This is a genomic window from Allobosea sp. 05T439 (assembly GCF_056396005.1).
In genome coordinates this window covers 1-56,579 of record NZ_JBFTKP010000025.1, presented here as the reverse complement: position 1 = coordinate 56,579, position 56,579 = coordinate 1, and the positions used below count along the sequence as shown (strand labels likewise).

59 protein-coding genes and 1 pseudogene (1 of these 60 running past the window's edge) are annotated in these 56,579 nt (G+C 65.0%); 35 read left to right on the top strand and 25 right to left on the bottom strand.

Features of this window, described 5'->3' with window-relative positions; genetic code table 11:
• A protein-coding gene (locus tag AC1DIO_RS24160) for a hypothetical protein (RefSeq protein ID WP_441507583.1) crosses the window boundary here: on the top strand, positions 1–366 show its 3' portion. It extends 276 nt beyond the left edge of the window; the window shows 366 of its 642 coding nt (coding positions 277–642); its start codon lies beyond the left edge, outside the window; it ends in the stop codon at positions 364–366.
• 66 nt (positions 367–432) lie between these two features.
• Positions 433–933, top strand: coding sequence for a DsrE family protein (locus tag AC1DIO_RS24155; protein ID WP_069882881.1), 501 nt, complete (start codon positions 433–435; stop codon positions 931–933).
• Positions 934–1,101: 168 nt separating this feature from the next.
• Here AC1DIO_RS24155 and AC1DIO_RS24150 read toward each other — a convergent pair whose 3' ends face one another.
• Positions 1,102–1,842, bottom strand: a complete 741-nt coding sequence (locus tag AC1DIO_RS24150) for a class I SAM-dependent methyltransferase (RefSeq protein WP_441507582.1) — start codon at positions 1,840–1,842, stop codon at positions 1,102–1,104.
• Positions 1,843–2,324: 482 nt separating this feature from the next.
• Here AC1DIO_RS24150 and AC1DIO_RS24145 point away from each other — a divergent pair, with 482 nt between their 5' ends.
• Together AC1DIO_RS24145 and AC1DIO_RS24140 are read left to right on the top strand one after the other, a co-directional pair.
• Positions 2,325–2,705, top strand: coding sequence for a hypothetical protein (locus AC1DIO_RS24145; protein ID WP_441507581.1), 381 nt, complete (start codon positions 2,325–2,327; stop codon positions 2,703–2,705).
• Positions 2,706–2,914: 209 nt separating this feature from the next.
• A complete protein-coding gene (locus AC1DIO_RS24140) occupies positions 2,915–3,907 on the top strand; it encodes an Ldh family oxidoreductase (protein WP_476835939.1) in 993 nt (330 codons plus the stop codon).
• On the opposite strand, the gene AC1DIO_RS24135 is transcribed toward AC1DIO_RS24140, so the two are convergent.
• The 4 genes from AC1DIO_RS24135 to AC1DIO_RS24120 all read right to left on the bottom strand — a co-directional run bounded on the left by AC1DIO_RS24135 (position 3,897) and on the right by AC1DIO_RS24120 (position 8,447).
• Entirely contained in the window at positions 3,897–5,450 is a 1,554-nt protein-coding gene (locus tag AC1DIO_RS24135) for a DHA2 family efflux MFS transporter permease subunit (protein WP_476854203.1), read from the bottom strand. The genes AC1DIO_RS24140 and AC1DIO_RS24135 overlap by 11 nt on opposite strands.
• Complete coding sequence (locus AC1DIO_RS24130) at positions 5,443–6,621, bottom strand: HlyD family secretion protein (protein WP_441507578.1); 1,179 nt, start codon at positions 6,619–6,621, stop codon at positions 5,443–5,445. Before AC1DIO_RS24130 ends, AC1DIO_RS24135 begins: the two co-directional genes overlap by 8 nt.
• 61 nt (positions 6,622–6,682) lie before the next feature.
• Positions 6,683–7,174: a MarR family winged helix-turn-helix transcriptional regulator gene (locus tag AC1DIO_RS24125; protein WP_441493369.1), complete on the bottom strand. Its 492-nt coding sequence runs from the start codon at positions 7,172–7,174 to the stop codon at positions 6,683–6,685.
• Positions 7,175–7,283: 109 nt separating this feature from the next.
• Positions 7,284–8,447, bottom strand: coding sequence for an ATP-binding protein (locus tag AC1DIO_RS24120; protein WP_441507621.1), 1,164 nt, complete (start codon positions 8,445–8,447; stop codon positions 7,284–7,286).
• A 271-nt stretch (positions 8,448–8,718) separates the two neighbouring features.
• Here AC1DIO_RS24120 and AC1DIO_RS24115 point away from each other — a divergent pair, with 271 nt between their 5' ends.
• Positions 8,719–9,999, top strand: a complete 1,281-nt coding sequence (locus AC1DIO_RS24115) for a cysteine desulfurase-like protein (protein WP_441507577.1) — start codon at positions 8,719–8,721, stop codon at positions 9,997–9,999.
• 74 nt (positions 10,000–10,073) lie between these two features.
• Positions 10,074–10,940, top strand: coding sequence for a helix-turn-helix domain-containing protein (locus AC1DIO_RS24110; RefSeq protein WP_476854202.1), 867 nt, complete (start codon positions 10,074–10,076; stop codon positions 10,938–10,940).
• A 55-nt stretch (positions 10,941–10,995) separates the two neighbouring features.
• On the opposite strand, the gene AC1DIO_RS24105 is transcribed toward AC1DIO_RS24110, so the two are convergent.
• Positions 10,996–12,096, bottom strand: coding sequence for a pyridoxal phosphate-dependent aminotransferase (locus tag AC1DIO_RS24105; protein ID WP_476769270.1), 1,101 nt, complete (start codon positions 12,094–12,096; stop codon positions 10,996–10,998).
• 207 nt (positions 12,097–12,303) lie between these two features.
• Here AC1DIO_RS24105 and AC1DIO_RS24100 point away from each other — a divergent pair, with 207 nt between their 5' ends.
• From AC1DIO_RS24100 to AC1DIO_RS24070, 7 genes are all read left to right on the top strand, one after another.
• Positions 12,304–13,119: a transporter substrate-binding domain-containing protein gene (locus tag AC1DIO_RS24100; protein WP_476854201.1), complete on the top strand. Its 816-nt coding sequence runs from the start codon at positions 12,304–12,306 to the stop codon at positions 13,117–13,119.
• Between the two features lie 56 nt (positions 13,120–13,175).
• Entirely contained in the window at positions 13,176–13,871 is a 696-nt protein-coding gene (locus AC1DIO_RS24095) for an ABC transporter permease (protein WP_476854200.1), read from the top strand.
• Positions 13,868–14,569 (top strand): ABC transporter permease, encoded by a 702-nt coding sequence (locus AC1DIO_RS24090; RefSeq protein WP_441507573.1) that lies wholly within the window; start codon positions 13,868–13,870, stop codon positions 14,567–14,569. The genes AC1DIO_RS24095 and AC1DIO_RS24090 overlap by 4 nt, the downstream gene beginning before the upstream one ends.
• A complete protein-coding gene (locus AC1DIO_RS24085) occupies positions 14,566–15,306 on the top strand; it encodes an amino acid ABC transporter ATP-binding protein (RefSeq protein WP_476854199.1) in 741 nt (246 codons plus the stop codon). Before AC1DIO_RS24090 ends, AC1DIO_RS24085 begins: the two co-directional genes overlap by 4 nt.
• Positions 15,307–15,314: 8 nt before the next feature.
• Positions 15,315–16,100 (top strand): inositol monophosphatase family protein, encoded by a 786-nt coding sequence (locus AC1DIO_RS24080; RefSeq protein ID WP_441507571.1) that lies wholly within the window; start codon positions 15,315–15,317, stop codon positions 16,098–16,100.
• 152 nt (positions 16,101–16,252) lie between these two features.
• Complete coding sequence (locus AC1DIO_RS24075; RefSeq protein WP_476854198.1) at positions 16,253–19,267, top strand: aminotransferase class III-fold pyridoxal phosphate-dependent enzyme; 3,015 nt, start codon at positions 16,253–16,255, stop codon at positions 19,265–19,267.
• A 25-nt stretch (positions 19,268–19,292) separates the two neighbouring features.
• Complete coding sequence (locus tag AC1DIO_RS24070; protein WP_441507569.1) at positions 19,293–19,514, top strand: type 2 periplasmic-binding domain-containing protein; 222 nt, start codon at positions 19,293–19,295, stop codon at positions 19,512–19,514.
• Positions 19,515–19,742: 228 nt separating this feature from the next.
• Here the strand turns inward: AC1DIO_RS24070 and AC1DIO_RS24065 are convergent.
• Positions 19,743–21,396, bottom strand: a pseudogene (locus AC1DIO_RS24065) (arylsulfatase).
• Positions 21,397–21,647: 251 nt separating this feature from the next.
• A complete protein-coding gene (locus AC1DIO_RS24060) occupies positions 21,648–22,310 on the bottom strand; it encodes a helix-turn-helix transcriptional regulator (protein WP_441507568.1) in 663 nt (220 codons plus the stop codon).
• A 92-nt stretch (positions 22,311–22,402) separates the two neighbouring features.
• On the opposite strand from AC1DIO_RS24060, the gene AC1DIO_RS24055 reads away from it, so the two are divergent.
• Together AC1DIO_RS24055 and AC1DIO_RS24050 are read left to right on the top strand one after the other, a co-directional pair.
• Positions 22,403–23,830 (top strand): MFS transporter, encoded by a 1,428-nt coding sequence (locus AC1DIO_RS24055; protein WP_476769265.1) that lies wholly within the window; start codon positions 22,403–22,405, stop codon positions 23,828–23,830.
• Positions 23,831–23,988: 158 nt separating this feature from the next.
• The gene (locus AC1DIO_RS24050; RefSeq protein WP_476832750.1) at positions 23,989–24,504 is read left to right on the top strand and encodes a two pore domain potassium channel family protein; all 516 of its coding nucleotides are present in this window, start codon (positions 23,989–23,991) and stop codon (positions 24,502–24,504) included.
• 180 nt (positions 24,505–24,684) lie between these two features.
• Here AC1DIO_RS24050 and pdxR read toward each other — a convergent pair whose 3' ends face one another.
• Positions 24,685–26,106, bottom strand: coding sequence for a MocR-like pyridoxine biosynthesis transcription factor PdxR (gene pdxR / locus AC1DIO_RS24045; protein ID WP_476854197.1), 1,422 nt, complete (start codon positions 26,104–26,106; stop codon positions 24,685–24,687).
• Positions 26,107–26,183: 77 nt separating this feature from the next.
• Between pdxR and AC1DIO_RS24040 the strand changes: the two genes are divergently transcribed.
• Both AC1DIO_RS24040 and AC1DIO_RS24035 read left to right on the top strand, forming a co-directional pair.
• Positions 26,184–26,807: an FMN-binding negative transcriptional regulator gene (locus AC1DIO_RS24040; protein ID WP_441507564.1), complete on the top strand. Its 624-nt coding sequence runs from the start codon at positions 26,184–26,186 to the stop codon at positions 26,805–26,807.
• Between the two features lie 114 nt (positions 26,808–26,921).
• Positions 26,922–27,794 carry a PhzF family phenazine biosynthesis protein gene (locus AC1DIO_RS24035; RefSeq protein ID WP_476854196.1) on the top strand — a complete coding sequence of 291 codons (873 nt, stop codon included), beginning with the start codon at positions 26,922–26,924 and terminating at the stop codon, positions 27,792–27,794.
• A gap of 127 nt (positions 27,795–27,921) precedes the next feature.
• Here the strand turns inward: AC1DIO_RS24035 and AC1DIO_RS24030 are convergent, their stop codons facing one another.
• From AC1DIO_RS24030 to AC1DIO_RS24010, 5 genes are all read right to left on the bottom strand, one after another.
• On the bottom strand, positions 27,922–28,380 hold the full coding sequence (locus AC1DIO_RS24030; protein ID WP_441507562.1) for a type II toxin-antitoxin system VapC family toxin: 459 nt from the start codon (positions 28,378–28,380) through the stop codon (positions 27,922–27,924).
• The gene (locus AC1DIO_RS24025; RefSeq protein WP_441507561.1) at positions 28,380–28,679 is read right to left on the bottom strand and encodes a FitA-like ribbon-helix-helix domain-containing protein; all 300 of its coding nucleotides are present in this window, start codon (positions 28,677–28,679) and stop codon (positions 28,380–28,382) included. Before AC1DIO_RS24025 ends, AC1DIO_RS24030 begins: the two co-directional genes overlap by 1 nt.
• Before the next feature lie 137 nt (positions 28,680–28,816).
• Positions 28,817–30,376, bottom strand: coding sequence for a DHA2 family efflux MFS transporter permease subunit (locus tag AC1DIO_RS24020; RefSeq protein ID WP_476854195.1), 1,560 nt, complete (start codon positions 30,374–30,376; stop codon positions 28,817–28,819).
• A complete protein-coding gene (locus AC1DIO_RS24015; protein WP_441507559.1) occupies positions 30,360–30,866 on the bottom strand; it encodes an isoprenylcysteine carboxyl methyltransferase family protein in 507 nt (168 codons plus the stop codon). The genes AC1DIO_RS24020 and AC1DIO_RS24015 overlap by 17 nt, the downstream gene beginning before the upstream one ends.
• Entirely contained in the window at positions 30,863–31,915 is a 1,053-nt protein-coding gene (locus tag AC1DIO_RS24010) for a type III polyketide synthase (RefSeq protein ID WP_441493384.1), read from the bottom strand. Before AC1DIO_RS24010 ends, AC1DIO_RS24015 begins: the two co-directional genes overlap by 4 nt.
• Before the next feature lie 298 nt (positions 31,916–32,213).
• Here AC1DIO_RS24010 and AC1DIO_RS24005 point away from each other — a divergent pair, with 298 nt between their 5' ends.
• Together AC1DIO_RS24005 and AC1DIO_RS24000 are read left to right on the top strand one after the other, a co-directional pair.
• Positions 32,214–32,447 (top strand): type II toxin-antitoxin system Phd/YefM family antitoxin, encoded by a 234-nt coding sequence (locus AC1DIO_RS24005; protein WP_476769268.1) that lies wholly within the window; start codon positions 32,214–32,216, stop codon positions 32,445–32,447.
• On the top strand, positions 32,444–32,830 hold the full coding sequence (locus AC1DIO_RS24000) for a type II toxin-antitoxin system VapC family toxin (RefSeq protein WP_441507557.1): 387 nt from the start codon (positions 32,444–32,446) through the stop codon (positions 32,828–32,830). Before AC1DIO_RS24005 ends, AC1DIO_RS24000 begins: the two co-directional genes overlap by 4 nt.
• 341 nt (positions 32,831–33,171) lie before the next feature.
• Here AC1DIO_RS24000 and AC1DIO_RS23995 read toward each other — a convergent pair whose 3' ends face one another.
• Entirely contained in the window at positions 33,172–34,158 is a 987-nt protein-coding gene (locus AC1DIO_RS23995) for an aldo/keto reductase (RefSeq protein WP_476854216.1), read from the bottom strand.
• A gap of 236 nt (positions 34,159–34,394) precedes the next feature.
• Between AC1DIO_RS23995 and AC1DIO_RS23990 the strand changes: the two genes are divergently transcribed.
• Entirely contained in the window at positions 34,395–35,288 is an 894-nt protein-coding gene (locus AC1DIO_RS23990; RefSeq protein WP_441507556.1) for a LysR family transcriptional regulator, read from the top strand.
• A gap of 600 nt (positions 35,289–35,888) precedes the next feature.
• Here the strand turns inward: AC1DIO_RS23990 and AC1DIO_RS23985 are convergent.
• The gene (locus AC1DIO_RS23985; protein WP_476854194.1) at positions 35,889–37,439 is read right to left on the bottom strand and encodes an MFS transporter; all 1,551 of its coding nucleotides are present in this window, start codon (positions 37,437–37,439) and stop codon (positions 35,889–35,891) included.
• A gap of 180 nt (positions 37,440–37,619) precedes the next feature.
• Between AC1DIO_RS23985 and AC1DIO_RS23980 the strand changes: the two genes are divergently transcribed.
• Positions 37,620–38,540: a LysR family transcriptional regulator gene (locus tag AC1DIO_RS23980; RefSeq protein ID WP_476770760.1), complete on the top strand. Its 921-nt coding sequence runs from the start codon at positions 37,620–37,622 to the stop codon at positions 38,538–38,540.
• Here AC1DIO_RS23980 and AC1DIO_RS23975 read toward each other — a convergent pair.
• From AC1DIO_RS23975 to AC1DIO_RS23955, 5 genes are all read right to left on the bottom strand, one after another.
• Positions 38,534–38,911 (bottom strand): hypothetical protein, encoded by a 378-nt coding sequence (locus AC1DIO_RS23975; protein WP_441507553.1) that lies wholly within the window; start codon positions 38,909–38,911, stop codon positions 38,534–38,536. The two genes, AC1DIO_RS23980 and AC1DIO_RS23975, sit on opposite strands and share 7 nt — an antisense overlap.
• A gap of 138 nt (positions 38,912–39,049) precedes the next feature.
• A complete protein-coding gene (locus AC1DIO_RS23970) occupies positions 39,050–39,475 on the bottom strand; it encodes an N-acetyltransferase family protein (protein WP_476770762.1) in 426 nt (141 codons plus the stop codon).
• A gap of 372 nt (positions 39,476–39,847) precedes the next feature.
• Entirely contained in the window at positions 39,848–40,516 is a 669-nt protein-coding gene (locus tag AC1DIO_RS23965) for a hypothetical protein (RefSeq protein ID WP_476854193.1), read from the bottom strand.
• Positions 40,517–40,837: 321 nt separating this feature from the next.
• Positions 40,838–41,056, bottom strand: coding sequence for a hypothetical protein (locus AC1DIO_RS23960; RefSeq protein WP_441493396.1), 219 nt, complete (start codon positions 41,054–41,056; stop codon positions 40,838–40,840).
• A gap of 88 nt (positions 41,057–41,144) precedes the next feature.
• Entirely contained in the window at positions 41,145–41,732 is a 588-nt protein-coding gene (locus tag AC1DIO_RS23955) for a Chromate resistance protein ChrB (RefSeq protein WP_441493397.1), read from the bottom strand.
• A gap of 133 nt (positions 41,733–41,865) precedes the next feature.
• Here AC1DIO_RS23955 and AC1DIO_RS23950 point away from each other — a divergent pair, with 133 nt between their 5' ends.
• The 3 genes from AC1DIO_RS23950 (at position 41,866) to AC1DIO_RS23940 (ending at position 43,489) form a co-directional block, all read left to right on the top strand.
• Positions 41,866–42,642 (top strand): COG4280 domain-containing protein, encoded by a 777-nt coding sequence (locus AC1DIO_RS23950; RefSeq protein ID WP_476776727.1) that lies wholly within the window; start codon positions 41,866–41,868, stop codon positions 42,640–42,642.
• Entirely contained in the window at positions 42,639–42,845 is a 207-nt protein-coding gene (locus AC1DIO_RS23945) for a hypothetical protein (protein WP_476776728.1), read from the top strand. Before AC1DIO_RS23950 ends, AC1DIO_RS23945 begins: the two co-directional genes overlap by 4 nt.
• A 389-nt stretch (positions 42,846–43,234) precedes the next feature.
• Entirely contained in the window at positions 43,235–43,489 is a 255-nt protein-coding gene (locus AC1DIO_RS23940; protein ID WP_476854192.1) for a hypothetical protein, read from the top strand.
• Between the two features lie 249 nt (positions 43,490–43,738).
• On the opposite strand, the gene AC1DIO_RS23935 is transcribed toward AC1DIO_RS23940, so the two are convergent.
• Positions 43,739–44,791: a LacI family DNA-binding transcriptional regulator gene (locus AC1DIO_RS23935; RefSeq protein WP_476832745.1), complete on the bottom strand. Its 1,053-nt coding sequence runs from the start codon at positions 44,789–44,791 to the stop codon at positions 43,739–43,741.
• Between the two features lie 148 nt (positions 44,792–44,939).
• Between AC1DIO_RS23935 and AC1DIO_RS23930 the strand changes: the two genes are divergently transcribed.
• The 8 genes from AC1DIO_RS23930 (at position 44,940) to AC1DIO_RS23895 (ending at position 50,720) form a co-directional block, all read left to right on the top strand.
• Positions 44,940–46,241 carry an ABC transporter substrate-binding protein gene (locus AC1DIO_RS23930; protein ID WP_476854191.1) on the top strand — a complete coding sequence of 434 codons (1,302 nt, stop codon included), beginning with the start codon at positions 44,940–44,942 and terminating at the stop codon, positions 46,239–46,241.
• A gap of 6 nt (positions 46,242–46,247) precedes the next feature.
• Positions 46,248–47,198 (top strand): carbohydrate ABC transporter permease, encoded by a 951-nt coding sequence (locus AC1DIO_RS23925; protein ID WP_476854190.1) that lies wholly within the window; start codon positions 46,248–46,250, stop codon positions 47,196–47,198.
• A gap of 82 nt (positions 47,199–47,280) precedes the next feature.
• Positions 47,281–48,054 carry a carbohydrate ABC transporter permease gene (locus AC1DIO_RS23920; RefSeq protein ID WP_441493415.1) on the top strand — a complete coding sequence of 258 codons (774 nt, stop codon included), beginning with the start codon at positions 47,281–47,283 and terminating at the stop codon, positions 48,052–48,054.
• A gap of 7 nt (positions 48,055–48,061) precedes the next feature.
• Positions 48,062–49,246: an aminotransferase class V-fold PLP-dependent enzyme gene (locus AC1DIO_RS23915; protein WP_476832743.1), complete on the top strand. Its 1,185-nt coding sequence runs from the start codon at positions 48,062–48,064 to the stop codon at positions 49,244–49,246.
• A gap of 426 nt (positions 49,247–49,672) precedes the next feature.
• Positions 49,673–49,936 (top strand): DUF1488 family protein, encoded by a 264-nt coding sequence (locus tag AC1DIO_RS23910; RefSeq protein WP_441493406.1) that lies wholly within the window; start codon positions 49,673–49,675, stop codon positions 49,934–49,936.
• Between the two features lie 27 nt (positions 49,937–49,963).
• Entirely contained in the window at positions 49,964–50,176 is a 213-nt protein-coding gene (locus AC1DIO_RS23905; protein WP_476832742.1) for a hypothetical protein, read from the top strand.
• 13 nt (positions 50,177–50,189) lie between these two features.
• The gene (locus AC1DIO_RS23900; RefSeq protein WP_476825116.1) at positions 50,190–50,420 is read left to right on the top strand and encodes a hypothetical protein; all 231 of its coding nucleotides are present in this window, start codon (positions 50,190–50,192) and stop codon (positions 50,418–50,420) included.
• Between the two features lie 36 nt (positions 50,421–50,456).
• Positions 50,457–50,720, top strand: coding sequence for a hypothetical protein (locus tag AC1DIO_RS23895; protein ID WP_476854189.1), 264 nt, complete (start codon positions 50,457–50,459; stop codon positions 50,718–50,720).
• Positions 50,721–50,748: 28 nt separating this feature from the next.
• On the opposite strand, the gene AC1DIO_RS23890 is transcribed toward AC1DIO_RS23895, so the two are convergent.
• Positions 50,749–51,645: a DMT family transporter gene (locus tag AC1DIO_RS23890; protein ID WP_476854188.1), complete on the bottom strand. Its 897-nt coding sequence runs from the start codon at positions 51,643–51,645 to the stop codon at positions 50,749–50,751.
• Positions 51,646–51,811: 166 nt separating this feature from the next.
• On the opposite strand from AC1DIO_RS23890, the gene AC1DIO_RS23885 reads away from it, so the two are divergent.
• Together AC1DIO_RS23885 and AC1DIO_RS23880 are read left to right on the top strand one after the other, a co-directional pair.
• Positions 51,812–52,273 (top strand): Lrp/AsnC ligand binding domain-containing protein, encoded by a 462-nt coding sequence (locus AC1DIO_RS23885; RefSeq protein ID WP_441493416.1) that lies wholly within the window; start codon positions 51,812–51,814, stop codon positions 52,271–52,273.
• A gap of 344 nt (positions 52,274–52,617) precedes the next feature.
• Entirely contained in the window at positions 52,618–53,544 is a 927-nt protein-coding gene (locus tag AC1DIO_RS23880) for an alpha/beta hydrolase (RefSeq protein ID WP_476854187.1), read from the top strand.
• Between the two features lie 85 nt (positions 53,545–53,629).
• Here AC1DIO_RS23880 and AC1DIO_RS23875 read toward each other — a convergent pair whose 3' ends face one another.
• Together AC1DIO_RS23875 and AC1DIO_RS23870 are read right to left on the bottom strand one after the other, a co-directional pair.
• The gene (locus AC1DIO_RS23875; RefSeq protein ID WP_441507542.1) at positions 53,630–54,685 is read right to left on the bottom strand and encodes a cupin domain-containing protein; all 1,056 of its coding nucleotides are present in this window, start codon (positions 54,683–54,685) and stop codon (positions 53,630–53,632) included.
• A complete protein-coding gene (locus tag AC1DIO_RS23870) occupies positions 54,685–55,845 on the bottom strand; it encodes a four-carbon acid sugar kinase family protein (RefSeq protein WP_476832740.1) in 1,161 nt (386 codons plus the stop codon). The genes AC1DIO_RS23875 and AC1DIO_RS23870 overlap by 1 nt, the downstream gene beginning before the upstream one ends.
• 381 nt (positions 55,846–56,226) lie before the next feature.
• Here AC1DIO_RS23870 and AC1DIO_RS23865 point away from each other — a divergent pair.
• A partial coding sequence (locus AC1DIO_RS23865) for a hypothetical protein (RefSeq protein WP_476854186.1) occupies positions 56,227–56,579 on the top strand: 353 nt, incomplete at its 3' end.

Below are 56,579 nucleotides of genomic sequence, written 5' to 3'. Positions count from 1 at the left end.
TCCGACGGCGCGCTGAGCCAGCTCGCCATCCATTGCCGTGGCGGCCGCACCGAGCTCGTCGTCACAGGCCCCGCGCTCGCCAAGGGCGGCACGGACTACACCATCTCCTACCGCGTCAACGACGGCCAGTCGGTGCAAGCGGCGGCCGCGCAGCCCTCGTTCGGCGCCGGCGTCGCCTTCAAGGGCGATGTCGCGCAGCTCCTGCTGGCGCTGCCGGACGAGGGCGACCTCGCCATTCGTCTCGCTCCGCGTGTCGGCGCTGCCCATGACGGCACCTTTGCGCTCGGCGGGCTGAAGCGGGTGAGGGAGAAGGTCGCCGCGGCCTGCAACTGGCCGGGCGCCATCGCCAGGCCGCGGAACCCGTAGTCTTCGCCCAAGCCTTCTCGCCCAAGCCGTCGCCGAACTCGTCGCAAACCACGGGAGATGAAGACCATGACTGGATATGCCAAGGCCATGAGGGTCTCGCTGGCCGGCCTCGCAGCGTTGCTGATCGTCGTGCCGCCGGCGCTGGCGCAGCCGAAGAAGCAGGTGACGGCGCAGGCCGCAAAGCCCGCGGCGGAAAAGAAGCCGCACCAGCTCATCCTGCAGGTCAACACCAACGAGCCGGCGACGATGAATCTCGCGCTCAACAACGCGACGAACGTGGCGCAATACTACAAGGACCTCGGCGAGAAGGTGGAGATCGAGATCGTCACCTTCGGCCCCGGCCTGCACATGCTGCGTGAGGATACCTCGCCGGTGAAGGCACGGATCAAGGCGATCACGGCGAGCACGCCGTCGATMTCATTCAAGGCTTGCGGCAACACCCAGGAGAACATGAGCAAGACGGAAAACAAAGAGATCGGCCTGATCCCCGAGGCGACGCTGGTCAAATCCGGCGTCGTGCGCGTCATGGAACTGCAGGAGAAGGGCTGGACCTATGTCAGGCCCTGAAGCATCGGCGACCAAAAGTGGATTGCGGCTTTTGGCGCAGCCGATGCCCGTCACAACTGCGTGCTAGCGGGGAGAGCGCGCGGCGTCGTGCCAGGCGCTCCCCCACCAAACCTCTCCGCAACGGAACGTCCCCGTTGCCGAGAGTGTCCTGCGAATGGCCGCGGCCGATCAGTCGCTCGCTGAGCGCTCTGCGGAGACCAGCAGCATCATCGGCCGCTCGCATTCCGCCGCCAGGCCCGGGTTCTCGGCGATCTGATCGGCTGTCGGGGCAAATTCCTCGACCTGGCGGATCGAAAATCCCGTTGCGATCAATGTGTTGAGCGTCGTGGCTAACGTCCGGTGATATTTGAGCACGCCGTCGGTGAACCAGTTGGTCCGGCGCTCGCCTTCGATCGCATAGCGGTTCACCGGCCAGGTCTTACGGCCGTCCTCGTCGGTCCACCAGCGCGGATGCGTAGCCGCCATGTAGATCGGGTGTTCGATCGTGAACACGAACTGGGAGCCTGGCGTGAGGGAGCGATGCACCATGCGCAGCAGGCGCCCGAAATCCGCGATATAGTGGAAGGTCAGCGCGCTGAAGGCGAAGTCGAACGCAGCCTGGGGCAGGTCGAGCAGCTCGAGATCGGCGATTGCGTACGCGACGCCCGCGTCGGAGGTATCCGCGATCGCCCGGGCGATCATTTTCTCGGAGACGTCCAGTCCGAGCACGGACCCGGCCCCGTGCTCGCGCGCCCACCGGGCAAACCAGCCGAAGCCGCAGCCGAGATCGACGACGCGCTTGCCCGTCAGGCCGGGCAGCATGGCGCGGATCGCCGGCCATTCCGGCGCGCCGGCCAGACCATGAACCTGTCGGGGAAGCTGGCTGTAGCCGGCGAAGAATTTTGGATCGTCATAGATGTTCTGTGCCACGTCTTTCACTCCATCACATTCAGATGGACGAGGCACAGGCGTGAAATTGGCCCCGTCCGTTTCCGGCGAGGCTGCAGGGGCGCGATACGCGTGTGTTAACGCAGCGATCGGCTGTCCCGCATCCCGCCTGTTGGGATGCCGGCAGCGCGGGCAACGATATGCGTATCCGTCTCGACCATCCCGGATTTATCGGGAACGGCACGATTCCTGTCAACGTCGCAGCGCGGTMCAATCCCCCGGGGTCAATCGGCGGCCGCTGCAGCGGACTTTCCCGGCACCCGAGACGATTGCGCCCCTGTAGGCCCGATTGGCCATTGCCTGCCATGAACCGTGTCGCTACCGAACGGCAGGAACGGCGTCTGAAGAGAACGAATCGCCGGGGTTGGGGGACTGACGATGAAGCTCTTGGTTGCTGTGTTGGGTTGCGCGGCTTTGGTTGGCGGCTGTGCCGGTGCATCGGCGACACGAACCTCGCGAACACCATGATGATCGACGCCGGCGCTGCGCCGGCCTGCGGCCCTCAAGGGGCGGCAAAGGTCGCAGCCAAGAGCGCCGCGATCGAGACGATCAGGGCAGGCTACGACCGCTACATCATTGGCGGCGCAGCGTCTCAGAACAATGTCTCGGTCAGCCAGATGCCGGGGAGTTTCCAGACCAGTGGCTCGTTCTCCGGCAACACCTATCAGGCCAGGAGCACCTATGTTCCTGGCCCGACCATCGTGAGCGGCACCCATGACAGGCAGCTCGCGGTGATGATGTTCAAGAACGGTGAGCCGGGCTATCAGAACGCCCTCGACGCGCGGGAAGCCCTCGGCCCGGAATGGCCAGAAATCGTCAAGAACGGGATCCGGACCTGTCTTTGATCCGTTTCACGCATCTCGCATCCCGCTAGCTATCGTCATCCCGTTTTGGATGGCGCCAGCCTGCGAGTGCGCAAGCTGCCACCTATCCTTACTACGGCCATTTCAGTCCGCAGATCGTCCGCTCCGGTMGTTGACGTAACGCAAGGCTGGATTTAACCCCGCTCTTCCCCGGTATGGGGCCACAGCTTTTGCGGGGGGCGGGGGCAGCGATGCGAATGACGATAGACGGCGCGCACGAGATGGCGCGCCACGCCGTGCTGGCCGCTGGAGGCAGCGATGCTGTCGCGGCAGCGCTCGCGGATGCGACGATCGCTGCGGAAGTGTCGGGTCGTCCCTCTGTCGGGTTCGCGCATCTCCTGGACTATCTCGATAGCCTCGCGGCCGGGCGGATCGCGGGCTCCGTCACCCCGGAGGTCAGCTTTCCGACCTCGGCCTCGATCCGGATCGAGGCCGGGGGAGGCATCGCCCAGCTCGGTTTCGATCTCGCCTTTGCTGAATTGCAGGCGCGCGCCGGGCTCTACGGCCTCGCGCTGCTGATCCAGGCGAACAGCTACACGGTCGGCGAACTCGGCTACTACACCCGCCGTCTCGCCGAAGCAGGATTGATCGGGCTTGCCCTTGCCAATGGGCCGGCGCTGGTGGCGGCGGGCAAGAGCCAGGAGGCCGTCTACGGCACCAATCCGCTCTCCTTCGCCGCGCCCGTCGCGGGCGGCCAGCCTTTGGTCATTGACCAGGCCACGAGCGCGACGGCCTTCGTCAATATCAGGCAGGCCGCCGAGACCGGCGAGGCGATACCGCCGGGCTGGGCCGTGGATGCGAGCGGCCAGCCCACCACCGACCCACGCGCGGCGCTCACCGGAGCGCTTCTCGCTTTTGGGGGCGAGCGCGGCGCCAATATCGCGCTGATCGTGGAAACCCTGGCAGCCGGCATGACCGGCGCGAACTGGTCGCTCGATGCGCCGTCCTTCGCTGGCGGCAGCCAATCCCCCGGCGTAGGGCTCCTGGTCGTCGCGCTGAAGCCGGAGCTCTTCGCTCCGGATTTTTCAGCCCGGCTGGCTGCGCATCTCGAACGCCTGGCGGGCAAGGGCGTCCATATTCCCGGACAAAGGCCGGCTCGCCAGGAGATCGAGCTGCCCGATGCGCTGGTGGAGGCGATCGCGCGATACTCCCTCGGGCGGGGCCAGCGGCGCGCTACTCCATGACCATCGGATGGTCATCCGACGGCGCCTTCTTCTGCTTCGAGGTGACCAGCAGGGCGAGGAACGGCATGGCCGCGAGGCACAGGATCATCAGCAGCTTGAAATCGTCGATATAGGCGATGATCATCGCCTGGCGCGTGATGACCTCGTCGAGCGCGGCGCGCCCGGCCAGCGTCAGCGGATCCCAGGCCTCCTTGATCGCCGGCATCTCGAAGATGCGGTTGAAGGGCGTGACGTAAGTCGCGATCTCGGCGTGGTTCACCTGGACGTTGCGGGTGAGCAGATAGCTGACGATCGAGATGCCGACACTGGAGCCGATATTGCGCGACAGGTTGTAAAGGCCGGTGGCGTCGCCGCGATCCTGCGGCTGCAGCGTGGAGAAGGTCACAGTGGTCAGCGGCACGAAGAGCAGGCCCAGACCCGCTCCCTGGATGAAGCCGGTGACGATGATCGTCTGCTGCGAGACGTCCGGGGTCCAGCCGGCCATGTCGTACATCGCCCAGGCGCTGACGGCCAGGCCGGCGCCGAGCAGGATGCGGATGTCGACCTTGCCGATCAGCCGTCMGACCAGGAACATGCAGAGCATCGTGCCCATGCCGCGCGGGCCCATGACGATGCCGGCGGTGACGACGGGGTAGCCMATCAGCGTCTGCAAAAAGGGCGTCATCAACGCCAGCGAAGCGAGATAGGTGATGCCGACGATGAAGATGAAGATCATGCCGACGCTGAAGTTGCGATCGAGGAACAGGCGCGGCTTGATGAAGGAGTTCTCTGCCGTGAGGGTGTGGACCACCAGGATGTAGATCGCCGCGACGCAGACCGTCGCCTCGACGATGATCTCGAGCGACGAAAACCAGTCGAGCTGGGCGCCGCGGTCGAGGAAGAGCTGGAGCGAGGCGATGGCGAGGCTGAGCGCGCCGAAGCCGATCCAGTCGAGCCTGGCCAAGGCGTTCGATTTCGTCTCGGTGACGAAGATCCCGACGCCCGCCAGGGCCAATGCGCCGAGCGGCAGGTTGATATAGAAGACCCAGCGCCAGGAGATGTTCTCGGTCAGCCAGCCGCCGATGACGGGGCCGAGCACCGGGCCGACCATGACCGAGACGCCGAACAGCGCCATCGCCGAGCCGCGCTCCTCCGGCGTGTAGATGTCGAGCAGGATGCTCTGGGACACCGGCACCAGGGCRGCGCCGAAGAAGCCCTGGAGCAGGCGGAAGCCGACGATCTGAGTCAGCGACTGCGCGGCGCCGCAGAGCATCGAGGCGACGACGAAGCCGATGATCGCGACCGAGAGCACGCGCTTCCTGCCGAAGCGGGCGGCAAGGAAGCCCGATGGCGGCGTCATGATCGCGGCCGCGACGATATAGGAGGTCAGGACCCAGTTGATCTGATCGGCGCTGGCCGAGACGCTGCCCTGGATATAGGGCAGCGCGACATTCGCGATCGTCGTGTCGAGAGCCTGCATGATCACGGCGAGGATCACGCAGACGGTGATGGCGCCGCGATTGGCGACCACGGGGGTCGCCGCCGTGGCGACACCATCAGCCATTGTGAGTCTCGGTCTTGCCGAAGAGGTCCGAGACGAAGCTGGGCAGGCCGCGGGCGCGGCCGGTATCGACATCAAGCACGACGCTCATGCCAGCCCGCAACAGCGGCTTGCCGGCGGGCGTGTCGATCTTGACGCGCATGGCGATGCGCTGGACGACCTTGACCCAGTTGCCGCTGGTGTTCTGGGCCGGCAGCAGCGAAAAGCTTGCGGCCGAGGCCGGGCTGATGCTGTCGACCGTGCCGGTCCATTCGGCGCCGGGATAGGTGTCGACATAGACCCGCGCCTTCTGTCCCGGGCGGACCCAGGTCAACTCGGTCTCCTTGGGGTTCGCCTGGATCCAGACATGGTCGGCCGAGACCAGGCTGAAGCCGACGGTCGCGTCGGCAAGGTACTGCCCCTTCTGCAGCGAGGGCACATTGGTGACGATGCCGTCCATCGGCGCCTTGACCACGGTGTGATCGAGCTGGCGGGCAGCCTCGGCCCGGGCTGCGACGCTGTCCTTGTAGCGAGGGTGGTCCTCGATCGGCGCATCGGGATTGCCGTTCAGGCTGGCGGCGATACCGATGAGCTGGCTCTGGAGCTGCGCGAGCTTCTGCACGGCGCCATCGAGATCGTGCTTGGCTGAATCATAGGTCACCTGCGAGGCCACCGCCTTGGTCGCGAGGTCCTGCTGCCGCTTGAAGGCGGTGGTGTAGTAATCGATATCGGTCCTGGCCTGGGCGATCTTGCTCTGCATCGCCTTGTAGTTCGCCTTCTGCGCTTCAAGATCGTTGCGGACCACCCCAATCTGCGCGTTCGCCCGGTCGAGGGCGAAGCGGAACTGCGCGTCGTCGAGCTTGAACAGAACGTCCCCGGCCTTGACCTGCTGGTTGTCGCGCACGTCGATTTCGCCAACGATGCCGGCGACGTCGGTCGAGATGCCGACGATGTCGGCTTGCACATAGGCGTTGTCGGTCGACATGACCTGCCCGCCGACGACGTACCAGTAGCCGCCCGCGGCAAGCGCGACKGGCAGCAATGCGAAGAGGATGGAGCGCTTCAGATTGCGCGGCTTGGCGGCGGGAGCGGTGCTGGCCGGGGCAGGCGCCTGCGCCGTGGTCTCGGGAGCTTTAGTGACAGGGGCGGGCTGAGCCGAAGGCAGCCTCGGCTCGGGGCGGCGGATTTCGGTCACGTTGCTGGCCGCAGAAGGATCCGAGCCGTCGTTCCGGACGGGGTCGGGTTGTCTCGCTGTGTCATCCATCGGTCTTCGGTCCTACGGCTGGCGGCATCGCACAGGCCGCCGAGAGGTTCCCACGCATCGTCGTGAGCAGGGCGAGGAGCGCCTCGCGCTCGGCTTCGGAGGTGTCGGCGAAGGCCTCGGCGCGGGTGATCTCGCCGAGCTCGCGCATGGTCGCGAGGGTCGGCCCGGCCTTTTCTGTGAGGGAGAGCCGCCAGACGCGCCGGTCCGTGGCGTCGTGCCGGCGTTCGATCAGTCCGCAGCTTTCGAGCTTGTCGAGGATGCGGCCGAGCGTGATCGGCTCGACCTCGAGCAACTCGGCAAGGCCGCCCTGCCGGATGCCTTCATTCTTGTCGAGATAGGCCAGCACCTGCCATTGCGACCGGGTCAGCTCCAACCCGAACCCGCGGGCATTCTGCTCGAAGCGCTTGCGCAGCAGTCGCGCGACATCGTGCAGGAGGAAACCGACAGTGCGCGAGGGCTGCTCTTTGGTCAGGGCTTTAGGCATGCTGTTCATAAGCATCCATATATTATTTTAGCTTAGGTTCTGCAATGCGCCCGACTCGTCTGGCCAGTTTCAATGTCGCGTTCGCCTCGCCGGGGCATCGATATGCGGCTCAGCCCCCGCTCAACGCTCGGGCGGCATGGTCGAGCGGCATCACGTCGATTCCGTCCCGGAGTGGGTATGGCTCGACGCCCGGATAGATCACGATGCGTCGCTCGGGGGCGATATCCTCGCAAGCGTGATGAAATCCTCGCTCCACCTTCGGCGTGAGGCTGCGCTTGATCTCGATCGCCCAGGGCCGCCGTCCAGGCAGGGTCAGCACGAGATCGATTTCTGCGCCCGCAGCTGTGCGATAGAAGTTTGCCTGAGTGCCAGGTGGCACGGCGGCGATAAGAGTCTCGATCGCAAAACCTTCCCAACTGGCGCCGGCGATGGGATGTCCGAGGACGTCCTCCAGCGTTTCCAGGCCGAGGAGCGTATGCGTGATCCCACTGTCCCGGACGTATACACGGGGTGATTTGACCAAGCGCTTTCCGGCGTTGGCGTGCCAAGGCTCAAGGCGACGGACGAGAAGCAGATCGACCAGGAGATCGAGATAGGACGCGACCGTCTTGCCGTCGACGCCAAGGGAACGTGCCAGCTCCGCTCCATTCAGCAGGCCCGACTGATGATGCGCGAGCATCGTCCAGAAACGCCGCAAAGTCTCAGCCGGGATCCGAGGACCCAACTGCGGAATGTCACGCTCAAGATAGGTACGAACGAAATCCTGTCTCCAGCGCTGGCTCACGCGAGCGCTGGCGGCCAGGAAGCTGTCTGGAAAGCCACCTCGCAGCCATAACCTGTTCAGATCCTCCCGAGGGACCTCAAGACCGTTGATCGGCCCGAGTTCAAGATACGAAATCCGGCCCGCAAGGCTCTCGCCTGATTGCTTCAGAAGCTCGATCGAGGCCGAGCCCAGCAGCAGGAAGCGCCCTGTCCGGTGGCCGGCACGTCGACCACGGTCGATCAATCCTCGCAGGTTCTGAAAGAGGCCGGGCAGGCGATGCACCTCGTCAAGGATCACCAGCTTGTCTTCGTGGCCTGCAAGATAGAGCTCGGGCTCGGTCAGCTTGGCGCGATCKGCATCCGATTCCAGGTCAAGATAGATCGAGGGGCGCGTCTCACCTATTTCGTGGGCCAGGGTCGTTTTTCCGACCTGCCGTGGCCCCAGCAATGCGACCGCCGGATAGCTGTCGATCAGATGGGTTAGTTCAGAAGCAATGCGACGCGGTATCATCCTTGCAATTATGGAGGAGAATTCCCGATTTGCAAGGTAATCCGTTTCCTGAGGGAGTGAAAAGGATGAAGCCGACTGCGGCCGCGTTGACGAGCCGGTTCGCAAGATGATGCTCCCCGCGATCATCTGAGACAGCCCGCCGATCAAATGGCGCCGGCTCAGCGACCTCCCCCTTAGGGATGATGGTGCGCACGAGATCGAATGGGGTAGCTGGGATCCACACGATGACAGGCGGTGCGGGTTCACTCCACATCCTATCCGAGGCCATGCAATGAACGATCAAGCCCCGTCCAAGACGTTCCCCGTCGAGAGTGTACGCAGCCGGTTTCCGGCGCTTTCCAGGGTCGCCAATCCGCCGATTTATCTCGACAATCCCGCCGGAACACTGGTCCCGCAGCAGGTGATCGACGCCGTCGGCGCGGCCATGGCCGGTGCCAGCAGCAATCTGGGTGGGTTCTTTGCCGGTTCCAGGCGGGCTGACGCCATCTGGCTCAAGGCGCACCAGGCCGTGGCCGACCTGCTTGGGGCGGCATCCGAGCGCGAGATCGTCATCGGCCAGAACATGACCACGCTGACGCTGCATCTCTCACGCTCGATCGGCAGGCGGTTCCGGCCGGGCGACGAGATCATCCTCACCCGCATGGAACATGAGGGCAACGTCTCGCCCTGGCTGCTAATGGCGCGGGACCTGGGGCTGGAGGTCAAATGGCTGCCCTTCAACCGTGACAGCTGGCGCATCGAGCCGGAGGACCTCAGGCCACTCCTCAGCAACCGTACGCGCCTGCTCGCCCTCAACTACGCCAGCAACATGACGGGTTCCATCAACGACGTCGCCGCACTCACGGCCATCGCGAAGCAAGCCGGCGCATTGGTCTATGTCGACGCGGTTCAACTGGTGCCGCACCGGCTTCCCGAAGTCCACGCATTGGGCTGCGATTTCCTGGCCTGCTCGTCCTACAAGTTCTTCGGCCCGCACCTCGGCATGGTATGGGGGCGCGAGAGCCTGCTGGCCGAACTGGAGCCGTACAAGTGTCGCTGCGCCAGCGACGCCCTGCCGGAGCGCTTCGAAACGGGCACCCCGCAGACGGAGCTTCTGGCCGGACTTGCCGCGACGGTCGACTATCTCGAGTGGCTGGGTGAGGCCACCGGCCACCACGGAACGCGTCGCGAGAAGCTTTTGGGCGCTTACCGCAGCTTCGAGGCCTATGAGAACGTGCTGTCGCGCCGCCTGATCGGGGGGCTCCTGCGGCTGCCCCATGTCACCGTCCGCGGCATCACCGATGCGGCCTCCCTCGCTCACCGGGTACCAACAATTTCCTTCACGCATTCGCATGTCTCGACCCATGTCATCGCGAAAGCTCTGGCGGAGCAGGACATCTGCGCCTGGTCGGGGCACAATTATGCGCTCGAGCCTGCGCGCCTGCTCGGGCTCGACGAAGACGAAGGCGTCGTTCGGCTGGGTGTCGCCCATTACAACACGATCGAAGAGATCGACCGGACCCTTGCCGCGATCGCCAAGATTGTTGGGCAGGATGCGGCCATGTTAGCCTGAGTCCGGCGGCAGTACAGGCGGGTCACGCAGCTGGACGAGGACTGAGTGCGTTGAATCGGGAGATACACGCGGGCATGATCGCGGCATTCAGCTTKGATGCCGCTCGCGCAATCGATCGGTTTGACCGTTCCGACAGCCCCTATTTGCTTCTGGACGCGATCAACCGCATCGTCCCCTTCAAGCTAGCGATGTCGGTGGTCTATCGGCGCGAGGCCGCCCCCGTCTATGTGGCCGACACCTTCGCCAACCGCTCCGGAAAGCGAGCGCTCGAGCTTTACATCGCCGGCACCTACATCCTCAACCCGGTCTACAATGCCTATCTCAACGGGCTGAAGGCGGGCATCTATCGCTTGCGGGAGCTCGCACCGGACGCCTATTTCACCTCCGACCACTACCGGCACTTCAAGGTCCAACAACAGGTGGACGAGGAACTCGGCTACCGCACCTATGGCTGGCCGGCGGGGATGGAGGAGGTGGTCGTCGCCGTCGAACTCCCCCAAGACGAGATGGCGGAGATCAGTTTTTATCGGCTGGCCAGCCTAGGCGGGTTCTCCGATGCCGACTGCGAGGCACTGCGGACCATCGAGCCCCTGATAGGGGCAATCTACCGCCGAATCTGGCAGCATTGCCGCCAGGACAGCAAGCGTGACACGCATTGGGCCTCCTTCGACCTCTTGCTGGGCGATTTCGGCAAAGGGAAACTCAGCCCGCGCGAATGCGATGTAGCCCACCTGATCCTGAAGGGCCATTCGGGCGAGTCGATCAGCCGCAATCTCGGCATTTCGGTGACGACGGTGAAGACCCACCGCCAGAACCTCTACGCCAAGCTCGGCCTTTCCACGCAACAGGAGCTGTTCTCTCTGTTCCTGATGTCGCTCCAGAGGCAGGATGATGTGTCGAGCCGCTCCGGCGGAGCGGCAGGTATGGTCCCCGCACGCTGAACGAGACCGCCGGCCGCAGGCATGATCCAGCGGCGGGCGGCAGAACCGGCCTTCCTCAGCCCCTGGCGTCGCGGATCGCCGCGGAAATGCCATCCAGGCCCTCAGACAATTGCGTCAGCGTCGGCCAGCCAAAACCGACGCGGAAATAGTTGTCCGGCATCTCGAACCAGCGTCCGGCACCGACATAGGTGCCATGGACACTGTAAAGACGATGATAGAAGGTCGGCAGATCGAGCTTCACATCAGGCCTGATCCGCGGCAGGCAAACACAGCCGCCTTGGGGCTCGACMCATTCGACGAACTCGTCGCGTTCGATCCATGCCTTCACCAGCTCGAAGCCCTTGCGGATCAATAGGTTGTTGGGCTCGAGCCAGTCCCTGCGCTGGCTCAGCGCGATGTAGCCGACATACTCGTCGATCATGCTGCCCGAGATTCCGATCTGCTCCTTGGCGGCAAGAAAGAGCTGCATCAGCTTTGGATCGCGGCAGATCAGCCAGCCGATGCGGATACCCGGAATGCCATAGGTCTTCGACAGCGAGGAGACGCTGATCACGCGGGGGCTGAGCGTCGCGGCCACCGGTAGCATCTGGCCGAATGTCATCTCACGATAGGTCTCGTCGAACAGGAGGAAGCAGCCCTTCCTTTCGACGAGGGCGACGATGGCGTGCAGCTCGGCCTCCGAGATCATCACGCCGCTGGGATTATGCGGATAGGTCACCGAAACATATCTGGTGTTGGGCCGGATCGCCGCCTCGATCCGATCGATATCCAGGCGGAAGCCCGACTCGAAATCGAGATCAATGAAGGTGATGTCGCAGCCGATCGCGCGCGGCGTCTCGATGTTCGTCGCGTAGTTCGGGCGCACCACGACGAGATGCTGGTCCCTATCCAGAAGCGAGGTGGCGACCATGAAGAGGGCGGCCGAGGCGCCGGCCGTGATGAGGACGTCTTCTGCGTCGAGACCGGTACCGAGGCTCGCCACCGAATCCCTCAGGTCGATGCTGCCCTTATGATCGCCATAGCAGAGCAGGACGTCGTCCAGCTTGACGTTGAGTTCGCCCAACCTGCGGTCGGCGACCGAACTTTCTGACAGATTCCGACGGATCGTATCGTATCCGAGCTGCTCTGGCGCTTCAATTTCGATCGGCATGCGCACGAATTTCAAGACCGGCCTCCCAGGCAAACGAGCACGATGCCGGGAAACTACGCAGCCTCCTCACCCCCGCACCATCCTCCCTCAGGGGGATAACACCCGCGCCGGAAACGCTGGAATAGTATGCCGGCTAGCTGTGTGCGGGGGGCGACGCTCTTCGGCACGACTTCGAATATCGGCGATAATCAAAGAAGGGGAGCCGCTATGACGATGAGGAAATTGGTTCTTTCGGCAGCGTTCGCGGCGGTCAGCGCGATCGCGACAGCGACTGCCCAGGCGGAGACGCTGCGGGTCGGCATGGAATGCACCTATGCGCCGTTCAACTTCCGCGCGCCCGGCGGCGAGATGACCGGCTATGACGTGGACGTCGCAAAGGGCGTCGCGGAACTCATCGGCGCCGACCTCCAATATGTCTGTCAGCAATGGGATGGCATGATCCCTGCGCTGCTGACCAACAAGTTCGACCTCATCGTCGCATCGATGTCCATCACCGACGAGCGGCTCCAGAAGATGGACTTTTCGGTCCCCTATCGCGTCTCGATCGGGCGGTTCCTCGGTCCGAAGGGGAAGGATCTCAAGCTTTTTGACGACAAGGGTAAGCCGATACAGAGCAGCTTCAAGAACCTCGCGGTTGGCGTCGAGCGGGCGTCCACCTACGCGAAGTGGATCGAAGCAAAGCTGCCCGGCGCCAATATCCGGCTCTACGACGGCGCCCAGGCCATGCTGCTCGACCTGCGCAACGGCCGTGTCGATGTCGCCATCACCAATCCGATGAAAGCCTATCTCGAATTCCTCAATACTGATCAGGGAGCGAAGTTCGAGTTCGTCTCACCCGCCATCGACGAAAAGGAGTATTTCGGCACGGGCGTGGGCATCGGGATCCGCAAGGGCCAAGAGGATCTCGTCAAGCGCGTCAACCGCGCGCTCAAGACACTGATCGAAAACGGCTCGCTCGAGAAATACGGCCACAAATACTTCCCCTTCTCGATCAGTCCCGAGAACTGGAAGGGCGTCGGCATCAACTGAACATGGCCGATGGCGGTCCGGCCGTGCCGGTCCGCCATGATCGGGGGGAATGATACATGGCCGCACTTTCCGGCTGGTGGGACGATTTCTTCTTCGGGACCGTGATGGTCCTGAAGGTCTTCACAGCCTCGCTGGTCCTCGCTGTCATCTTCGGATTGCTTGGCGCGAGCGCCAAGCTCTCCCGCAATCGGGCGGCGCAGGTTCTCGCCAAGGCCTATACGGTCGTCTTTCGCGGCACGCCCGAGCTAGTGGTTMTGCTGCTGTTCTATTTCGGCACGGCCGTGGTGCTGACCCGGATTGCCCAGATCTACGATCCGCAGATCAAGTTCGTCGACGTCCCGCCCTTCTGGGCTGGCGCGATCGCGATCGGGCTGATCGTCGGAGCCTATATGACCGAGACGTTCCGGGGCGCCTTCATGGGTGTGGCGCACGGCCAGGTCGAGGCGGCCCACGCGCTGGGGCTAACCAAAGGCCAGACCTTCTTCTATGTGCGCATGCCGCAAATGTGGCGGCTCGCGCTGCCGAACTTTGGCAATCACATGCTGTCGATCATGAAGGACACCGCCCTGATCTCGATCGTCGGGCTGGAGGAAATCGTCTTCGTCGGCCAGATGGCGACCGCCGTCACCCATAAGCCCTTCCTGATGTTCATGACCGTGGCGCTGATCTACCTCGCCATCACGACGGTCATCACCATCCTGACATGGTGGCTGGAGCGGTATGCGAACAGCCATTTGGAGAGGGCGCGATGAACTTCGACTTCAACCTCATCCTGTCGAGCTTGCCGCAGATCGCCGCGGGGCTCGGCATTACGCTCAAGCTGATGGCCTATTCGACGGCGATTGGCCTGGTGCTTGCCGTTCTGATCCTGCTGATGCGCATCAGCGGCCGCTGGTACCTCGCCTGGCCGGCCATGGGCTATATCTACTTCCTGCGTGGTACGCCGATCCTGGTGCAGATCTTCATCATCTATCACGGGTTGCCGCAACTCGACTTCGTCCGGGAAAGCGTGCTGTGGCCGGTGCTGCGCGAGCCTTTCGGCTGCTGCGTCGTCGCGCTCTCGCTCAACAGCTCCGCCTACATATCCGAAATCCTGCGGGGCGGCGTTCTGGGGGTCGACAAGGGCGTCAACGAGGCGGCGAGAGCGCTTGGCCTGAGTGCCCCGCAACGCTTCATCTATGTCGTGACGCCGATCGCCGTGCGCCTCGCTTTGCCGGCTTATAGCAATGAGTTCATCTCAATGATGAAGGCAACGGCCCTGGCGAGCACGGTCACACTTCTCGATATCACCGGCGTTGCCCGCACGATCGTGTCCAACACCTTCGCCCCGTTCGAGATCTTCATCGCGGCGGCACTGATCTACCTGGCCATGGCATGGGTCTTCCAGGTCGGCTTTGGCAAGCTTGAAGATTACCTCGGCAAATACATGAAGAGAGGGGCATCCGCATGACACCGCCGGAGCAGATCGTTCTGGACAATGTATGCAAGCAATTCGGGTCGTTCCAGGCGCTGAAGAATGTCAGCCTCACCGTCGCCAAGGGGCAGAAGTTGGTCGTATGCGGGCCGTCCGGCTCGGGCAAATCGACGATGATCCGCTGCATCAACGGATTGGAGACGCATGACAGTGGCCGCATCACGGTCAACGACGTCGTTCTCGAAGGCGAGCGCAGCTCCATCGCCGTGCGCCGCGAGGTCGGCATGGTGTTCCAGAGCTTCAACCTGTTCCCGCATCTGACGGTGCTGAAGAACCTGATGCTGGCCCAACGCCTCGTGCGCAAGAAGGATAAGGCGGCCGCGCGCGATACGGCGATGACCTATCTCACGCGCGTGCGCATCGCCKACCAGGCCGACAAGTATCCCAGCCAGCTTTCCGGCGGCCAGCAGCAGCGCGTGGCGATCGCCCGTGCGCTCTGCATGAACCCGCAGGTCATGCTGTTCGACGAACCGACATCGGCCCTTGATCCGGAGATGATCTCGGAGGTGCTGGACGTGATGAGCGACCTCGCCCGCGACGGCATGACGATGGTGTGCGTCACCCATGAGATGGGCTTTGCCCGGTCCGTGGCGGACAAGATCATTTTCATGGACGCCGGCGAGATCGTCGAGGCCGCCGCGCCCGAGGACTTCTTTTCGAAGCCGAAGAGCGAACGCGCGCGGCAATTCCTTGGCCAGATCCTTTCACATTGAGCACAGACATGACCGACCCCATCGCTTCCGAACTCCTGTCATTCGCCCAGCAACTCGCCGACGAGGGCCGCGCCATCGTCTCCGAGGCCTTGCGCACGGCCCACAAGATCGACATCAAGGCCGACCAGAGCTTCGTCACCGCCACCGACCGCGCCATCGAAAAGCGCCTGCGCGAGCGCATCGAGGTCGCCTATCCCGACCACGGCATATTGGGCGAGGAATTCGGCTCGCACGGGCTGGATCGCGAATTCGTCTGGGTCATCGACCCGATCGACGGCACCGCCGCTTTCATTGCCGGAATCCCGGTCTACGGCATCCTGATCGGGGTCGCGCGCGCAGGTCGCCCCTGGCTGGGGCTGATGGACCTGCCGGCGACCGGCGAGCGCCTCTCCGGCATTTCCGGCGCCGGCGCGGAGCATAACGGCCGACCTATTCGCTGCAGGCCTCGCAACTCGCTGGAGCAGGCCTTCCTGACGAGTTCCAACCCCCGCTTCCTGACTGAGACCGAGCGGAGTGCGGTCGACCGGCTGGATCGGACGGTCGCCTTCACCCAATACGGCGGCAGCTGCTATGCCTATGGCTGTCTGGCGCGCGGCAATACCGACATCGCAGTTGACGGCGGCCTGGACGCCTTCGACGTCTTCGCCCCGATCGCCATCATCGAGGGAGCCGGGGGCGTCGTGTCGGACTGGTCCGGCAAAGCCATCGACCTTTCGTGGAAGGGACAGATCGCCGCCGCCGGTGACCGCACGCTGCACGGGCTGGCGCTCGCGCAGCTCAACCCTTCTTCCTGATCGACCCGTCTGTCTGGCCCTTGAACGAGATGCGCCGGCGAGACGGTATCCGGGTCGGTTGAGCCCCCCGCGCCGGGCGCGCTCATTGCCTTGGGGCTCCAGCCCTCACGGCAAGCGTCGTCGAAGCGCGCCATGAGTTCAGGAGATTTGATATGAACCACGATTGGTTGCGCGCCATCGCGGAACAGTTCGGGAGCACGGGGGGGCTGCGGCAGCTTGGCGGCGAGCATGACCTGAACTTCCGCGCTACAGCCCCGCAAGGCGATATTATCATCAAGGCGATGCGCGCTCATGGCGATGCCGCTCTGGTCGAGCAGCAATGCGTGGCCATCGCTCACGCCCTCTCGGCCGATCCCACGCTGCCGCTGCCGCAGGTGTTACCGGCACGGGACGGTCGTGCCTGGCAGCATGTCGCGGACGACCGCGGGCAGCCGCGGATGGTGTGGGTCCAGCGCGCGCTTGAAGGCATCCCGATGGGCGAGGCAGGGCCGCAGCAGCTAGCGGTCCTGTCGTCGTTTGGCGCACTGGCGGCGCGGCTCGATCTTGCGCTTGCCCGGTTCGAGGGGGCGGCCACGGCGGATGCGGCAAAATGGGACCTGACGAAGGCGGGGTGGATCGGCGCGCATCTCGATGTACTCGGAAACGGCGCGCGTCGCCGGCTGATCGAGGACATCCTGGCCGATTACGAGGCCGCACTCCCGTCGCTGAGGGCCTTGCCATCGCAGGTGATCCATAACGATCTCAATGACTTCAACATCCTTGTCGTGCCGGGCCTCGCGGAGCCGACGCGCATCAGCGGGCTGATCGATTTCGGCGATATGGCGGTCGGCCCGAGGGTCTGCGAACTGGCGATCGCCGGCGCTTATGCGATCCTCGACCATGAGACGCCCGAGGCGGCCCTTGCGGCATTGGTCGCCGGCTATCACAGCGCCTCGCCGCTGACCGCAGCCGAGACCGACCTGATCTGGCCGCTGCTGCGCACGCGCCTTGCCGTCAGCGTCGTGAACTCGACKATCGAAGCGGCCGGACGCCCCGGCGACGCCTATGTGACCATCTCGCAGGCACCCGCCTGGCGGTTGCTGGAGAACGCAGCGCTCGACGGCGCGCTCATGCGGGCGCGCTTGCGCGTCGCATGCAGACTGCCGGCAACCGACTCGGCAGACCGCGTGGCCGCCTGGCTCGACCGGCAGAGGGGAACCTTTGCCGCGGTGATCGGCGAGGCACTGGACGACCTATCCGTCGGCCAGCTCTCGGTAGCGACGAGCACGGTGCCTCAGGACCCGTTCAACCTGCGTAAAGACGAGGCCCGCCATCTCGGTCCGCGCAAGGGTTCGGATAGGAGCCGCTGGCTCGGGCAATATGGCGAGCCAAGGCTGGTCTACACCGACCGGGCCTTCCACAAGGGACCGTGGCGGGCGTCGAACCGGCGTACCATCCACATGGCCATCGACATCTTCGCTCCGGCGGGGCACCCGGTCCATGCGCCGCTGGCGGGGAGGGTGGCCATGGTGGAGAACCGCACCGGCCATCTCGACTATGGCGGCGTTGCGATCCTCGAGCACCAGACCCCCGAGGGCGACGTCTTCCATACGCTCTACGGCCATCTCGACCCGGCTCTGTGCGAGACGCTTCGTCCCGGCTGCGAGGTGACTGCGGGCGAGGTGTTCGCGCGGCTGGGAACACCCGACGGGAACGGCGGCTGGGAACCGCATCTGCATTTCCAGCTCGCCCTGACGCTGGACGGAATGGGCCATGACTGGCCAGGCGTAGCGGACCCGGACGACTGGGAGCTCTGGCAGGCAATCTGCCCCAATCCGGCGGCGCTGCTCAATCTTCCGGACGACCGGGCCGCCTATCGGCCGATCGATGAAGCCGCGTTGCTGGCCGAGCGCAAGGCCCGGTTCGGCGCCAATCTCAAGCTCAGCTATCGGCGCCCCGTCACCTTCCTGCGCGGCTGGCGCCACCACCTCTTCGATGAGATGGGACGGCCCTATCTCGACGCTTACAACAACGTTCCCCATGTCGGTCATGCGCATCCACGCATCCGGACCGTTGCCGCCGACCAGCTGGCGCGGATGAACTCCAACACACGCTACCTGCACCCGGCTCAGGTCGCGCTGGCCGAGCGCATTACCGCGAAGTTGCCCGAGGAGCTGGAGATCTGCTTCTTCGTCAATTCGGGTTCGGAGGCGAACGAACTCGCGCTTCGCCTCGCACGCGCGGCCAGCGGCGGCTACGACATCGTCACGCCCGATCACGGCTATCACGGCAACACCACCGGTGCGATCGACATCTCGGCCTATAAATTCAACAAGCCGGGCATGGGCGGCCGCAAGCCATGGGTGCAGCTGGTCGACGTCGCGGATGATTATCGCGGGCGGTTCCGACGCGACGATCCCGACAGGGCGCTGCGTTATGCCGCGCAGGTCGACGAGGCTCTGGCAGCGATCGAACGGCGAGGCGGCAAGGTGGCCGGCTTCATCGCGGAGACTTTCCCGAGCGTCGGCGGCCAGATCATCCCGCCGCCGGGCTACCTCGCGCAGGTCTATGAGCGCATCCGTCGGGCCGGTGGCATMTGCATCGCCGATGAGGTGCAGACCGGGCTGGGCCGGCTCGGCGACTTCTATTTCGGGTTCGAGCAGCAAGCCGTGCGGCCCGACATCGTGGTGCTGGGCAAGCCGCTGGGCAACGGCCATCCCATCGGTGCAGTGATCACGACCCGCGCCGTTGCCGACCGTTTCGCCGAGGGACCGGAATATTTCTCGACTTTCGGCGGCTCGACCCTGTCCTGCTTGATCGCTGCCGAAGTGCTCGACATCGTCGAGGATGAAAGGCTGGCGGCCAACGCGAAGGCAATGGGCGAGCGCCTGCTCACCGGTTTGCAGGCGCTGGGCGAGAAGTACCCGGTCATCGGCGACGTCCGCGGCCTCGGCCTATTCCTKGGCGTCGATCTGGTCACGGATGGCGACAGCCGCACCCCGGCGACGGCGGCCGCGGATTATGTCGTGAACCGGTTGCGCGACATGCGCATCCTGATCGGGCGCGAAGGACCGGCGGACAACATCCTGAAGATCAGGCCGCCTCTGACAGTCGAGGCCGAAGATGTCGATATGCTGCTTGCTCGGCTGGATATTTGCCTGCGCGAAGTGGAAACAGCGCGATACTAAAGCAAACTCCGAGACGCCCTATGGCGTGACGATCGCCATTCTCGCCGCGCAAGGGCTCGGCATCGGCCTGGTCAACCCCTTCGTCATTGCCGATCGCATGATCGGCGGCATCGCTGTGCGCCCATTCGAGCCGTCGGTCCATTTCCGGGCGCTGCTGCGCCCGCCCGACGGCGCGAACTCACGCCTCGGCGCGGATTTCACGAGCGAATTTTTTGCCGTCCGCAATGCGTTCCTGGTCGCCGATTGAGAGGCAGGCTGCGGGGGCTGGCCGCAGGCTCGCGCGCGAGGCCCGTTGCCCGGCAATGGCGATCGTCACGGCTTGATGCGCCGACGCATCGTCTCGGCCGATGGGGCAGGCGCTCCGAGCGGACTGACATCCGTGTTTCGTGCTCGGCCCTGTGGGAATGCCGGCATCCATGGGCGGCTCGCGCTGCCCCGGCGAAAAGACGCCGGGACAGCGCGAACCTTGGGTTTCTCAGCGAGGCCGGAGCGATTCCAGCTCCTTGAGGCGCTTCATCGCGGCCTGCTGGTTGAGCAGCCCGTAGTTGATGCCGCCGGCATTGAGCGAACTGCCGGACTGGTAGGGATACTGGTCGAAGTCGGAGAAGAACTCCTTGATCTTCCCCTGTATGGGCACGAGCAGCCACATGTTCTGGGCCAGGAACTTCATGGCTTCGCCGCCTTCTTCCAGGCCGCGCTCGTAGGGATCCATGCGCAGGTTGGTGATCATCGCCCAGGCCGTGACCTCGCGTGTGCCGGTCGCGATATTGCCCTTGGCCTGGGCAAAGCTGAGCTTCCAGTCGTTCCAGCGGATCGCGTTGAGATTTCCGGCCTGATCGAAATACATCAACGCGTCCCGGGGCGCGGTTTTGACCTCGCCCCTGAAATAGGGCCCGAAATCAAAGCCATCGAGATGGACCTTGAAGGTCTTGGTTCCCGCGGTGAAGCCGGCCTTCATCTTCTCCTTGATGTCTCCCGCCCCGGCGGCGGCGCAGAGCGTCGGGAACCAGTCGATCAGCGAGATCGTGTCGTTGTACTGTGTGCCGGGTTTGATCACGCCGGGCCAGCGCACCATCATGGGAATGCGCATGCCGCCTTCCCAGGTCGTGCCCTCTCGCTCTTGAACGGCGTCATCGCGCCGTCCGGCCAGAGCGCGAGCTCGGCGCCGTTATCGGTCGTGTAGATCACGATCGTATTGTCGGCGATGCGCAGATCGTCGAGCTGCTTCAGGAGTTCGCCGACCATGCCGTCATGCTCGACCATGCCGTCGGCATGGATGCCCTTGCCGGTCTTGCCCATCGATTCCTTCTTCAGATGGGTGAAGACATGCATGCGGGTCGAGTTGAACCAGAGGAAGAAGGGGCGGTTCGCCTTCACCTGCCGGTCGATGAAATCCTTGGCGCCGGCCAGGAATTCCTCGTCGACGGTTTCCATGCGCTTGGTGTTGAGCGGCCCGGTATCCTCGATCTTGCCGTCGGCGGATGACTTGATCACGCCGCGCGGGCCGAACTTGCGCTTGAACTCCGGGTCCTTCGGATAAAAATAGCCCTCGGGCTCCTCCTCGGCATTCAGGTGGTAAGATTGCCGAAGAACTCGTCGAAGCCGTGCCGCGTCGGCAGGTGCTCGTCGCGGTCGCCGAGATGGTTCTTGCCGAATTGCCCGGTCGCGTAGCCCTGCGTCTTCATCACGTCGGCAATGGTCGGCATCCAGTCCTGGATGCCGTGCGGGTCGCCCGGCATGCCGATGGTCAGAAGACCGGTGCGGAACGGCTCCTGGCCGAGGATGAAGGAGGCGCGGCCGGCGGTGCAGCTCTGCTGGCCGTAACTGTCGGTGAAGATCGCGCCTTCCTGCGCGATACGGTCGATATTGGGCGTGCGGTAGCCCATCATGCCCATGGTGTAGGCGCTGATCTGGGGAATGCCGATATCGTCGCCGAAGATCACGACGATGTTGGGCTTGCGCCCTGCGGAGCCCGCCGGTGCCGCGGGCGCGGGCTGCGCCTGGGCGATCGCGGCCGAGCCCGACAGCCCCGCCGCGGCGAGCGCTGTACCCCCGAGCAGGATGCTGCGGCGATCGACGATTTTTTCAGTATTACCCGGGAGTTCAGCCGGCGTAGCCTTCGGATTCATAGCAAAATCCCTTCATATGCAGCAGAAACAGCGGAAGGAGATAGCGGGGTCCAAGCAGAGGTACTGTGCCCGCTGACTACTTCATGCGCAAGAAGGGGAGCCTTTGCTCGTCCTGCAGAGGGCGAATGCCAGCGCTGCTACGGGCGTGAGCGCGGCCGTTCGACCGGACGCAATCGGATGCCTCAGTCATTTGGGGCAATGGCCGCCGCAAGAGGAGTGCCGGCTTGTCTCGATTGGGCGCCCCAGCGGATTCAGGCCGGGAGCGAACGGACCCGATAGGCGCAGCGGCGCGCACCCGCCGGGATATGCTCGATGCGCTCGACCTCGACATCTGGCCCGAGAACGGCGCGGAAGATCGCCAGCTCCGAACGGCACAGGCCCTGGCAGGCGGTCGCCGCCGCGCAGATCGGGCAATGGTTCTCGATGAACAGGAAGCGGCCGGGCTCCTCCTCGGCAATCCCGGCCATATAGCCTTCGCGGCTGCGGATTTCGGCGAGCGCGGCCAGTTTGCGCCGAAGTGGGCCGCCGTCACCGACATGCGCGCGATAGGCGGACAGGCAGGCCTGTTCGCGGTGAGCGATCAGCTGCTGCAGCCCGGGCTCGCCAAAGACAGTCCGGACGGACTGCAGCAGGTCGAGCGTCAGGTCGGAGTGACGGTCGGGGAACCGGTCATGTCCCTGCCGCGAGAGCTCCCAGTATTTCTTCGGCCGGCCACGCCCTTCCTGCCGGTCATGGCTCGTCACCAGGCCGTCGGCTTCGAGCTTGAGCAGATGCTGCCTTGCGCCCGCCGGGGTCATGTCGAGCCGCGCCGCGATCGCCGCAGCCATCTGCGCGCCGCGCGTCTTCAGATGGAACAGCATCCGCTCCCGGCTGCGCTCGTCGCCCTGGCCTTGGCTGTCGTTGTCTTGACTCATGGCTCTCAATTTAGATAGCAATTGGTTTCTAAATTAAATCACCTTGCGAGTCGATGCAAGGCGTGGCGCGCCGCAGGCGGGGACAGACGGACATGGATCGGGACGCGTCTGCCACGCAATGGCGGGATCTTCTGGACTGGGCATGGCTGCCGACGCTMGCGATCCTGATGAGCGGCGTGCTGCTGCAGTCGATGAACTCCCTGCTGCTGACCACGGTGCTGCCTTCGATCGCCGCCGAACTCGGCGGCGCCGGCATGCTGAGCCTGCCCGCGACCGCCTATGTCGGCGCCTCGATCGTGGCGGCCAGCGGGGCTGGCCTGCTGACGACCCGATACGGCGTCCGGGACACCTTATGCGTCGGGGTGGTGATCTTCGGCCTGGGCGCGCTGGTCTGTTCGTTCGCGGCGAGCATGAAATGGGTCATCGCCGCGCGCCTTGTCCAGGGTTTCGGCGGCGGTCTCGAAGTCGGGGCGGCCTATACCGCGGTCCGGGCGATCTTCCCGCCAAGGCTCTGGCCGCGGGTCATCGCGCTGATGGCGACGAGCTGGACGATTTCCGTCTTTGCCGGGCCGCTCATTGGCGGCCTGTTCGCACGCGCCGGACATTGGCGCGGCGCCCTCATCGTGACGGTGATCCTCTCGATCATCCTGGCGGTGGCTGCCGCGCTCGTGCTGCCTGGGAACCGATCGGCAGAGCGCTCCGACGCGTCGCGCCTTCCTGCCGGTCGGATCGGACTGATCTGCCTGGCCATCACGGCGATGTCGTCGGCATCGCTCGTCCAGGCGGGCAGCGCCAAGGCAGGCCTCATCCTTGTGGCGGTCGCGGCGCTCGCCCTGATGCTGCGGTTCGACCGCGAAGCACCGGTGCGCCTGCTGCCGAGCGATGCGTTCTCGTTCAGGACCGAGACCGGCATCGGCCTCTGGCTCATCCTGTTGCTCTGCATCGCCTTCAGCCCGCTGCACATCTATCTGCCCATTTTCCTGCAAAGGCTCCGCGGCCTCGATCCGCTCGAGGCCGGGTTCATGGTTGCTAGCGGGTCGCTGGCCTGGACGATCGCGTCCGTGCTGGTCTCCGGCTTGACCGGTCCCTGGCCGAGGCGCCTGCTGCTCTCGGGCCCGGTTCTCATGGCCGGCGGCCTGATCGCGCTGGGCCTGCTCCTGCAGAGCCCGGCGCCGAGCTACGCCCTGATCCTCGCCGTCGTCGTGCTCGGCATCGGGATCGGGCAGGCTTGGCCCTTTGTCGGCCCGACGATCATGAACGGCGCGAAGCCGGGAGACGAGGCGGCGGCCGCCTCCGCCGTCCCGACTATCCAGCAGACCGGGCTGGCCCTTGGCGCGGCGTTGGCGGGCGTGGTCGCGAATGCCAGCGGCTTTGCCTCGGCCGTCTCCGAAGCCGAGATCGGGAATGCGGCCTTCTGGGTTCCGGCCTGTTTCGCCATCGCCGCCGGCCTGGCATGGCTGGCGAGCGTCCGGCTCTACCGGCAGCGGCGCGCCAGTCCCGGCTCGGGAGCCGGGACGTAGAGCAGTCCCAAGCGCGCAGCTGCTCTCGCTAAGTTGAAGCGACATAACGGCTCAAGGCTTCACTCATCGGACCCAATTCGGTATCCGCTGCGATGATCTAAGCGGCTGTGATTGCATCGGCTTTCCCAAGAGCTGCAATCCATCGCGCCTGCCGATGCTTGAACACCGCCGCCGGGAGGTCACGCTGGAGCCGCATTTGGTCAACACAACCCGATGCGCAAGCGTACGTGCCAGGTCAGGACATCGCTATGTACTTGTTCTCGTTAGCAGCGGCCGTCTGCGCCATCGGGTGTATACTTGTCCATTACGAGTTCCTGCGTTTGATATCGGGCAGCGCGGCGCATCTTTCCGTCGCGCCAAGGCAGAGAATTGTCTTCGTTGTTGCCGGAAGCATGGTCAGTCATCTCATTCAGATCCTGATTTTTGCGCTGTTGCTTTGGCTGCTCTCCGTTGCCGTGAATGAAGAGGTGTTCGGGATCGGCATTCCCGTGTCGTTCCAGCAATCGCTCTATGTCTCCTTTGAATCCTACGCCTCGCTCGGCAGCAGCAACGCGCTGCCCTTCGGCCCCTTGCGGATTTTCATCGGCGTCGAGGGGCTGGCGGGGCTGGTGGTGATCGGCTGGACCTCGGCCTTCACCTATTGGTGCATGACGCAGTACTGGAACGACCACTGAGGCCGATCGTGTCGCCTGGCCGGCAAGGGCGATGAGGCAGAGGCTGATCAGATCTGGAAAGTCTCATCCTGGCAATGGCTTGGATGGCCTGATTCGCGTGATACCTGACATCCGGTCCGGCTGGGCGAGGTCCGGAGCGGGCCTGGCGGCCTTGCCGGGCGCGCTCGCCGGTCCCGCGTCTCAGCGCTGTCCGGCCAGGAGAGGCGCCAGCAGCGTGATGCCCTTCTTCACGGCGTCGAGGTCGAGGCCGGCATAGCCGAGAATGAACCCGGCTTCGTGGGGCCGGGGCCCGGCTGGATCATAGAGCGGCGAGACCGGATAGAGCCCGACGCCGGCGGCGCGTGCGGCCGCGACGATCCCGGACTCGCGCTCGGCCGCGACATCCGTGAGCCAGGCGACGACATGCAGGCCGGTATCGGCGCCTTCGATGGTCACGATCGGCCCAAGCTCCTCGGCCAGGGCCTGGAGCAGCACGGCCCGTCGCTCGGCATTGCTCCGGCGGATGCTCCGGACATGGCGCTCATAGGCGCCCTCGCTCAGGAGATCGGCCAGCGCCTCCTGCTCCAGGAGAGGCGTGTGCCGGTCGGTCAGGCGCTTCGCCTCGACAAAGGGGGGGGTAAGCGACGGCGGGACGACGAGATAGCCGAGGCGCAGCGCCGGCGAGAGCGTCTTGGAGAATGTCCCGGCATAGATCACCGCGTCGGGCTCGAGCGCCTGCAAGGGCGGGATCGGCGCGACGTCATGCCGATACTCGCCGTCATAATCATCCTCGATGATCGTGGCGCCGCTGTTTGCAGCCCAGGCCAGCAGCGCGCGCCTGCGCGTCGCCGAGAGAACGCTGCCGAGCGGAAACTGGTGCGAGGGCGTGACATAGGCGAGCCGAGCCGGGGGCAGGGCATCGGTCACGAGCCCATCCCGGTCGACCGGAACCGGGCGGGCGATGCCGCCGGCGGCCGCGAAGGCGTGGCGGGCGAGCAGATAGCCGGGGTTCTCGATCACGAAGGCGTCGCCGGGATCGAGCAGCAGTCGCGCGCAGAGATCGAGCCCCTGCTGCGAGCCGTTGACGATGATGATCTGCTCGGCCGAGCAGGTGATGCCGCGGGCCCGCCAGAGATAGCCCTGCAGCGCACCGCGAAGCGCAGGCGCTCCTTGCGGATCGCCATAGCGCAGCCGCCGGCTGCGTCGCAGGCTGACCCTGTTCAGGGCGCGGCGCCAGGCGAGCACGGGAAAATCGGCGCCGGAGAGATCGCCATAGCGGAAATCCGCGATCGAGGCCGGCTGCGTCGCGGCCGGCCGGGGCAGGGCGAGCAATCGCTGTGCGAAATCCGAAAGATGCCGAGGTGCGGAGAGCCGCGCCGGCACCGGCGCTGCCGCGCCAAGCCCCTTGGCCACGATCGGCCGCGCGCCGGCCCGACTGAGCAGGTAGCCCTCGGCGATCAGCTGGCCATAGGCGAGTGTCACCGTCGTGCGGGACGCGCCCCGTTCGGCAGCAAAGGTCCGGGTCGACGGCAGGCGGTCGCCAGGCTGATAGGCGCCGGCATGGATCTGCTCCTTGATTGCCGCGATGATCCGGCGCGCGACGCCGTCAGTGAACTGGACCACATCAAACTTTCGAAACTGGCCGTTTCCAGAAAGCCAGGTTGGGCGCATCTCTCTTCGCAGCACAAGGAGTTCCAGAAATGTATACCCCGCCAGCCTTCCGTGACGATGACAGGGACAGCCTGCGGGCGACGATCCGCGCCTCCAGGCTCGCCACTCTGGTTACCGGCACCGTCGATGGCGTGCTGGCGACGCCCTTGCCGCTCTTCCTCGAGGAGAACGAGGGCGAGCATGGCGTGCTCTACGGCCATCTCGCCAAGGCCAACCCGCAGGGCCGGACCACAGCGCTGGGCGAGGCGCTCGCGATCTTCATGGGCCCGGACGCCTATGTTACGCCCTCCTGGTACGAGACCAAACAGGAGACCGGGAAGGTCGTGCCGACCTGGAACTATGTCGCGGTCCATGCCTATGGCCCGATCGAGTTCTTCGACGACGCGACGCGCCTTCTCGACGTCGTGACCCGCCTGACCAACCTGCACGAGGGCGAGCGCGCCAAGCCCTGGACGGTGTCCGAGGCCCCGCCCGATTTCGTGCAGGCGCAGCTGCGCGGCATCATCGGCCTGCGCCTGCCGATCACCCGGCTGGAGGGCAAGCGCAAGCTCAGCCAGAACCGCAGCCCGGCCGACCGCGCCAATGTCGCGGCAGGTCTCGCGGCGAGCGACCGCGCCACGGATCGCGAGGTCGGAGCGCTCATCCCCGCTTGAGCTTGACGGGGGGCTGCTCGACGCCGTGGAGGATGTCGCTCGCATGTCGCGGACCTMGCCAGTCCCTTGCCGATCGGCTATCCCAATCCTGCCGTCTCGATGCGAGGACATGCCATGGCCCGGGCCTATAAGGTCGTCGATGCGTTTTCCGCCAAGCCGCTGCTCGGCAATCCGGTGGCGGTCATTCTCGATGGTGCGGGGCTGAGCGACGCTGCGATGCAGGCGATCGCGCAGTGGACCAATCTGTCCGAGACCACCTTCGTGCTGCCGCCGACACGCAGTGACGCCGATTACCGGCTGCGGATTTTTACGCCCGGCAGCGAGTTGCCCTTTGCAGGTCACMCGACGCTCGGCAGCGCCCATGCGGTGATCGAGGCCGGGCTCGTTGCCCCGCGCGGCGGCAGGCTGGTGCAGGAATGCGGGGTCGGTCTCGTCGCGATCACGGTCGAAGGGGAGGGCGCGGCGCGCCGGCTGACCCTTGCCCTGCCGCCGGCGACCGTCACGACCCTGCCGACGGCTGAACTCGTCGAACTGGAGGCCATCCTCGGCCATGAGATCCTGCGCGAGGCGAGCCCGGCCATCGTCAATGTCGGCGCGGTCTGGCTCATCGCCGAGATCGACGGCGCAGAGGCGCTGCTGGCGCTGAAACCCGATTTCGCGCGCTCGGCTGCCTTCGAGCGCCGCCTGGGCGTGACCGGCATCACGGTCTTCGCCAGGCGCGAGGGCGGCGGCCCCGAGATCGAGGTCCGGTCCTTCGCGCCCTCCTGCGGGGTGAACGAGGACCCGGTCTGCGGCAGCGGCAATGGCAGCGTTGCGGTCTTCCGGGCGGCGCGCGGGCTCTTGCCCGCTGGGGGCACGCGCTACGAGGCGGCCCAGGGCCGCTGCGTCGGGCGCGACGGCACGATCGCCATCTCGGTGGATGCGGGCGGCAAGGTCCAGGTCGGCGGCGCCTGCGTCACCACCGTGAACGGCACGCTTCTGCTCTGAAGGCTCCTGCTCTGAGGGCTTTCGCCCGCTGTCGCACCGCCAGGAGTGCCGTGGCTGCGGCGTTCCACGGGGCGGGCGGGCGCAGGCCGAGTTCCGCTGGCTGGCTCCGGCGGAACACTGCACCGACCTATCGCTTGCTCCGATCGGGGGCAGGTCTGGCGGCCATATCCGCCAGCGAATGGCATGAGCTTGCGAGCTCTCGCGATGCGCGCTGGGCAATGATGCGCAGGAACCTGTCATCCGCTGTCACGAAAGCCGCACCCGTCTGGACTGCTGCTGCCAGGTAGGTGCAGTCGTAGGCGGGATGCGAAATCTCGATTGCAAGACTCGCTGCCCGTTCCAGCAAACCAGCCATCGAGAGAAACGCGACCCCGGAGCGTTCAAGAAGCCTTGCCGCAAGGATGGCTTCTTCGCGTTCAAGTTCGCCGCGCGCTGTTTTCTTCCAAAGGATGTTCGCGCATTCCGGGATGAGAAGCTCCGGAGACGCGAAACGGAAGCGCGAGCGCAGATCGACGGCGGCTTGGGAGCCTTCTTCTTCGACGACCCATTTTATCGCGACGCTGGCATCGACGATCACCGTCTCCATTAGCGTTCGTCTCGGCCCTCGCGCATGAGCTCTTCGGAGGGTGTCTGCTTGCGGGACGCGGTCAGCCTCCTCAGGCTGGCTGCCAAGCTGTCGAAATCAGGCTCCGTTTCGTTTTGCAGAACCTGACGCAGGATTTCTCGATGCTCGGCTTCCGCCGAGCGGCCGTGTCGAGCGGCGCGCATTTTCAGTTTTAGTATCAGGTCGTCGTCCAGATTGCGGACATGGAGGTTTCCCGCCATCGATGTGCCTCCAATGATCTCATTGAGATCAAAGATAGCGATCGCATCACGGTCGCGCAAGGACAGGCGACCGCCGCGCGAGACGTGCTCACGGCCAGGGCATGAGTGGTGCGGCCCCGCGGTTTGGCAGCCCTTCCGAGCCGGTGAAGTGACGGGGGGCGGCACTATGCCTTTCGCATGGTGCGGCGCCAGGCCGCTCAGACGCGAACCTGATCGCCGATCGGCACCTTCCTGGCGAAGGGAACGAACGCCATGGCTGCGATCGTGAGGACGGCAACCAGTCCCCAGGCCTCGTTGATCGACAGGACCAGGGCTGCCTTCTCGACCAGTGGCTGAAGCAGCGCCTGGGCCTGGGCGTCGAGCGGCCCGGGCGGCCGCATCGCCATGAGTTCGAGGGGCACGCCGATGAACTTCGCCGTCTCGACATCGCCTCTTTGCAGCCGCTCCATGATCGCCGTGCCGTGCACGGGCGAGCGGCTGTAGATCACGGTGTCGATCAGGGCGAGACCGATCGCACCGCCCAGGTTTCGCATCAGGTTGAACAGGCCGCTGGCGTCGGGAACGCGCATCGGGGGAAGCTGTCCCAATGCGAGGCGCGTCGGTGGCAGAAGGCAAAACATGATGGCCAGGCCACGGACCACCTGCGGCCAGAACATCGCGTCATAGTMGGTCTGCGGGGTCTGAAAGGCACTCAGTCCCAGGCCGAGGGCGAAGAGGGTAAAGCCGATGCCGGTCAACAGGCGGACATCGACACGACGCTCCAGGGCAACGGCGACCGGCGCGATGGCAAGTTGGGCGGCGCCGGTCACCAGCATGATCTCGCCGATCTCGAGCGCATTGTGATCGCGCACGAAGGCCAGGAAGACCGGCATCAGATAGACCGATCCAAACAGCCCGATGCCGAGGACAAAGCTGAGGATGCTGCCGATCATGAAATTCCGGTCCGCAAAGCTTCTCAGATCGACGATCGGAGCATCGGCTTGCAAAGTCCGCCTGATGAAGCCGAGACCGCTCGCCAGGCTCAGCGCGATCAGCCCCAGGATCAGGCCCGAGATCCAGCCGCGCTGAGGTGCCTCCTTCAATGCGATCTCGATCGCTGCCAGCGCGATCGCCATCATCACCAGAGACAGGGCATCGAGCTTGCGCGCTTCGGTGAGGCTCGGCTTGTCACGTGGCAGGAGGAAAGCGGCTAGTGCTGCCGAGACGACGCCGGGAATGACGTTGATCAGGAACAGCCAGTGCCAGGAATAGGTCTGCGTGATCCAGCCGCCGACGATCGGCCCGACCGTTGGCGCGAGCACGGCAAAGACGCCGGCCAACGTCGTCGCGATGGCCTGCCTGCTCGGCGGGAAGAGCAAAAAGACAGCCGAAAAGACCGCGGGAATCAAAGTGCCGCCTRAAAACCCCTGAAGGACGCGCCAGGCGATCAGGGCCGGGAACGACTGGCTCGCCGCACAGCCGATGGAGGCTGCGGTAAAGACGGCGAGCGCCACGACGAACAGCCAGCGCATCGAGAGAAAGCGCGTCAGGAAACCCGTCAGCGGAATCGCGATGACCTCGGCGATGAGATAGGCGGTCTGGACCCAGCTCATCTGGTCGGGCGAAATGTCCAGTGCGCTCTGGATCGTCGGCAGGGAGGTGACGACGACCTGCACGTCGAGGATCGCCATGAACATGCCGATGCACATGGCGGCAAAGCCGATCCATGTCGCAGCGGTGACGCGCCCTTCGCCGATCGCATCAGCCGGTGGCGGCATGGCGAGCCTCTTCAAGCGCAGTATTCTCGGCGCGGATGCGGATCGTCAGGACGAGGCCGTTGGCGATCGAAAAGACTAGCGCGAACCATGGCAGGCCAAGGCACAGCGGCAGGACGGCGATCTCGCCAATGACGACGATGTAGTTCGGGTGCGACACGAACCGATAAGGGCCCCGTGCCACGAGCCTCTCGCCCGGTGCGACGATGATGCGGGTCGTCCAACGCCGGCCGAGCGTCACCAGCACCCAAAGGCGCAGCCCCTGAAACAGGAGGAAAGCCGCGAGCCAGCCGAGATGGATCGCTTGTGCCCAACCGAGCAGCCAAAGTCCGATCAGCCAGGCTGCGTGCAGCAGGACGATCAGCGGATAGTGGCCGGCAGCCTTCTCCACGGCGCCCTTGGCGAGCAAGGCAGACGTGTTTCTATGCGCGAGCCAGAGTTCGCCGATCCGCTCGGCCGTCACCAGGGCCAGCAAGACGATGGCCGGTGTCATGTCCCTTGCCGCAGCGAGGCGCAGCTCACGGTGAAGCCCGGCCCCATCGCCATCAGCAGCGTGCGCGAGGGCAGGCCTGCCGCGATCGCACGCTGGAGGACGAAGAGGGCGGTCGGAGCCGACATGTTGCCATAGTCGGACAGGACGGCACGTTCGTGGTCGAGCGCGCCTTGCGCGAGTGAAAACGCGCTTTCCAGGGCCTCGATCACCTTCTTCCCGCCGGGATGACAGGCAAAGAGATCGATGTCGGACAGCGACAGCCCTTCACGCTCCAGGATCCCTGCAATGGCTGGGTTGATCCGCTCCTCCGCGAAGGGCGGGATCGCCCGGTCGAAGATCACGCCAAAGCCCTGGGGATCGACCGTCCAGCCCATGATATCCAGCGTGTCGGGCCACATGTGCTGCCCGGTCATCTCGACCGTGGCGATGCCATCCGGCCCTGCCTGCAGGATGCAGGCTGCCGCGCCATCGCCGAACAAGGCGGTCGCAACGATGTTGGCCTTCGTCAAGACATCGAGTCGGAAAGCCAGCGTGCAGATCTCGACAGCCACGAGCAGGATTGTCGAACCTGGGCGCGACGCGGCCAGGCGGGACGCGATCGAGAAACCCGATACGCCGCCGGCACATCCCAGGCCGAACACCGGGACACGTTCGACGTCGCTTCTGAAGCCAAGTCTCTCGGCGACACGGGCATCGAGGCTGGGGGTCGCTATGCCCGTCGACGAGACCGTCACGATCGTATCGATCTCGGACGCCTGTAGTCTGGCGGCGCCCAGCGCCTGCGTCGTTGCATCCACGAACAGGTCGCAAGCGCCGGCGACATAGGCGGCGCTGCGCTCGGGCCATCCCAATGGCTGCAGATACCACTCGATCGGCCGGACGGCATAGCGGCGGCTGATGCCCGAATTTTCGAAGACGCGCGCAAGCTGCTCGAAATCGGGATAGCGGCCGGCAAAGCTCCGATGGGCGGCTGCCGCCACATCGCGCTGGCGAAACTCATGGGGCGGAACAGCCGTCGCGACGGAAACGAGCTTGACCGGGTGAGCCATAGCCACTTCCAGGCATGGCGGGCGGTGCCGCCCGATGCGGGCGGACCTGCAACGCCATGCCAACTATGCTTCAGCGAGCCCGCAAGTTCCAGAGGCAGGCTTGCGCATTACGCCGCGTGCGTCGCCATGCGACGAAGGCACGAGACGGTGGGATCATTGGACTGGCCTTTCAGCCTTGCCTCTCGGAACATTGTGCACGCTGAGAGCCGCGTGCACCGGAGGCTGAAGCAGCCCGGAAAACGGCAGCGCTCTTGCTCAGTGCAGGCCCTTAGCTATATTTTTAGCTAAGGAGATGCTCATGGCCCAGTTCTCGGTTCACGAGGCCAAGACCAACCTGTCCAAACTGATCGCTGACGCCCTGGAGGGTGCAGATGTGGTCATTGCCCGTGGCAACGTGCCTGTGGTGCGCCTGGTGCCGGTCAGACCACGCGGCAAGCGGCGCTTTGGGGTACTCAAGGGAAAGATCGCCGTCGATGCGCGCTTCGACGAGCCGCTGCCCGAGAATGAACTCGGCGGCTGGAATCTCACGTGAGGCTGCTGCTCGATACCCATGCTCTGATCTGGTGGCTGGCAGGTGACGAGGCGCTGAGCCCCCGTGCCCGAGAGGCTATTGGGGACGAGGGCAACAGCATCGCCGTCAGCGCCGCCTCGGCCATGGAGGTCGCCACCAAGTTCCGCATTGGCAAGTGCCCCCGCGCGGCGCTGCTCGCGCAGGACTTCGAGGCGATCATCGCAGATCAGGGCTTTGCCGAGCTGGCGGTCACCGTCCACCACGCGCTGCGGGCCGGCGAGATGAACATTGCGCACAAGGATCCGTTCGACCGCCTCCTCATTGCCCAGGCTCAATCCGAGGACATGGTGCTGATTTCGAACGAAGCATTGTTCGACAGCTTCGCAATCAAACGCCTTTGGTAGCGGGTTAGCAGACATGCCCGGGGTCGGGGGTGGGGCGTTCCGGAACTGGTGGCGGCCCGCCAGCAACGTCTGAGACGGGAGGCGAGCCGAAGTTGGCGCCTTGTCCGAAACCGGTCATAGGGCTCCAGACAATGATGCGCTCCCAATCTCGATGCTGAGGGCGCGTTTTCACAACCTCAAGCCAAACGAAAAATGGGCCGCCCCCGGCAGCCCGTTTCCGTATAAAGTCGAGGAGGCTCAGCCCTTGTCGACGACTTTCTGCACGGCGTCCCTACGCTGCCAAGCGCCTGCTGGGCTTCGCCCTTGCGGCCCCTGGACGGCGCCCCCCAAGGCAGGAACGACTACACCGAATAGTCGATCGAGAGCATGTGGTCCTTGCCCATGCGGTCGCCATAGACCGGGAACTTGGTCAGAGACGTGTMGATCGCATGAACGTCGGCGGTGCTGAGCTGCACGCGGCCCGCCCCCAGACTTTCCAGCAGATGGGTTTTGCTGCGCGTGCCCGGGATCGGGACGATATTCGGGCTCTTCGCCATAAGCCAGGCGAGCGCGATTTGTGACGGCGTCGCGCCCTTCTTGGCTGCGTAGTCCTTCAGCCACTCGACGATCGGCATGTTGAGGGGCATGAACTCCTTCGAGAACCGTGGGAAGCCCGCACGGAAGTCCGTCTTCTCGTCGTACGTCGTGCTCGGATCGTACTTGCCGGTCAGGAAGCCCATCGCCACGGGCGACCACGGCACAAGGCCGATACCCAGCTCGTTGCAGGTGTCGAGGATGCCGTTCAGCTCTACGTTGCGGGTCCACATCGAATATTCGTTCTGAACAGCCGTGACCGGCTGCACGGCATGCGCGCGGCGGATGGTTTTCGCGCTTGGCTCCGAAAGGCCGAAGCCCAACACCTTGCCCTGCTTGATGAGGTCCTGCACGGCGCCGGCGACGTCCTCGATCGGCACCGCGGGATCGACGCGGTGCTGGTAGTACAGATCGATGTKATCGGTCCGAAGACGCTTCAGGGACTCCTCGACAACGCGCTTGATGCGCTCCGGCCGGCTATCGAGCGCAACGGTCCCATTGATTGCGAAGCCGAATTTGGTCGCGATCTTGACCTTGTCCCGGAACGGCTGGAGCGCCTCGCCGACGAGCTCCTCATTGATGTAGGGGCCGTACACCTCAGCCGTGTCGAAAAATGTCACGCCATTCTCGAACGCTGTGCGGATGGTCTTGATGCCTTGGTCCTTGGGGACGGGCCCGTTGTAATTGCCGCTCTGGTTCATGCAGCCGAAGCCAAGCTCCGAGACTTCCAAATTGGCGAGCTTGCGGGTCTTCATCGTGATCATCCTTGGGGGCTGGACCGTCTGAGCACTGGCATTCGACCAGGTGGCGATCTGTGCGGCAGCGGCTCCGGCGAGGAAGGTGCGGCGGCTGAGAGGGGTGTATTCGGCCATTGGTCGTCCTCTGGCTTGCGGGGCGGCATCAGCGGCCGTGTCGATGGCCATACGTAGCCCAGGCGGCGCCTTTCGATTAGGCTGCACACTTCGCTTGGGTCTATCGAAGATGTGCATCAATGAAGCGCGATGAACTGAACGACCTTGCGGCTTTCCTGGCCGTGGCGGAGGCGGGAAGCTTCACGCGAGCGGCGGCCAAGCTCGACATGTCGCAGTCGGCCCTGAGCCACGCCATCCAGCAGTTGGAAGAGAGGTTGGGCATCCGGTTGCTGGCGCGAACGACGCGCAGCGTCTCGCCGACGGAAGCCGGGCGGCGCCTGATGCGGACGTTGAAGCCCGCGTTGACGGACATTTATGCCGAGATCGCGGGCTTGAGCGAACTGCGCGACAAGCCCGCCGGAACGCTGCGCATCACCACGGTGAAGCATGCGGCCGTATCGGTTCTTTTGCCGAAGCTCCGCACTTTCATGGCCGAGCATCCCGATATTGCGATCGAAATATCGGCAGACGAGGCCTTGATGGACATCGTCGCCGGGAATTTTGATGCTGGCGTGCGTCTGGGAGAGCGGCTTGAGAACGACATGATCGCGGTCCGGATTGGACCCGAGATGCGCTCGGCGATCGTTGGATCGCCAGCCTACTTCGCAAGACACCCTGTCCCGGTCTCGCCGCACGATCTGACGCAGCACAACTGCATCAACTACCGCCAGACGGGCTCCGGTGGCCTTTATGCCTGGGAATTCGAGAAGGACGGGCAGGAGCTGTCCGTGCGCGTGGCGGGCTCGCTTGTGTTCAGCGATGCCGACCTCATTCTACAGGCAGCGCTCGACGGACATGGGCTGGCCACGACCTTTGAAACGCAAGCCGAGGGCCACGTCGCTTCCGGCCGACTCATGCGTGTCCTGAAGGATTGGTGCGCGCCCTATCCAGGGTTCTTCCTCTACTATCCAAGCCGGCGACAAACACCGCCTGCCATGGCAGCTCTAATCGAAGCGCTGCGCTATCGCACTTGAGTTCGTCCAACTGAGCCTTCCGACTGCCGTTGGCAGCGTCACGAAAGGGAGCCAGCGGGCCCCGCCGTCTATCGTTGAGCGGATCTGCCGCAAAGCGGACGTCCCGGACGTCGACAATGGGTTCGATTTCGGAAGTGGCGGCGGCCCGCCAGCAACGTCTGAGATGGGAGGGAGGCTGCCATCGACGATCAGAGAAGCGGCTCGCCGTCCTTTGGAAGCCGTAGCGGGAGCTGGCGCACCGTCATAGTGCACACGACCATGTTGGCCGTTCCGACGCTGAGGGTAGGCTTGGCGATCCGCTCACGTTCGGCGGCCGTGTTGTCGATCTCGTGGCATGCAGGCAGGCATCGCACGCTGTGCCCTCGAACGGCAGGGACACGCGCTCTGCCCGGTTTATTGCATCGGCCCGAAAAGTGGATTGCGGCTTTCGGGGCAAAACCGATGCAAACACATAGGGTTAGATCATCGGACCGGATACGATTTCCGGTCCGATGATCTGGCGCCGCTACCGGATGAGCGACCTCGCTGCCGGCTGGATCCCGACATGCCTTGACGCCCATGCCCCGCCGCCGATGCCTGACCTCGACCGGGTGAGCCCGATCAGGCTTCCGAGGTGCGCAGACGCTCTTCTGCCTCCGCCGCCGGCTCGGCCCTTTGCTCCGTGCCGCGCCCGAGGAAGGCGAAGACGACGATCGCGGTGACGACCGTGATGGCGCAGAGCATCACGAGCAATGTCGCGAAGGCGTCGCCATAGCTCTGGACGAGCGCGGTCCGGCTCATCTGCGGCAAGGCGGCCACGGCGCTCGCGATGTCGCCGGTGACGAGCCGTTGGGCGGCCGGACCCGCATGCGCTGCGGTCGCGCCAGCCGCAAGATGGCCGGCCGTCAGGGCAGACAATACGGCGCTGACCACGGCGAGCGCCACGCCTTCGCCGGCCACGCGCGTGGTGCTGAAGATGCCGGTCGCCATGCCGGCGCGCTCCTTGGGCACGACGCTGACTGCAAGCCCGTCCATCAGCCCCCAGGGCAGGCTGATGCCGATGCCGATCAGCGCCATCGGCAAGGCGATGCCCATCGTCTCGCCGCCGAGCGGAACGCGGCTCAGCCAGAACAGGCCGGCCGCGCAGATCAGCAAGCCTGCGCCGCAGATCGTCGCCGGCGCGAACCAGCGCGTCAGCAGGCCAGCCGCGATCGGCAGGACCAGCAGCGGCGCAGACAGTGCGATCATCAGCCGGCCGGCGGCGATCTCGCTCAGGCCCTCGATACCGATGAAGCGCACGGGCAGCAGGATCAGCAGCACGACGAAGGCATAGGCCGGCGCGGCGGCCAGCAACTGCACCCCGACGAACCGCGGGTAGCGGAACAGGGTGAGGTCGAGCATCGGCCGAGCGACACGGCCCTCGATCACGACGAAGGCGATGAAGAGCAGGACGGAGCCCGCCAGCAGGCTCATCACGGTGGGCTCGGACCAGCCGMGCTCCGGCGCCAGCAGGACACCATAGGTGAAGAGCGCCAGGGCCAGCGTGAAGCTGGCGGCGCCGGGCCAGTCGAGCCCGGCGGCGTCGGGATCGCGCGATTCCTGCAGGACGCGCGCGCCCAGCGCCAAAGCGAGCACCGCCAGTACGATCACGAGCCCAAAAATGCTGCGCCAGCCGAAAGCGTCGATCATCAGGCCCGAAGCGATCGGCCCGAAGGCAAGGCCGACGCCGAAGCTCGTGCCGACGATGCTGAAGGCGCGGATGCGCGACGCGCCATCGAATTCCTGTGCGAGCGCCGCCATGCCGCCGGAAAAGGCGGCTGCCGCCGCGACGCCCTGGGCCGCGCGGCCCAGATCGAACCACAGGATATCGGGTGCAACGGCCAGCGCCATGGAGAGCACCGCGAACGCGCCGACGCCGATGAGGAAGACGCGCTTGCGGCCATAGGCATCGGCCAGTCCGCCCGCTGCCATCAGGCTCGATCCGAAGGTCAGCATGAAGGCGTTGGTGACCCAGTTGAGCGCGATCGGGCTGCCGCCCAAAGCCTTGCCGATGGCAGGAAGCGCCACGGCCGGCCCGGTAAAGGTCAGCGGCATCGCGGCCGCGGCGAGGCAGACGGAGAGGAGCACGAGCGCCTGCTCGGCCGTGCGCGGCCGCGTGGTGGTTTGCGTCATGGATTGAATGCCCTGTTCGATGGCGGCGGAGCTGCGACCCAGCCGGGGCTCGCCTTTCCCGGGAAAGCTCGCCTTTCCCGAGAAACAGGATAATCTCGATGGAATACCTGCCAAGGCGCCGCTCATTCCGATCTTGGCGGAATTAAACGCTCGAATGCTCGTGTCTCGGGAGAGCCAGGAATGGATTCGCTGAGCGGCCTGATGGCCTTTGTCCGGACCGCCGATCTCGGCAGCTTCGTCATGGCCGGGCGCGTGCTCGGACTGTCTGCGTCGGCGGTCGGCAAGGCCGTGACCAGGCTCGAACAGCAGCTCGGCATCCGGCTGTTCCAGCGCTCCACCCGCAGCCTGCGGCTGACCGAGGAGGGGCGGGCCTTCCACGAGCGCTGCCGGCGCATCCTCGACGATCTCGACGATGCCCGCGCCATGCTCGCCCGCACGATGGACGTGCCGCGCGGGCGCCTGCGCGTCAGCACGCCGATCGTCAGCTACCACCTGCTATTGCCGGTCCTGCCGGAGTTCATGGCGCGCTATCCCGAGATCGAGGTCGATCTCGATTTCAACGACCGCCTCGTCGATCTGATCGACGAGGGCGTCGATGTCGCGATCCGCAGCGGCGAACTCCCGGATTCGCGCCTGATGGCGCGGACCCTGCGCCCATTCCAGATGCTGCTCTGCGCCGCACCGTCCTATCTGGAACGCCACGGCAAGCCGGAATGCCCGCGCGACCTCGACGGGCATCTCGGCATCCGCTTCCGCTATCCCAACAGCGGCAAGATCCAGGCCTGGCCGCTGACGCTCGTGGCCGGCGAGGCGGAACTGCGCACGCGCACGGTCCTGACCTGCAACAATATGGAGGCGCTGCGCGGCGCCACGGTCGCCGGTCTCGGTATCGGCTGCATGCCGGATTTCCTGGTGCGCGATCCGCTCGGGAAGGGCGAGCTGCTCACCCTGCTCGATGACCGGATCGATGCTCCCGGCCATTTCAGCCTGATCTGGCCCTCCAACCGCAACCTCTCGCCGAAGGTCCGGGTCTTCGTCGATTTTATCGGGGAGCGCCTGTTTTCAACCCGCTGCGAGGCGTTTCCCCAGCCCTCTCAGTGAGGCGATGGCCGCTTGTCCAGCAAGGCGCGAAGCCCGCGCACGGTGGTCTCGTCGAAGTTGATATCGATATCGACGCCGGAGCGGGTTTTCGTCCTCAGGATCAAGGTTCCATCATCGGCCATCACGAAACTGGTCTGTTCGGCGAGCACGGCGTTGACGACGTCGGCATTCGACGGGGAGCCGCGCATCTCGGCGGCGTGCATGGCTGCCGCTTCGAACCGCGACAGGAAATCACCCTCGAGCAGCCGCGGAATGTGAAGGATGAAGCGGCGTCCATTGCTGTCCGTCAGATCGAGGCAGCTGGTCTGCCCGCTCGTGGAGGCGCCGTGGCCATTGACCTGGCTCAAGAGGATCGTGGCGGGCTCTGTCATTCCCTGCATTCCCTGGATTTGCTGATCTCAGGGGCCTCCTTAGCCGTTTCACGTCGAAGTCGGAACTCGGGGCGAGCCGGCCCTCGTCGATGTCGGGGCGGTTCGGCCTGGCGCCCGGTCTGATTGCGGGGGGGTGCGCTAGGGATCGAGCCGATAGACCTTGCAGATGACACCCTCTTGCGTGCGGTAGGTCCGAAAGCCCATCGCCTCGTAATAGGCCAGGCCCATCGCGTTGCCCTCGCCGATGGTCGCATCGATATTCTGCAGGCCAAAGGCTCTGGCGGCTTGCACTGTGGCTTGAAACAGCGCCGAGCCGACGCCTTGGCGAGCGGCGTGGGGGCTGACATGGGTTCCGATGATCCCCCAGCCTTCGGCTACCCCGTAGGGATTGTCGGCCGAGGTATGGCGCAGAGACTGGAACCCGAGAATCCGCCCCAGTTCGCCCTCCGCAACCGAGCATTCGATGCGCTGCTCCTGCTCGATATAGTGAGCCAGGACCCATTGGGGATCACCAGCGCTCTTGCGCAGGCCCGCAGTGAAGATCTCGTCCAGGGCGCTGCTCATACCTTGCGCATCAGCGGATGTGGCCGGTCTGACTTTCATGCTGACCTTACTCTCGTGGGGCGTGCGGGACTGTATTGGACGATCGGCCGTCAAGGCAAAGTCGGAACCCTGCCGAGGTCTTCACCCGTGACGTCACGGTGTTCTGAACGGGAAGCTAAAGACGGCCAGACACGACCTTGCCGTCGTCACGTTTCGCCGCCACGGTCCTGCGGATCAGACAAGTGTCCGCAGATACCGGTGCGCGAGGGCAAGGATCGCCCCCTTGGATCATCGGACCGGAAATCATATCCGCTCCCATGATCTAACCCTTTGTGTTTGCGTCGGCTTTGCCCCGAAAACCGCAATCCACTTTTCGGGCCGAAGCTTTAAGCCCTATGGACGTTTCCAGATCGCGAGGTCGCCCACCGTCCGGAACCCGGCCTCCAGTGCGGCTGCCAGTGCGTCGCCGCTCTMGTAGCCCACGAGGTCGCGACCGGGGACCGTCATTGTCGTGGCGCTGATCACCTCCGAGGTGTCGCCGAAGACGTTGCTGAGACCGGCCACGGCGCCCGTCTCCGTGACGATGCACCCGGCCACGATCGCGCCATCCGCCCGCCCGGCCAGCATCCTGATCCCGGGCGACGTCAGGAATGCCGGCAGGAAAAGCGGCGGCTCGCCTGCACGTCCACTCCAGGCCGCCTCCCATGCGCCCAACTCCTCGGCGACCATGATCGGGCGCCAGCTGAGCCGCGTTCGTCCCGCGGCCAGGCCGGCGGGCCGATGAATCCAGCGAGCATCGAACAGCGGCTCGAAGCCGAGACCGTCCAGCGCGAGCGCCCGGTAACTGTCCTTGACGAAGAAGGCCTCAGACGCCCGCGCTGTCCGTTTTGCGATGGCGTGCAGCTGAACCTGAGGATCGATTTTTGGGTCGACCGTGACGAGATGGGGGTAGAAGCGCGGCGGCGTTCCCGAGCACGCGGCGCAACCGTCGACACGCTCCACGCCAAGGCCGTGCGCGCGCCACATGGCGGTGCACAGCGCGGCGTTGTCGAGCGCCGCCATGCGATGAAACTCCGAAACCACCATGCTGTCTGCCTGCGTCCGACGGCAGGATCGGATCGCTCCTGCAGATTAGCCATGCCGTAACAGGACAGGGCCTGGCTTTCCATCCAGCTCGAACGTGGTCGGGAGCGTCTGGTCTGTCCCGTGCGGGTCCGCCATAGGCTGCCGGGGGCCGGGCCGACGCTCCTGGAACGGCCGCGAGCCGCGGACACCATCCACCAGATCATCGGACCGGATATCGTATCCGGTTCGATGATCTAAGCCTTTGTGTTTGCATAGGCTTTGCCCCGAAAACCGCAATCCACTTTTCGGGCCGATGCTTTAGAACAGCCGCTCGCTCATCTCACGCAGCTTTTCGGCCTCGGAGCGGAATGTTCGATATTCATGGCGTCCGGTAACGGGGTGGCGCCGATGCCAGAGCGTCTCCAGCCAGAACGGCCCGGTGTCGTCGCTCGGGAAGACGGGCCGCCACGCATACCATCCGCTCCAGAGGCAGTCTGAAGCTGGGATCGGGCCGGCATGGCGCGGGGCGGCCGTCATGATGCTTCTCCGCTAGAGAGTTGGTGAAAATGGAATCCCCTGCAATGCCTTATCGCCTTGTCTTCACGTGATTTCGTACGCCGGACCGCTACGCAGTTTTGCTGGAATTGCTCTGCTCCTTCGACGCCTCGGGAGACATGTTCTCCTCCTGCGCCGAAAAGACATTATGCGCGTAAGCGTCGAGAATAGCTTCCGACTTGATCAGGCGGCCTGCCGCCTCTTCGGCGCGATCGGCCTTGTAGAAATCGAGCTTCTGGATCTTGGCGATCCAGGTCTTGAACTTGGTCAGTTCCTGCTCGTTCTCCTCGAGCTCCGCGAAGGTGAAGTGCTTGACGCGGGTCTCTTCTGCAATCTCCTCCTCGAAGGCGATGCACTTCTCGATGAACTCCTTGTACTCGTCGTCGCGGTCGGCATTGAACCGGGCGATGATCTTGTCCTGCTGCTTCTGGTCGAGGCCGACCGTCGCCAGCAGCAGCGCTTCGCCCTCGGCCTCGGCGATCTCGTTCTCCAGCATCTTTAGGCGCCGCAGATGGTCATCGGTCTTGGGCAGCACGCAGACGCCGCCCTGCAGATAGACCGCGCCCATCCCCTTGAGCTTGCGCCAGATCGAGACCCGCTTCCGCGCCGGCTCGGCGGGGACCTTGTAGGTCAGCAGCAACCATTCCAATGCAGACATCGAACCTCTCGGAACCTATTGAATGTTACGGTCGTTACAATCATACTGAACGGAATATCGCGTATCTATCATACCACGGTCGCGCACGAAGATCTCATCCTGCTGCGCGGCCTGCGAAACGAAAGCGACAGCCATGATCTCATGGGCAACAGCCGCCCCCGCCATTTCCGCGACGTTCCTCGCCTCGCTCGTCGAGGTGGTCGAAGCCTTCACCATCGTGCTTGCGGTCGCAACGGTGCAGGGCTGGCGACCGGCCCTGACGGGGACAGTGGCAGGGCTCGGGGTTCTCGGCCTTCTCGTCCTGGCGCTCGGGCCCGTGATCGACCGCATCCCGCTCCAGGGGCTTCAACTCGTCATCGGCGTGCTGTTGCTGCTCTTCGGCCTGCGCTGGCTGCGCAAGGCGATCCTTCGGGCCGCGGGCATCATCGCCTTGCATGACGAGGAGCTCGCCTTCGCCAGGGAGACGGCGAGCCTGACCGAGGCAGCGCGCCGGGACGCGACGCAGCGCAACTGGATCGCGGGTCTCGCCGCCTTCAAGGCGGTGGTGCTGGAGGGCGTCGAGGTCGTGTTCATCGTCATCGCCGTCGGCGCCGGGCGCGGGCTGCTCTGGCCGGCGGCGCTGGGGGCGGTCGCGGCCTGCCTCCTTGTCCTGATCATCGGTTTCGCCGTTCACAAGCCGCTGTCGCGCGTGCCCGAGAACACCCTCAAATTCGGCGTCGGCGTGATGCTGTCGGCCTTCGGCGTCTACTGGACCGGGGAGGGGCTCGGCGTCGCCTGGCCCGGGCATGATCTGGCGATCCCGGCTCTTGCCGCCGTGTTCCTGGCGGTCGGGCTCAGCCTGGTCCCGGTCGCCCGTCGTCCCCGGACAATCGAGCCCCAGAAAATCGAACCCCAGGAGATGACCCGATGAACCTGCTGCGTCTGATATTTCGCGAACTCGTCGCCCTGTTCGTCGATGACGAGAAGCTGGCGCTGGCCATCCTGGCCGTGGTCGGGGCGTGCGGGCTGCTTGTCCGCTACCAGCAGGGCGCCTCCATCACGGTCGGCTTGTTGCTGCTCTTCGGCTGCATCGGCGTCCTGTTCGCCAGCGTCGTCCAGGGCGCGAGGCGCTAGCTCGACCAGTATCGGGTGCAGGACGCTGGTGGACGCGCGCATCTCGAATAGTGGATCCCGGCAGCGGACATGAACGCCTTCAACGACGCCATCGTCGGCAAGATCGAGATCATTCGGGAGTACCGCTAAGGGTTGGCTTTGCCCGTGATGGTGTTCAGCGCGATCGTCCCTGCCGTGGCCAGTAATCAAATCGCCTTTGATCTCCGGCGGCAATCGCGGGCGTATTCGCGGCGCATTTCCTTCAATTGCTCCCGATCGAGCCGAGACGTGTGTCCTGGCTTGGTAGCCTTGCGGGCTTCCTCGCGACACGCCTCGCGAGCGCTATCGCCGCTCTGCCTGGCTTGCGTCGGCAATGCGAAGACAGCCAAAACTGCGACGGAAAGCGCAAGGTGGAAATGCATGTCAGGCTCCTTTTGCGGAGGCAAAATTCGCTGCAGTTGACGCTATTGGAGATTGGCGCGGCCTCTGGTTGGCTGAGCACTAAAAGTGCGCCAGCAGTCACGGGAAGCAAAAGTAAGCAATTCACATTGAACGGCGTCAAGGGGCAGCAGCTCCTCCTTCGTCAGGCGCCGCATCATGTCGGCCGTGTCGGCATAGTGGACGCCATCGCGGATGCGACCTTCGAACTGATCCCCGTCGCGTAGCGCCACGAAAAGCTGAAAATCCTCTTCCTTGCCGTCGGCGACATCTGCGAACTCGTCACCCCTGCAGAATGCCGAAACCTCTTCAGCCCCGCCGGATATGCGTCCAATTGATCGTCCGGCGCTCCAGGGCAGGCGGGCGAAGCCCGAAGGGCTCCATCGCGACGGTCGCACAGGATGCCCGCGCTGGATCCGATGGTGGGGCCGGCGCCCGGGAACAAGCCGCCTCGCGCTCGATCTGCGCTCCCCGGGCTAGCCGCGTCCGTTCGGCTTGCGCGGCATGGCTGGCGCGGTCGACTGCCTGACGATCAGCTCCGGCGGGAAGATCCGGCTTTGGACGGGCTGCGCTTGTCCCATCGCATCGAGGAGGCAGTCGATCGCCGCATGCGCCATTGCCGAGAGTGGCTGCCTGACGCTGGTCATCGGCGGGTTCATCAGCCGGGCCAGGAACAGGTCGTCGATGCCGACCAGCGAGATGTCGTCGGGAATCGCCAGGCCCTGTTCGCGCAAGCCCGCCGCGAGGCCGATCGCCAGCAGGTCGTTCATCGCGATCACGCCGGTCGGGCGCTGCTGCAGTCTTGCGATGGCGAGGCCGGCATCGATCCCGAGCTCCGCGATCATGTCGTCGCCATACTCGTTCGGCGGCAGCGAAATCTCATGGACAGACCCGTCCAGGCCATGTCGCTGCGCGGCCGTCCTGAAGCCGTTCAGACGCGCCGCACGCGCTGCCGTTTGAAGCGGTCCCGTGACATAGGCGATATGCCGATGTCCCAGGCCCACGAGATGATCCACCGCGAGCGTCGTGGCCAGCGCGTTGTCCGTCGACACGACGGTAATGCCCTGAGCTGCCGACAAGGCGGCATTGCCCTCGAAAGCGACGATGGCGAGCCCCTTGGCGGCAAGGCCGGAGAGATGCCGGGGGTTCAGCAGGGACGAACCGGTGATGATGCCGCGAACGCCGAAAGCCGCCAGTTCCTCGGCAAACTCGGTCTCCCGGTGCGGGTCCCGGTACGTGTTGCAAAGGATCACCTGATGCCCCCGCGCCTGGGCGGCATGCTGGATGGCGGTGGCGATTTCGCCGAAGAACGGGTTTGCGACCGAGGGCACCAGAAGCCCGATCACGGCCGAGTGCCCGGTCTTCAGCTGACGCGCGGCCGAACTCGGCTTGTATCCGAGTTCCGCGACGGCGCTGCGGATGCGCTCAAGCGTGGCGGGGGTCATCTTCGCATGGCGATCGTTCAGGAAATTCGAGACACTTGAAGCCGAGACGCCGGCTATCCGCGCCACATCGAGAATGGTCGCCACCCCTTGGTTTCTCCCCTTTTTGGTGTTGGTGCATCGTTGCACCGATGCTGGAACCGTGCAACAAATCGCGACAACAACTGTGCGGCCMTCTCGTGGACGAACGAGAATCAAGGGCCGAAGCAGGGTAGCAAGGGAGAGCGAAATGGGCATGAAGGCATCACGGCGTGATGTGTTGCGTTTCGGGGCGCTGATCGCGTCGCCGGCCATTCTGAAGCTGACTGGCGCAGGCGCGCTGTCCTCGCCGGCCGCTGCCGCGGAGCCGGGCCGCCTGCGTATCGCCTGGTGGGGCGGAACCGACCGGGCGCGCCGGACGCAGGCCGCGATCGATGCCTTCAAGCTCGGGCGTTCCGGGCTCGAGATTGCCCCTGAGACCGTGGGTTGGGATGCCTATTGGACCAAGCTGGCAACCCAGGTCGCCGGCGGCAATGCGCCCGACATCATTCAGATGGACTACCGCTACCTGCCTGAATATGCGCGTCGCGGCGCGCTGCGGGCGCTCGACGATCTCGTCCCTTCGGTCATCGACCCCAGCGACTATGTCCCCTCGGTGCTCGAGGCCGGCAAGATCGACGGCAAGCTCTATGGCATCCCCATGGGCATGAACAGCGACGTCCTGCTCTATGACAAGACAATGCTGGAGAAGCTCGGCCTTGCCGCGCCAAACCCGGAGATGAGCTGGGCGGAATTCGCGACGCTCGGCGAGAACATCACCAAGAAGGCGAACCGGCGCGGCTATTTCGGTTCGGCCGATCCCAGCGTGATGGAGCCCGAGCTCGAATACTGGGTGCTGACGCGCGGCCGCACGCTCTATGACAAGGACGGTCGTCTTGGCTTCACCCGCGACGATGCCGAGACATGGCTGGCGCTCTGTGCCGAGATGCGGGGCAGGGGCGCCATCGTTCCCGCCGATCTCGCCGCGACCGACAAGATCACCATCGACAGCGACCTGCTGACGACGGGCCGCGCCGCGATCACCTTCACCAACAGCAACCAGATCGTCGGCTACCAGGCTGTCAGCAAGAGCAAGGTCGGGATGGCGTTCCATCCCAAGGGTGAGAAGCCGGGCGAGTATCTCAAGCCCTCGATGATGCTCTGCGTCTCGGCGACTGCGGCCGATCCCAAGACCGCTGCAGCCCTGATCGACTTCATGGTGCTGAAGCCCGAAGGCGCCAAGCTGCTCGGCGTCGAGCGCGGCGTCTMGCCCTCGGAGAAGATCMGCGCCCTGCTGGCGCCGGAGCTCGACGAGGGCGGTCAGATGCAGGTCGAGCATCTCTCGCAGCTAAGCAAGCGCGGACCGGCACCGCTCCCTCCGGCGCCGCCGAAGGGCGCGGCCGAAGTCACCTCCCTGATCCGCCAGGCGGCCGAGAAGGTCGGCTTCAAGCAGCTCACGCCGCAACAGGCCGCCGAGCAACTGGTCTCCGAGGCCGAGCGCATCCTCTCGAAAGCCTGATCATCCATGGCTCACAGTGCCAGTCTCGCCGCCTCCACGCCGGGCCGTGTCGCCCGGCGTCGCTGGGACGGCGTCAGGAATGCCTTGCCCGGCTATCTCTTCCTCACGCCGTGGCTCGCGGGCTTCGTGCTGTTCACGCTCGGCCCGACTCTCGTCTCGCTCTATCTGTCCTTCACCGACTTCGACCTGCTGCGCGCACCGCAATGGGTTGGAGCGGCGAATTATCAGCGGATGTTCTCGTCCGACCCGAAATTCTGGGCGTCGGTCAGCGTGACATTGACCTATGTCGTGCTGTCGGTGCCGCTGAAGCTCGCCTTCGCGCTGGCCGTCGCGATGGTCCTCGATCGTGGCATCAGGGGCCTCAGCATCTATCGCGCGATCTTCTATCTGCCGTCCCTGCTCGGGGGCAGCGTCGCGGTCGCGATCCTGTGGAAGCAGGTCTTCGGCTATGAGGGCCTCGTCAACGAATTCCTCTGGTTCKCCTTCGGCATCAACGGGCCGAGCTGGATCTCGAATCCGGCAACCTCGCTCTATACGCTGGTCCTGCTCAGCGTCTGGCAGTTCGGCTCGCCGATGATCATCTTCCTCGCAGGCTTGCGCCAGATTCCGCGTGATCTCTACGAGGCAGCCAGCATCGACGGCGCGACGCGGCGTCAGCAGCTCACCCGCATCACCTTGCCGCTGCTCGCGCCGGTGATCTTCTTCAACCTGGTCCTGCAGACGATCGAGGCGTTCAAGGCGTTCACGCCGGCCTTCATCATCAGCGGCGGCACCGGTGGCCCGGTCGACTCGACGCTGTTCTACACCCTCTATCTCTATCAGCAGGGTTTTGCCTATTTCCGCATGGGCTATGCCTCGGCCCTGGCCTGGGTCCTGTTGCTGACGATCGCCGCCTTCACGGCGCTCACCTTCTTCTCGCAACGCTTCTGGGTCTATTATGAAGACGAACAGCGCTGACGGCCGCCTCGCGCCGGAGGCGATCGACCGGTCGTGGCGGGCGCTCCCCAAGCATATTGCGCTCTCGCTCGCCTCGCTGGCGATGCTCTATCCCTTGCTCTGGATGCTGAGCAGTTCCTTCAAGCCGGAAGACGAGATCTTCAGCGATCTCTCGCTCTGGCCGAAGGCGGTCACCTTGGCCAGCTATGTCGAGGGTTGGTACGGTCTCGGCATCAATTTCGGCCGGTTCTTCCTGAATTCGCTGATCGTCTCGGGGCTGGCCGTCATCGGCAACCTGGCGGCCTGTTCGCTCGCCGCTTTCGCCTTCGCGCGGCTTGAGTTTCCGCTGCGGAAATTCTGGTTCGCGGCGATGCTGGGCACGCTGATGCTGCCCTATCACGTCACCCTGATCCCGCAATATGTGCTGTTCCAGAAGCTCGGCTGGCTGAACACGTTCTGGCCGCTGGTCGTGCCGAAATTCATGGCGGTCGACGCCTTCTTCATCTTCCTGATGGTGCAGTTCTTCCGCGGCATCCCAAGGGAACTCGACGAGGCGGCCGTCATCGACGGCTGCGGACCCTGGCGGATCTACTGGAGCATCATGCTGCCCTTGTCGAAGCCGGTCCTGGCGGCAGCCGCGATCTTCTCCTTCATCTGGACCTGGGACGATTTCTTCGGGCCGCTGCTCTATCTCACCGATGTCGCCAATTACACGGTGCCGCTGGCGCTGCGCGGCTTCGTCGATGCGACGAGCCGCTCGTCCTGGGGGCCGCTCTTCGCCATGTCGGTGCTCAGCCTCGTCCCGGTCTTCGCCGCCTTCCTGATGTTCCAGCGCCATATCATCGAGGGTATCGCGGCCTCCGGCCTGAAACGGTGAGGAAGCGATGAAAGCGACCGCCACCTCCGTCCCGCCCAAGCCTGTCCAGCTCGGATCCTCGATCCGCGGGGAATGGTCGCTCGACTGGAGCAAGCTGACGGTCAATCACGGTGCCTATGGCGCCACGCCCAAAACCGTTCTGGCCGCCCAGGACGCGTGGCGCCGGGAGATGGAGAGCCAGCCTTCGCTCTTCATGCGCTCGGTCCTGCCTCCGGCCCTGCGGCTGGCCGCGGACGCGCTGGCGGATTTCCTCGGTGCGAAGGGCGAGGACCTCGTCTTCGTCGACAACGCCACGAGCGGCTGCAACGCCGTCCTGCGCTCGCTGGATTTCGCGCCGGGTGACGAGATCCTGATCCTGAGCCACGCCTATGGCGCGGTTCGCAACACGGTCGCCTACCTCGCCGAGCGCAGCGGAGCCCGCATCGTGGAAGCGCCGATTGCGTTTCCGCAGCCTAGCGCCGCGCAGATCGTCGCGGCTGTCGCGGCCGCCATCACGCCACGCACCCGCATCGCGGTGCTCGACCATATCACCTCGTCCAGCGCGCTCCTGCTGCCGATGGCGGAGCTGATTGCGGCCTGTCACGCGGCGGGCGTACCGGTGCTTGTCGATGGAGCCCATGCGCCCGGCCAGATCGCGCTCGATCTCCAGGGCCTCGATGCCGACTGGTATGTCGGCAATTGCCACAAATGGCTGATGGCCCCGAAAGGCTGCGCCTTCCTGTGGACCAGGCCGGACCATCAGGCAGCGATCCATCCGCTGACGATCTCGCATGGTTTCGGTGGCGGCTATCTCGCCGAGTTCGACTGGACGGGCACGCGCGACCCCAGCGCCTTTCTGGCCGTGACGGCCGCGCTCGCCTTTCATCAGGATCTCGGCGGTGCCGCCCTGCGGGCGCGCAATGCCGATCTCGCGGGGCGTGGCGGTGAGATCCTCGCAACAGCGCTCGGTACCGAAGCCGGCTCCGGGCCGGAGCTCGCGCGGGCGATGAGGCTGGTGCGCCTTCCCGTGCGCTTTGAGGCGAGTGCGGAAGCGGCCTTGGCGATCCGGCGGCGCTTCGAGGCCAGGGGCTGCGATGCACCGGTCTCCGCTCTCGCCGGTGGGCTGTGGCTGCGGCTCTCGGCCCAGGCCTATAACGAGGAGGCCGATTACGAGCGGCTTGCCGTGCTCGTGCGCGCCGCACTCGCCGAGTGAAGGAGCAGGCGTGGGGGTATTGGCCTCCACGAGGCGAAAAGGCGGGGCAAGCGGCTCTTGCTTGGGCCGCCTTCAATCCCGTCCCGATTCAGGCGGCCCGCTCGGTGAGGGCAGGGGGATGCGCGGCTCCGGGCCCGGATTATTCTTGCGCCAACCTTACAAAACGTGCTGCGGTTCCCCATGTGCAAAACACGGTTGCCGAGAACGAGCCGCTTTGCGGTTGATCTGTTCCGGCGTGGCCGCATGTGAGAAAATGGCTGGCTTGTCCCTGCAAAGCGAGACCCGTCGCGGCGCCCCTGCGCGTCGCGGGCGGCTGAACGGCCACATTCCTGACCTCCGAAGCCGCACGGTATCCGGGCATTCCAGTTCCCCTGCGGATGGCGCCGCGGGCCGCTTTGCGCCGACGCGACCGGGAGGACACTGGCAATGAGTCTCAACTTTCCCAATCCGATCCGACGCTTCGATGCAGGGCGCTCCTGTGTCAGCTTCTGGGGTTCCGACGCAGCGCTGGAGGTCACCTTCCAGGTCGATTTCGCGGCCTTGCACAAGCTCAGCCCGAGTGCGGGCGATGTCGAGGCTGCGGTTCTCGCCGTCTTCGACCAGAACCGTGACACGATTTACCAGGCTGCCCGCTCCGCCTATTCCCGGCATCGCGGCGGCTATCACCGGCTGACGGCGGAGAGCTTTTGACGCCCCCGCCCCAAGGACAATGAAGACATGACCACGACAGCCTACAAGGCAGGGGACCTCCTCAGCCTCACCAACGACATGATCAACCAGCCGCGGCCAGGTCCGTTCGAGGTTCTGCGCGTCATGCCCTCCCGCGACAACGCCGAGGAGCAGTATCGCGTGCGCGGGCCCGATGGCCGCGAGCGCGTGATCGGGCATCACGAGATCGTCGCGAATGGCGGCGCCGCCACCAAGATCTAGGAGGGGGAAACCAATGACCGATCGTTCAAAGCTCATTGCCAATGCCGATAATGCGTTCCTGAGGACGCAGACCCAGTCATCGGTGCGCAACCGGATCCTCTCCGAGGAGGAGAGCGCCATCCAGGCCCGCGAGGCCAAGACCGCGAGGCTGAAGGCTGAGCGGTTGGCCAAGGAGGCGCTGGACCGCGAACTCCTCGCAGCCGAGCCGCCGAAGCCGAAGAAGCGCCGGCCTGCCTCCGCTTGAACGGACGGTCGGCATCCCGATCAGAGCGAGTGCTTCGTGGACATCACCGTCACCCAGAGCTCCGATGACACCGTCTGGCTGCTGAGCGACCTGCTCGGCCGGCCGATGGGCGAAATCACCGAAAACCCCGCGGGCGAGTTCCGGCTTGTCACCGCGGGCCAGGCGCAGGAGACGATGAAGGCCATGAAGCATGGTCCGTTTCCGAGCCTCGATGCGGCGCTGGCCGAGATCGAGCGCTTCACGCGCAGCGCCTGCCGCCGGGCCTCGGTGAAAACCGGGAATGGCGAAGTCCCGGCATAAGGCAGCAAGCTCCGGCGCCGACCCCGGGCTAGGCTCTCCGCAGTATCGGGAAGACCATTCCACATGTGATGAGAGCGATTGCTGCGAGCTGGGGCGGCGTCGGGGTTTCCCCGAGCACCACCATCCCGGCCAGAACCGTCGTCACCGGAATGCAGGGCATGAACAGCGAAGCCGGTTGCGGGCCGAGCTGGCGAACCACATAGGTGTAGAGAACGATCGCAGCCGCACCGGCCAGGAAGCCCTGGATCACGAGTTGCGTGGCGATTTCGGCAAGCGGGGCGGCCGCGAACCCGCTCGGCGCCAGGGCGTGCAGCAGGGGCAGCGGCAGGCAGGAGAGCAGGACGACGGCGATCGTCGCCGTCACCGCATCGACCGACCAGCGCCGGGCCAGCACCGCATAGGCCGAGAACATGATCCCCGATCCGGCAAAGAGCAGATCGCCGCGCCAGGTGTCGCCGGCACTGAGCCCTGCATGGAAAACGAAGAGCAGCAGCCCGGCGATGATCGCGCCGATGCCGATCAGCCGCGCGCCGGACACCGTCTCCCTGAGCGCGATGCGCGAAAGCACCAAGGAGAAGAAGACGATGGAGGCGGGAGAGAGCGCGGCGGCATGGGCGGCCGGCGCCTGGGTCAGCCCCTGATTGATGAGCAGCGGGTAGGGCAGCCCCGCCAACAGCGCCAGCAGCCCGGCTTTCCGCCAGCCCAGCGCCTTCAGCCGTCTGGTGCCGGTCCGCCATAGCACCGGCAGGAAGACGAGACCTGCACCGAGAAAGCGCAGGCCCACGATATCGGCCGCGGTCAGATGCTCGCGCAGGCTGAAGCGGGCGGCGACGAACTGGAGGGTGGTGATCGCAACGAAGGCCGCACCGGCCAGGATCGCCAGCCCTTTGCTGCCGGCACCGTCTCCGAACATCGCATTGCGCAAGCGGGCCTCCGTGACGGCGCGGCCGGTCCGGCGGGCCTGGGCCGCCGACAGCACCGGACTGCAGCAATCACAGCCTATTGCCGGCGTAGGTGCGGATGAATATGCTCATTCCATGAGTTTGGCGTGAGATTCACTCTATCTGTGGTCATCAAGCGTGAAACATGAAATCGCCGATCTCGACGCGATCGACCGCAACTTGCTGCGGCTGCTGCAGGAGGACGGCCGCCGCACCACGCTCGAGCTGGCGAACCGGGTCGGCCTGTCCCCGACCGGGACCAGCCAGCGCGTCAAGCGCCTGTTCCGGGAGGGCTATGTCAGGGCCGTCAGGGCGATCCTCGATCCGCAGAAGGTCGGCCGGGGCACCGTGGTCTTCATCCAGGTCCGCCTCGACCACACGGCTCCGCATATCTTCGAGCGGTTTGCCCAGGCGATCTCGCAGGCATCCGAAGTTCTGGAATGCCACATGGTCATCGGCGGCTTCGACTATCTCGTGAAAGCGCGAATTGCCGACATGTCCCTGTTCCAGGACTTTCTGGAACGGGTGATCCTGCCTCTGCCCGGTGTCAGGGAAACCCATACCTACGCATCGGTGTCTGATGTGAAGCCCGACGCCTTGTTGCCGATCTGAGGTGGCGGAGCGAAGCGTTTAGGTGGCGATTTCAGATTGGTCTTCCGCAGCGATGTCCGGCTTGGTCCTGATCTGCCAGGCACGGGCTATTGCAGGCGACCGCCTGATAAACCGTCAGCTTGGGAAACGAGATCGAAGGGGCAAGGTCGACCCGTTGCGGATTCTGCTCATCTGACCCTGACGTAGCTGAAACAGTCCTGCGGCGGGAACTCGATTCATGTTTTCTTAAATGCGAATCCAATCGCGAGAATCCGAGCCTCATTGTTGCGCGAGCGCGCCACTAACAGTCGGCCAACCTCATAACCCCATGAGCTGAGACCGGTGGTCGCCGGCGGAGACTTCACGTGCAACGACGTTTTCAAAATGCCCTGCTGATTGCCCTTATCGCCGGCTTCGGCGTCTCCAGCGGCGCGATGCACGCCCGGGCCCAATCGACTCCAAAGGTGCAGCCTGGCGAGGGGCGCCCATACGAGATCGCCGGCAGCGAGGTATGGGACGTGCCCGATCCGGTCTCCGGCCGCGACTACCAAGTCTTCGTCGCTTTGCCGCCGTCCTACGCGAAGCAGCCGCAGCGGCGCTACCCCGTGCTTTATGTTACCGACGCCGACTACGCTTTCCCGATCATCCGGCAGATAGGGCGCCGCCTGAACGTCGAGGGGCCCAAGATTGAGGAATTCATCCTTGTCGGCCTGTCTTATGGGAAGGGCGAGGACGGCATGGTCAGCCGCCAGCGTGACTATACTCCGACATCGAACGGTCCAAGCACCGCACCAGCCAACGCCATCCATGGTCAGGCGCGCGCCTATCAGGGATATCTGCGCGATCAGGCAAAGCCATTCATCACCGCTMGCTACCGGGCCGACCCTGCCAGAGCAATCTTTCTCGGCCACTCCTACGGCGCTCTGCTTGGGGCACAGATCCTTTTCACCGAGCCCGGCCTATTCAACGGCTATATCCTCGGCAGCCCGTCTCTCTGGTACGACAAGCGGCATGCCTTGAAGCTCGAAGCGGGCTACGCCACGCGGAATCAGGACCTGGCGGCGAATGTCTATCTTTATGTAGGCGCCTACGAGGCCCAGCAGAAAGGCGATCGGCGCTACAACCAGACGGTAGACATGGTCGCCGACAACCGGGCTCTGGAGACGGCGTTGCTGAGCCGAAAGTATCCGAGCTTGAAGCTGAAATCAGCGGTCCTGAACGACGAGGATCACCTCACCGTCGCGCCGCGCGGCTTCACGCAGGGCCTGAAGTACCTGCTGCCGGTGCGCTGACCAATCGCAGGGAGCTCCAGGTCGGAGACTGTATCGGCTGCGGGTGCTTACGCGCGCCCGGCCGGGAATGGGCTGACGGCGCGCATCAGGTGTGGAAGGCCCCTGCGTCGCCCAGGCCGTCCTCCGCGATGCCGGCGCCTGCGGTCGCGCCCAGCTCGAGCAGCACCACCTCGCAGGCGCCCTCGGGGGCTGCGGGGCAGCGTTCGACGCCATGCGGCACGACGATGAACTCACCCTCCTCGATGAGCTCGTCGCGGTCACGGAACCGCATCAGCAGCCGACCCCTGTGGACGAAGAAGACCTCGTCCTCATGCCTCTGGAAATGCCAGGCCGCTTCGCCTTCGAACCTGGCGAGCTTGATCTGCATGTTGTTGACGCGCGCGGCGATATGGGGCGGCCAGGTGTCGGAAAACCGGCCGAACGCAAATCTCAGGTTCTCCTTGTGGAATGGCGAAATGTGCCGGTTGAGGGTTGCGACGTCGCGAATGATCCTGGCGAGCTGGTGGGGCACGTCCTTGCCCTCGGCCGGGTATTTCCCGTCGAGCGCGGCCGTGCCGATCGTGAAGCCGGCGGCTCCGGCCTGCTTCAGCGCGGCGATCCGTTCCGGCGTGTCGATGGAGCCGGCGACATAGACGGGTTTGGAGACCGCGGCGCAGACGGCCTGGATCAGGGCCGGCACGTTCTCCCGCGAGCGATAGGCCAGCAGATCGAGCCCGTGCACGCCGTCGCGCGCCGCCAGCGTCCGCGCGCTGGCGACGACCTCGTCGATGCTGCCTTCCAGGACGCTTGGATGGCCCATGATCCGCCCCGGGAACGGACAGTACTGGATCGTGGTGCCGGCAATGATAGGCAGCACGTCATCGACTCTGGTCCCGCCGAGCAGGACGTCGATGCCGATTTCGACCGCAGCCTTGGCCGAGGCGATTTCGCTGTCGCGGTCGAGCGAGACAACCTCGAGATAGGATGTCGCGCCGCCCTCCCTGATGGCTCTGTTGAGCGCCTTCAACTGGTCKAGCGGCAGGCCGATATCCTTGAAGCCGATATGCCGGACCCCAAGATGCAGGGCGGTTTGCAACTGCTCCGACGCGTCGTCCACGGTGCGGTCGTTGCGCGTCAGCATGAAGATGAAGCGAAGTCCCATCAGGACACCTTTTGCGTTTTGTTCGACCCGGTTTGCGCGGAACCGAGCCGCCTTGCATCGGCGAACGCGGTCTCCAGGCCGGCGGGATCGGCGATGCCCTGGCCAGAGAGAGGCGCCCCGTGGCGCAGCCGCGTGACCGCGCGAAGCAAGGTGTCATCCCCGCCAAAACCCCCGGCCTTCATGGCGAGAAGCAGCGCGCGCCCGTCATCGAGCCGGGCACGGCCAAGCGGAAAACCTGGCTCGAGCTCGTGGAGGATCTCGAATTCCCGAACGTCCAGAAGGTCGAGGATCGCCTCCATGGTGTCCCCGCCCGTGGCGATCAACGCGTCGAAGGCCTCGGCCCGAAGCCTGTCCGCCGCAGCCCTTGCAATCTCCCGCAGAAGCGGCGCCGGGTCGTCTTCGCGCTTTGCGGGGCTGCGCAGCAGGGTGACCCCGCTCACCCCCTCGACCCGATCGGCCTGGCCGTGACTGCGCGGGTTCGCGCTGCCGATGACGATGAGAATATCGCCAGGCCCGCCGCCGACCGCTGCTGCAGGAGCCCCCGTCGCAGTCGGGGCCAGGCGCCGCGCCAGCGCCGCCGCCATCCCCGGGGAGCCCACCCACAGCGTGGCTTCCGGTTCGGGCAAGGCCGCAACCTGCGCGTCCAGCTCGTCCTGTGTCGTGGCGTCGAGCAGCACCACACTCCCGATGGAGGGCGGGACCAGGTCGGCGACCACCGAATGGCGGGCCGGATGCACCGGATCGCGGCCATAGGCGGTCTCCGACACGGGGATACCGTCCACGCATTGAACGCCGCCGACAGTGGTGCGCCCGGCCGCGGGAAAGGCCGGGGCGAAGACGAGCTGCCTACGCCCGCTGGCCCGGAACGCCGCGTCCAGCTCGGCCCTGACATGTCCGCGCAGCGTCGAGTCGACCGTCTTGTAGAGGATGTCGCGCGAGGCGAGCTGCGCGGTGAGACGCGAGACCCGCTCCGCGACCTCAGCCTCGGGAGCCGAGCGCGAGCCACTGTCCACGGCGATGACGTCGCTCTCTTGCCGGGGCAACCGACCCCGTCCGACCCACGCGCCATGGCCCCGCATGACGAAGGGGCCAGCCCCGTCCGCTGCACTGGTCAGGTCGTCGGCGAGAACCCCGATCGTCGTATTCCCATCGCTGCTCATCTCTCGATCATGCCGCCTCCACGCGACAAGAAAAGCGCTAGTTTCTGCTGTCAGGGGCGCGTTGGGGGCCGGGCGGTCTACTGAGCGAACCCCGCTCGCCGCCGCCATGCTCGCTCTGGGTGCTGCTGGCGCGCCATTGGCGGCTCGAACCCGGAGCTCGATGCGGCCGCCTGACCACGTCAGCGCCTCCAGGAACTCTGCCGGTACGATCCAACCAGACCAAGGTCGGTGGTCTCGGCCCCAATGGACCACGGACCAGAGGCACCTGATAGGCACGCGCTGGTCCCGAAAATGCGGTGACCTTGTCCTCTAACCGCCTATACGATGGAAGAGTTAATTTGCCCCTAATATTCACCGACGTTCTTCAATTGGGGGTCTGTTATGGCTTCAAGCTTTGTTGTCAACCTCGCCGATCTGAACAAGATTCTTGAGCAAATTAAGGTTGCAGAGCGTAACGTTGCGGGTGAAAGTCTTGTCGATATTATCGGTCAAGATGCATCCTTGCTGCCAATCGGCCTTAGAACGGTCGATGGCAGTAACAATCATCTCCTTCCAGGTCAGAGCCAGGCTGGCGCTGCGGACGGAATCTTCCCGCGGCTGCTGACCCCGACCTACATCAATGATGCCGATGGCGACATGATGCCGCTCGGCCCCCCCGGAGCACCGGTCGTCACCAATACCAATTACGACCCCACCATCACCACCTCGAGCAACCAGCCGGGTGTGAACGTCCC

Coding starts and splice junctions, on each gene's coding strand:
- AC1DIO_RS23955 (WP_441493397.1), bottom strand. CDS start 41,732: ATGTCTGCATTGGAATGGTTGCTGCTGACCTACAAGGTCCCCGCCGAG.
- AC1DIO_RS23970 (WP_476770762.1), bottom strand. CDS start 39,475: ATGAGCAGCGCCCTGGACGAGATCTTCACTGCGGGCCTGCGCAAGAGC.
- AC1DIO_RS24010 (WP_441493384.1), bottom strand. CDS start 31,915: ATGGCTCACCCGGTCAAGCTCGTTTCCGTCGCGACGGCTGTTCCGCCC.
- AC1DIO_RS24140 (WP_476835939.1), top strand. CDS start 2,915: ATGCGAATGACGATAGACGGCGCGCACGAGATGGCGCGCCACGCCGTG.
- AC1DIO_RS23980 (WP_476770760.1), top strand. CDS start 37,620: ATGGATTCGCTGAGCGGCCTGATGGCCTTTGTCCGGACCGCCGATCTC.
- AC1DIO_RS24080 (WP_441507571.1), top strand. CDS start 15,315: ATGACCGACCCCATCGCTTCCGAACTCCTGTCATTCGCCCAGCAACTC.
- AC1DIO_RS24090 (WP_441507573.1), top strand. CDS start 13,868: ATGAACTTCGACTTCAACCTCATCCTGTCGAGCTTGCCGCAGATCGCC.
- AC1DIO_RS23910 (WP_441493406.1), top strand. CDS start 49,673: ATGAGTCTCAACTTTCCCAATCCGATCCGACGCTTCGATGCAGGGCGC.
- AC1DIO_RS23950 (WP_476776727.1), top strand. CDS start 41,866: ATGATCTCATGGGCAACAGCCGCCCCCGCCATTTCCGCGACGTTCCTC.
- AC1DIO_RS24145 (WP_441507581.1), top strand. CDS start 2,325: ATGATGATCGACGCCGGCGCTGCGCCGGCCTGCGGCCCTCAAGGGGCG.
- AC1DIO_RS23990 (WP_441507556.1), top strand. CDS start 34,395: ATGAAGCGCGATGAACTGAACGACCTTGCGGCTTTCCTGGCCGTGGCG.
- AC1DIO_RS23960 (WP_441493396.1), bottom strand. CDS start 41,056: ATGACGGCCGCCCCGCGCCATGCCGGCCCGATCCCAGCTTCAGACTGC.
- AC1DIO_RS23915 (WP_476832743.1), top strand. CDS start 48,062: ATGAAAGCGACCGCCACCTCCGTCCCGCCCAAGCCTGTCCAGCTCGGA.
- AC1DIO_RS24100 (WP_476854201.1), top strand. CDS start 12,304: ATGAGGAAATTGGTTCTTTCGGCAGCGTTCGCGGCGGTCAGCGCGATC.
- AC1DIO_RS24015 (WP_441507559.1), bottom strand. CDS start 30,866: ATGACACCGGCCATCGTCTTGCTGGCCCTGGTGACGGCCGAGCGGATC.
- AC1DIO_RS24125 (WP_441493369.1), bottom strand. CDS start 7,174: ATGCCTAAAGCCCTGACCAAAGAGCAGCCCTCGCGCACTGTCGGTTTC.
- AC1DIO_RS24005 (WP_476769268.1), top strand. CDS start 32,214: ATGGCCCAGTTCTCGGTTCACGAGGCCAAGACCAACCTGTCCAAACTG.
- AC1DIO_RS24060 (WP_441507568.1), bottom strand. CDS start 22,310: ATGAGTCAAGACAACGACAGCCAAGGCCAGGGCGACGAGCGCAGCCGG.
- AC1DIO_RS23920 (WP_441493415.1), top strand. CDS start 47,281: ATGCTCTATCCCTTGCTCTGGATGCTGAGCAGTTCCTTCAAGCCGGAA.
- AC1DIO_RS23945 (WP_476776728.1), top strand. CDS start 42,639: ATGAACCTGCTGCGTCTGATATTTCGCGAACTCGTCGCCCTGTTCGTC.
- AC1DIO_RS24030 (WP_441507562.1), bottom strand. CDS start 28,380: ATGGAGACGGTGATCGTCGATGCCAGCGTCGCGATAAAATGGGTCGTC.
- AC1DIO_RS24040 (WP_441507564.1), top strand. CDS start 26,184: ATGTATACCCCGCCAGCCTTCCGTGACGATGACAGGGACAGCCTGCGG.
- AC1DIO_RS24115 (WP_441507577.1), top strand. CDS start 8,719: ATGAACGATCAAGCCCCGTCCAAGACGTTCCCCGTCGAGAGTGTACGC.
- AC1DIO_RS23975 (WP_441507553.1), bottom strand. CDS start 38,911: ATGACAGAGCCCGCCACGATCCTCTTGAGCCAGGTCAATGGCCACGGC.
- AC1DIO_RS23870 (WP_476832740.1), bottom strand. CDS start 55,845: ATGAGCAGCGATGGGAATACGACGATCGGGGTTCTCGCCGACGACCTG.
- AC1DIO_RS23900 (WP_476825116.1), top strand. CDS start 50,190: ATGACCGATCGTTCAAAGCTCATTGCCAATGCCGATAATGCGTTCCTG.
- AC1DIO_RS23905 (WP_476832742.1), top strand. CDS start 49,964: ATGACCACGACAGCCTACAAGGCAGGGGACCTCCTCAGCCTCACCAAC.